The sequence below is a fragment of the Pseudarthrobacter phenanthrenivorans genome, from assembly GCF_000813845.1.
Taxonomy (GTDB): Bacteria; Actinomycetota; Actinomycetes; order Actinomycetales; family Micrococcaceae; genus Arthrobacter; species Arthrobacter phenanthrenivorans_B.
The window spans coordinates 1-57671 of record NZ_JWTB01000033.1; the positions used below are offsets into that span (position 1 = coordinate 1).

The window sequence follows — 57671 nt, forward strand, 5'->3', positions numbered from 1 at the left end:
GGACACCACCCACACACCGCCATCGTTCAACTCCACCTCAGTGGTCTTGAACCCCGGATACAACACCGCGCCCGTCACCACCACAGCCAGCACCACACCAAACGCAGTACCGGCGAACCACCGGGATCGAGGAAGGCGGCGGGGTCGGGGTGGTCCGGCAACAGCGCTATGGGCGCGCGTCTGTCCGCGACGTTTCATTCCGTAAATCCCCCAAGAATTTTTGCCTGATGGCTGGCTGCCGGCCTCCGCAGCGGCCGGGCAGAACAAGAATACGTTATTTCACCAACGAGTGGATGAATCCCTGCGGCAACTCTGCATACCGCACGTGCTCAGTCCAGGACCAGGCCCCTGCCGCGGCCGCGGGTGAGGCGGACCGGGTTGATCTCGCCGAAGCCGCGCACATTTTGGGGCTCCTGCGGGATCATGACGAACCGCTCGTCATGTTCCAGCGCCGAGGCGGTCATGGAATCCACCAGGACCGTTCCGGGATCGGCAAGCGTGGTGAGGCGGGCGGCGAGGTTGACGGTGGGGCCGTAGATGTCGCCCAGGCGGGACAGGATCCTGCCCCACACCATGGCAACCCGGGCTTCGGGGAGGATCTCGTCTTCGGTGAAGGCCTCGGCGAGCGCCAGGGAAATCTCGGCACCGGCCGCCGGGGTTTCGGCGATGTAGAGGACTTCATCGCCCACGGTCTTGACCAGCCGGCCGCCGCCCACCGAAATGATCTCGGCGCACTTGTTTTCGAAGCGCTGGACCAGCCGGGCCAGTGTCTTTTCGTTCATCCGGCGGGACAGGCTGGTGTAGGAGACCAGGTCGGCGAAGCCAACCGCGCGCGCGAGGGGCAGCGGCGCGTCGTCCTCGTCGCCTTCCCGGCCTTCCTCGCTGGCCTGCAGTCCGGCCTCGGCGCGCACGGCCAGCCGCTGGACGCCGGCGTTGAGCTGGCGGCGCCAGGAGTACACCAGCACCTCTTCGAGCGCGTCCACCAGGGCGGGAAGTTCGTTGACCAGGCGCTTGCGGGCCACGGCGTCCGTGACCCCCTGCTCGTGGACCATGTCCTCCACGAGGGCCTCGATCTGCCAGACCACCATGCGGTCCGTCATCTGCCCGATGGAGCGGGTCACCGAGATAGCGGCTTCCTCGGTAAGCTTGCCGGCGCGGACCAGATCCACAATGGTGGACAGGGCGGCCTGATCGCGTTCCGTGAACGCGACATCCTCGTCACCGAAATTCGGAAAGCCGAGGGCACGCCAGAGTTTACGGGCAGAAAGCAGCGAGACTCCCGCACCCGCGGCAACTTCACGACGGCGGAGCTTGCGTTCCCCGCCCAGGAGGCGGGCTTCGAGGGCCTTCATGGCCAGCCGTTCGGCGGACATGGCGCCGGTAGGCGGGTGCCGGTCGGTCCCCGGCGCTCCGTCAGCCGGGCCGGGTTCCGGTGTCGCCGCAGGGACGGCGTTCACGTCACCGCTTCCGGCGGCGGGGTCGAGTGCGGCGGTGGCTGCAGGTGCGATGCTGCCCACGCGTTCCTGCTGGTCCTCATCGGTCATCCCGTCCACCTTCTCTCATGTCCTCCGGAAAAGCCCCGGCGGGGTAATGCGCCGCGCCGCCCGGCCGGGCCACGCTGTCATCCGGCAGTTCCCCGATGGCGTCGAGGATAAAGTCGCGGAACCGGGCCACCTCGGGCACGTCGCGAAAGGTCACCACGCCCTGGTACCCGGTTTCCAAGGATATATTCCCGGAGCGCACCAGTCGCTGCAGCAGGGATTCGTGGACTGTCAGGTTACGGACCGCGGACAGGTTCACCTGCTGGTCCCGACGGCTCAGCAGCCCATAGCGGGCCACCATCCGCTGGCTGGTCAAGGTGTAGCGCGTGCTGTGCCAGCGCAGGAGCCGGGGCAGGCAGTAGCCCAGCCACACGGCTGCGGCCGCGGCCACGCAGGCGGTGACCAGCCAGGGCGTCCATTGGCGGTTGAGCGCGGGAGCCAGCCGGGCGGCGCCGCCCCGGATGATCCACGCGCTGGCATAGGCGGCCAGCGCCGGCGCCAGCACGAAGGCGACGGCTGCCCCGGCCAGCTTCCGCGGCTGCGGGCGGGTAGTGACGATCACCTGCTCCCCGGGAAGAAGGGTCCTACGCATAACCGCCTTGGCTGGGTGCGTCCGGCGCTGCCCAGGGCCGCAGGTGCACAACGTCGCCGGCCGTCACCACGTGCTCGCGCGAGTCGCGGTCCACCACCAGCAAGGAGCCGTAGTCGTCCAGCCGGGATGCGTGGCCAATGATTTCGTGGTCTCCGGGCAGCTGCGCCCGCACCTGCTTGCCCAACGTCACCATGACTGCCTCCACCCTCTTGTGCAGCGAGGGGCCACCCGCCATGCCGGCCGCGGGGTCGCCGTCGGCATTGCAGAAACTGCGGTAGAGCACCGCGAAGTGTGACAGGTAGCTCTTCAGCAGGGCGGTCCGGTCGGTGGTGCGCGCGCCTTCCAGGGCAACGGACGTGGCGGTGGGCACCGGGAGTTCGTCTTCGCGCAGGGTGACGTTCAGGCCCGTACCCAGGATGACCGGCGGCACATTCCCGTCCAGCATGGGACCCAGCTGCGCCAGGATTCCTGCGATCTTCCGGCCCCGGACCAGGACGTCGTTCGGCCACTTCAGTTCAGCCGGGATGCCGGCGGTTTCGAGGAGCGTTTCCCGCAGGGCCAGGGCTGCAATCAGGGACAGCCAGGAGTAACTCTGGGTGGGCAGGGGCCGGCCGTCGGCGTTGACGGGGCGCAGCACCACGGAGACGGACACCGAACTCAGCGGCGGCGCCTCCCAGCGCCGGTCCAGCCGCCCCCTGGCCGCTGTCTGGTACTCGGCAGTCAGGACGGAGAGGTCTGGCCACGCTGCGGGCTCCACGGTGACGGAGCGCAGGAGGTCGGCGTTGGTGGAACCGGTGGAGTCCACCACGTCGATCCGGGGTATTCCCGTGGCGGAAAGGAAACGCTGGTCGGCCAGGTCCCCTCGGTTCAGCGGAGTGCCCGGTGCGTGTGCGTCATCCATAGCTTGATCCTACCGAGCCACCCTGGGTCCCACCCAGCCATGCCGCGGGGCCGGGCCCTGTCCCCGAAGTCCCGGGCGCCAGTGCCCGCAGGGCCGGTTAGAGGAAGATGTCCGGGACCAGCTGATCCTCGGGCGCTCCCAGGCTGTAGGGCCGGAAGTCCGTCACGCCAGCGGCGGTGAGGACCTCTTCATCCGTGTAGAAGTTTCCCGATGACGGGCCTCCGGCGGAGAGGTTGGTGCCGGTCAGGACAGCGTGGGCGGCGTCCGCCATGATCTGCGGGCCGCGGGCAGCCAGGACCATCGTTTCGCCGTGCGGCATGTTGCGGATGGCGGCGGTGTCGATCAAGGTGCACGGCCACAGTGAGTTGACGCTGATCCCGTCGGACTTCAGTTCCTCGGCAAGGCCCAGCGTGGTCAGGCTCATGCCGTATTTGGCCATGGTGTAGGCGAGGTGCTTCCCAGCCCAGGACGGGTCGAGGTTCAGCGGCGGCGACAGCGTGAGGATGTGCCCCTGGCCCGAGGCCCGCAGCGCCGGGAGCGCCAGCTTGGACAGCAGGAAGGTGCCCCGCACATTGATGTCCTGCATCAGGTCGTACTTTTTCATGTCCACGGCGTCCGTCGTGGAGAGATCGATGGCGGACGCGTTGTTAATGACGACGTCGATCCCGCCAAAGCGGTCCACGGCGGCTTCCACGGCGCCGGCCACGTCGGCGTCCCGGCGCACATCGCCCACGAGCGGCAGCGCCTGGCCACCGGCCTCTTCCAGTTCCGCGGCGGCGGTGAATACGGTGCCGGCCAGCTTGGGGTGCGGTTCGCCCGTCTTGGCCAGGAGCACGATGTTGGCGCCGTCGCGGGCGGCCCTCAGGGCAATGGCCAGGCCGATTCCCCGGCTTCCACCGGAGATGAGGAGGGTCCGGCCGGCCAGGGAGCCGGACGCCCGGTACGGGCTTTCGGGGGCACGCAAAGCATCGTCGCTTGAAGTCATGGGAACACTGTAGCCCAAACAAGTTACCGGCGAGTAACATTGTGGAGGGGTTGCTGGAACGGCAGAAAATTGTAGGATCCCTACAGCTGCGGGCATCCAAAGCGTCACTAGACTTGCCAGCAGGGTTCGTTCTTTGTGTGGAAGCTACTTAAGGCTCCGTGCAGCACGGCCCGCCAGCCAACAGAACTGACCTGCTACAGAGCCGGAGACACTTGATGAGCCACGATCTGACAACGACAGCGGGAAAGATTGCCGATTTCCGCGACCGCCAGGCGCGCGCCGAACAGCCCTCCGGCCCCGAGGCCATCGAAAAGCAGCATGCACGCGGGAAGAACACCGCCCGCGAGCGCATCGCCATGCTCCTGGACGAAGACTCCTTTGTTGAATTCGACGCCCTGGCCGTCCACCGCTCCACCGCCTTCGGCATGGAAAAGAAGAAACCGCTGGGCGATGGCCTCGTCTCCGGCTACGGCACCGTGGACGGCCGGCTCGTGGCGGTCTACAGCCAGGACTTCACGGTGTACGGCGGTTCGCTGAGCCAGGTCAACGGCGAGAAGATCGTCAAGGTCCAGGAATTCGCCCTCCGCAACGGCTGCCCCGTCGTCGGCATCCTGGACGGCGGCGGCGCCCGCATCCAGGAAGGCGTGGCCTCGCTGGCCATGTTCGCGGACATCTTCCGGAACAACGTCCACGCCAGCGGCGTGGTCCCCCAGATCTCGATCATCATGGGCCCGTCCGCCGGCGGGGCCGCCTACTCCCCCGCACTCACCGACTATGTGGTGATGGTGGACAAGACTTCCCACATGTTTATCACCGGCCCGGACGTCATCAAGACCGTCACTGGCGAAGACGTGGACATGGAAACCCTTGGCGGCGCCCGGCAGCACAACGCCACCACCGGCACGTCCACCTACCTGGCCTCCGACGAGACCGACGCCATCGAGTTCGTGCGCGAACTGCTGGACTTCCTGCCGTCGAACAACCTGTCCGAGGCACCCGTGCTGGGCCACCAGCAGGAGCTGGAGATCGACGACGACGACCTCGCCCTTGACACGCTGGTCCCGGACTCGGCCAACCAGCCCTACGACATGCGCACCGTCGTGGAACAGATCGTGGACGACGGCCACTTCCTGGAGATGCAGGCCCTGTATGCCCCCAACGTCATGATTGGCTACGGCCGCGTGGAAGGGCACACCGTGGGCATTGTGGCCAACCAGCCGCTGCAGTTTGCCGGCACCCTGGACATCGCCGCCTCCGAGAAGGCAGCCCGCTTCGTGCGCCACTGCGACGCGTTCAACATCCCCATCATCACCCTGGTGGACGTTCCCGGCTTCCTGCCCGGCAAGGACCAGGAGTTCCAGGGAATCATCCGCCGCGGCGCCAAGCTCCTCTACGCCTATGCCGAGGCCACCGTTCCCAAGCTGACGGTCATCACCCGCAAGGCCTACGGCGGAGCCTACATCGTCATGGGCTCCAAGAAGCTCGGCGCCGACCTGAACCTCGCATGGCCCACCGCGCAGATCGGCGTCATGGGCGCACAGGGGGCCGTGAACATCCTCTACCGCCGCGACCTCGCAGCCGTCGCCCAGGACGGCGGCGACGTCGAAGCCCGCCGCGCCGAGGTGATCCGGCAGTACGAAGAAGAGCTCCTCAACCCCTACCAGGCAGCCGAGCTCGGGTACGTGGACGCCGTGATCGCCCCCTCAGACACCCGCATCCAGATCATCAAGGGCCTCCGGGCCCTCCGGGACAAGCGCGCCAGCCTTCCCGCCAAGAAGCACGGGAACATCCCGCTGTGACCGCCGACCAGAATCCCGCCTCCGCGCCCGCCGAAGCCGCTCCGCTGCTCTCTGTTGTCAAAGGGCAGCCGAACGCCGAGGAACTGGCCGCGCTGACCGCCGTCGTCCTTTCCCTGGGCGGGGAAAGCCCGGCCCCAGCCAAGACGCCAACCGTGCGGCATTGGGTGCGCCGCCAGCAGCTAAGGCTCGCGCCCACGCCTGGCCCGGGCGCCTGGAAGCGCAGCCAGGGCTGATCCTCGCCACCCACCGGCGGCGTGGGCCCACCCACCGGCGGGGCTTGGTTACGTCACCCAGGCACCCGGGTAGTCTCGGACTGTGACTACAGACACTGCACCCGCCACGCGCCCGCACACCCGCATCGACGCCGTCGCGGACAACTACACGGACACCCTGGTCAGGCTCAACCCGACGTTCGCCACCACCCTTGGCCTGCCCGGACACGAAACGGAGTACCAGGACTTCTCACCGGCCGGCATCGCCGGCTTCGCCGAAGCCGCCCGGGACGCCCTCGCCGCCCTCGAGGGCCTGGAACCGGAAGACGACGTGGACGCCGTCACCCTGGACGCCATGCAGGAACGCCTGGGCCTGCAGCTGCTGATCCATGCCTCCGGCTGGGAATACGCGGAACTGAACAACATCGCCTCCCCTGCCCAGGACATCAGGGCCATCTTCGACCTCATGCCCACGGCAAGCGAACAGGACTGGGACCACATCGCCGGGCGCGCACACAACGTCCCGGCAGCCATCAGCGGCTACACCGAGTCCCTCCGCATGGCCAGGGACGCCGGCAGGGTGGCCGCCGCCCGGCAGGTCCGGACCGTCATCGAGCAGGTAACCAAGTACGCCGCGCCGGACGGCTTCTTCGCCAAACTGGCAGCCGATGCCGCCACCGGCGAAGGGCCGCTGCCCGCGGAGCTGCAGGACAAGCTCGACGCCGGCGCTGACGCCGCCCGCCGCGCCTACGCCGGCCTGGCAGAGTTCCTGCGCACCGAGCTGCTTCCCGCCGCGCCGGAAAAGGACGCCGTGGGCAGGGCACGCTACGCACTGGCGTCCCGGTCCTTCCTCGGCGCCGAGGTGGACCTTGAAGAGACATACGCCTGGGGCGTCCAGGAACTCGACCGCCTCATCGCCGAACAGGAGAAGGTGGCACACGCCATCAAGGCAGGCACATCCATCGCCGAGGCCAAGGACATCCTCAACAACGACCCCGCCCGGCAGCTGAAAGGCACGGAGGCGCTGCGGGAATGGATGCAGGGCCTCTCCGACAAAGCCGTTGCCGAACTGGCCGGGGTGCACTTCGACATTCCCGACGTCATGAAAACCCTTGAATGCCGCATCGCCCCCACGGACGAAGGCGGCATCTATTACACCGGACCGTCCGACGACTTCAGCCGCCCGGGCCGCATGTGGTGGTCCGTCCCGGCAGGCGAAGACACCTTCACCACCTGGGCCGAAACCACCACCGTGTACCACGAGGGCGTTCCCGGCCACCACCTCCAGGTGGCCACGGCAACCTACCGGCGCGAACTGCTGAACAAATGGCGCCGGAACGTCTGCTGGACCTCCGGCCACGGCGAAGGCTGGGCCCTCTACGCGGAAAAACTCATGCAGGAACTGGGCTACCTCAACGACCCCGGCGACCACATGGGCATGCTGGACATGCAACGCATGCGCGCCGCCCGCGTTGTCTTCGATATCGGCGTTCACCTGGAACTTGAGATGCCCCGACGCTGGGGTTCCGGCCCCTGGACCGCTGACAAGGGCTACGGCTTCCTTCAGGAAAACCTTCCCATCAGCGAAGGACAGCTCAACTTCGAATTCACCCGCTACCTCGGCTGGCCGGGCCAGGCACCCTCCTACAAAGTGGGCCAGCGGCTCTGGGAACAGATCCGCGCCGAACTCGAGTCCCGGCCCGGGTTCGACCTCAAGGAGTTCCACACCAAGGCCCTGAACATCGGCTCCGTGGGGCTGGACACCCTCCGCAGGGCGCTCTTGTCCTGACCCGCCCCCATGGCCGGGTGCCCCGGCATGGCTGCCTTCCTCTGCGCGCTGCTCCTTCGTCGCTTTGACGCGCGCTGCCGGAAGCCAGCCACGTCGGGGCGCGCTTGGCCCGCCGCGGCGAGACATTAAGCACACCATTGCCGGGAATAAGTAACACAAGCCGCTGCCTGCCTTGTACTTACGGGTTTTTCGGCGGCCTGCGGCTATTGCAGGCGCGTAATATTTCTCAATATTCTTTCGACGTGGTATGTGGTGGGGGTCTAGCTTGTTCTGGTGAGCACTCAGACAAGCACCCCATCCCCCGCGGGGAAGACCGGATTCCAGCTGCCCAAGTGGGCCGGCTCCTTCGGCTTCCAGATCATCGCCGCCCTCATCGTGGGCCTCGGCCTCGGCCTGCTGGCCAAGTACACCGGCAGCACCAAGGCCAACCCCAACGGACTCGGCGCCACCCTGCAGACCATCGGGTCCAGCTATGTGTCCCTCCTGCAGACGGCCGTGGTGCCGCTGATCTTCACCGCCGTGGTCAGCTCCATCTCCAACCTGCGCCAGGTGTCAAACGCCGCCAGGCTGGCATGGAACACGCTCCTGTGGTTCGCCATCACGTCCCTGATTGCCGTGCTGATCGGCATGGGCCTGGGCGTGCTGCTGCAGCCCGGCGCCAACACCGGCATCAGCGGGGAAGCCAAGTACACCGGCAAGTCCGGTGACTGGTGGGCCTTCCTCGTGGGCCTCTTCCCCAAGAACTTCCTGGGCCTGGGTGCCAGCTCCACCGTCGGCGACTCCGGCGCCGTCACCACCTCGATCAGCTTCAACGTCCTGCAGATCCTCGTGATCGCCATCGCCGTCGGCGTCGCCGCGCTCAAGGTGGGCAAGGCCGCGGAGCCCTTCCTCAACCTCAACGCCTCGGCCCTTGCGGTGATCCAGAAGGTCCTGTGGTGGATCATCCGCATCGCCCCGCTGGGCACCGTCGGCCTGATCGGCAACGCCGTCGCCGTCTACGGCTGGGACACCATCGGCTCGCTGGGCAAGTTCACCGTGGCCATCTACGCAGGCCTGGTGCTGGTGCTGTTCGTTGTCTACCCCATCCTGATCCGCAGCCACGGCCTGTCCATCAAGCAGTACTTCTCCGGCGTGTGGCCGGCCGTCCAGCTGGCGTTCGTCTCCCGCTCCTCCGTGGGCACCCTGCCGCTGACCCAGCGCGTGACCGAACGCAGCCTGGGCGTCCCCCGGGCCTACGCGTCCTTCGCCGTCCCGCTGGGCGCCACCACCAAGATGGACGGCTGCGCCGCGATCTACCCCGCCGTGTCGGCAATCTTCGTAGCCCAGTTCTTCGGCATCCACCTGGACTTCAGCCAGTACCTGCTGATCGCCCTGGTCTCCGTCCTCGGCTCCGCGGCCACCGCGGGAACCACCGGCGCCGTGGTGATGCTCACCCTGACGCTCTCCACGCTGGGACTGCCGCTGGCCGGCGTCGGACTCCTGCTGGCCATCGACCCCATCCTGGACATGGGCCGCACGGCGGTGAACGTTGCGGGCCAGGCCCTGGTCCCCACCATCGTGGCCAAGCGCCAAGGAATCCTGGACGAGTCGCTCTACGACGCGCCGCGCAACGGCACCCCGTTCGTGGATGACAGCGCCACGGACGAAGCCGCCACCGACGGCACCACCGCCGATACCGCACCCCGCGAACTGCAGGATGCAAAGGCGTAACAACGGCCAGTCATGGAAGGCCCCCCGGGAGATTCTCCGGGGGGCCTTCCTGGGTTAAGGGCCAAGGTGCTCAGGGACCGGCGTCAGGGACCGGTGAGCCTCAGGATGCCGGGCACCGTCAGTGGCCGCCACCTCCGATGATTCCGTTCTGGACGGCCTTGGTGACCGCGTCGGCTTCTGCCTGGGTCAGCTTGCCGTCCGTGACAGCCTGGTCCAGGCGCGTCTTAAGCTCCGCGGCGCGGTCAGCCTGCGCCTCGGTACGGAGGTCCTGCAGGGCCTGCGTCACCTTCGCCTGGTCAATGCCCAGTGCTTCAGCCAGGGACTTGGCCAAGGCTGCGTCGCGGGTGGCCGGGTCGGGCCTCTGGCCCTCAGTGGGCGCGGTGGTGGGCTTGTTGGCCTCACGGAAAGCCTTCAGCGCGTCACTCACCTTGGTTTCATCCACGCCAAGCTTGGCCGCCAGCGCGGATGCCTGCACCATGCCGTGGCCGCCGCGGCCGCCGTGCCGGCCCATCCCGTCGCTGTCCGTCCCGGCGCTTCCGTCCGTTGAAGCGCTGGAGCTTGCGCTTGGCGTAGGGCTGGGCGTGGTGGTAGTTGCGGAAGCCATGCCGGCGAAGCCGATGCCGGCCGCAAGCGCCAGAGCTGCCCCAGACATGCCCAGGGTCATTTTCTTCGTGGGTTTCATATCGCGTCTCCTGCTCGGGCCGCCACCTGACGGCCGCTGATGGTTTGCCTCGTAGCGAGACATTCCAAGCATCGTGGGCCAGCTTCAGGAGAGGCTGTCGGAAACCTTTCGTTCTCCTGTGAATGCAGCACCTTGCCTCTATGGCGCAGCCCCGCGAATCTTGCCCAGAGTGCAAAGTTGCACGTAGTGTAATGACATGCCCATATCCCCTGGAGCCGCCCCTGCTCCCCAGTCGCGGCGTGAGCTCAACAAGGCGGCAACCCGGCAGGCCATCAAAGACGCCGCGCTGGAACTGCTGCGGGCCAGGGGCCCGGGAAATTTCACGGTGGAGGACATCGCCGAGGCAGCCGGCATCTCGCGGCGCACCTTCTTCAACTACTTCAGCACCACCGACGCCGCCCTTGCTTCGATCGTGCACGGCTTCCTGGACAACGCGATCCAGCAGCTGCGCCTCCGGCCGGCAGACGAACCCCTGCTGGAGTCCGCCCAGGCCGCGTTGATGGCCCTCGCCGACCCCAAGGCGGTAGCCCCGCTCGCCGAGCTCTTCACGCTGACGCAACAAAGCCCGCTCATGGCCCACACCGAGCTTGAAGCGTGGGACCACTGCCGCGGGCAGGTATTTGCCGTTGCGCGCGAGCGGCTGGCCGGCACACCCGGCGGCCAGGACGAACTGTACGTCCACGCCCTGGCCGGATCCGTCATCTCCTGCGGAAAGGCTGCCATGGAAGTCTGGTTCAGCCGCCGCGGCCCGGACCTTTCAGCAGAATCGCTGACAGAACTCCGGCAGCTGCTCATCGACGCCATGGCCCTGCTGGGCACCGGCTTCACCACCCCCGCTCCATCCGCTTCCCGTTCCTCCTGATCAGATCGGTTCTCCGCATGGCACTCCTCCTCTACCGCCTCGGCAAGTTCTCCTACCGCCGGCGCTGGCTTGTCATCTCCCTGTGGCTTGCCGTGCTGGTCGCCGTGGGCGGCTCCGCCGCAGCGTTCCACGGGACCCTGTCCAACAACTTCCAGATCCCGGGGACTGAAACCCAGCGGATCGCGGACAAGCTCAAGCAGGACCTCCCCTCAGCCTCAGGCGGCAGCGCCACGATCGTCTTCGAAGCTCCCGACGGCGGGTTCACCAGTGAGAGCCGGGCCGCGGTGACCGACGCGCTGAAGAAACTCCAGGACCTCCCGGAAGTCCGCGGCACCGTGGACCCGTTTGCCACCCAGGCCCAGGTGGACCAGGCCGGCAAGGCCATCACCGACGGCGAGCAGCAGCTTGCTGCCGGGCAGGCACAGCTTGATGCCTCCCGCGCCCAGCTGGAGGCCGGCAAGGCCCAGCTGGCGGCAGCCGAACAGCAGCTCACCGCGGCCGGCGCACCGGCAGCGATCATTGACGCGCAGTTGGGCCAGCAGAAGGCGGCACTGGCCCAGGGCCAGGCAAAGCTCGACGCCGGCACCCGGGAGCTGGAGGCCAACAAGGCCAAGCTGGAACTTGGCAAACGCCAGGCCCAGGCGGCCTCGGCCATCCGTTTCGTCTCCGAAGACAACAAGGCCGCGGTGGCGCAGGTGCAGTTCAACACCTCCATCAACGGCCTGGCCCCGGCGGTCCGCAAACAGGTGCAGGAGATCGCCCACCAAACCTCCTCGGCAGGGGTGACGGCACTGGCCAGCAAGGAAATCACCGAGGACATCTCTGCCCTGTTCGGCACCGCGGAAATCGTCGGCATCGCGGTGGCGGCCCTGGTCCTCATCCTCATGCTGGGCACACTGATCGCCGCCGGACTGCCGCTGCTCATGGCCATCATGGGCGTCGGTGTCGGCGTCGGCATCACGTTCGCGCTCTCCGGCCTGTTCGATATGAGCTCCATCTCCCCGATGCTGGCCCTCATGCTTGGCCTGGCCGTCGGGATCGACTATTCGCTGTTCATCGTCAACCGGCACCGGACCCAGCTCCTGGCGGGGATGGACCCGGAGGAGTCCGTGGCCAGGGCTAACGGCACGTCCGGCAACGCCGTCGTCTTCGCCGGCCTCACCGTGATCATCGCCCTGGCCGCACTGGTCGTCCCGGGCCTGCCCTTCCTCACGGTCATGGGCCTCGCGGCGGCCGGAACCGTGGCCGTCGCGGTACTCGTGGCCATCACCCTGACCCCCGCCATGCTGTCCCTGATCGGGCGCCGCATCATCTCCCGGCGGGCCTGGGCCAAGGCCGAGGCCCATAACGCCGAGCCGGGCCACGAAGCCGCGGACCTTGCAACCGACCGGGAACGGAGCACGCACGGCTGGGGCGGACTGGTCACCAAACACCCGTGGGTGGCGCTGGTCGCCGGTGTCCTCCTGCTGGGAACCCTGGCCCTTCCTGCCACGCAGCTGCAGCTGGCCCTGCCCGATGGCGGCTCCGAACCGGTTGAATCAGAGGCCTACCAGGCCTACGACCTGACGGCCCGCAGCTTCGGCGAAGGAGTCACCGGGCCGATCGTGGCCGTGGGCGAGTTCCCCGCAAACCTGGACGCGGCCCAGGCGCAGAAGCTGCAGTTCGACATTGCGGACAAGCTCCGGGCCGTGGATAACGTGGTGGCCGCCGTGCCGGTGGCGCTCAGCGAGGACCGCCGGACCGCCGTGTTCCAGGTCATCCCCAAGGAAGGCCCGGCCAGCGCCAGCACGGTCAAGGTGGTCTCCGAGCTCCGCGGCCTCAACGGGGAAATCCAGTCCGACTACGGCGTCGCCATGGGACTGACCGGTCAAACCGCAGGCAACGTGGATGTCTCCACCAAGCTCGGCGACGCCCTGCCGCCATACCTGGCCATCGTCGTCGGACTTTCCCTGGTCCTGCTGCTGCTGGTGTTCCGTTCCATCGTGGTCCCGCTGCTGGCCACGGGCGGGTTCCTGCTGTCCCTGTCCGCCGCGTTCGGCGCCGTGGTGGCCGTGTACCAGTGGGGCTGGCTGGGGAACGTCTTCGACGTGGCCAACCCCGGCGCCGTCCTCAGCTTCCTGCCCATCATCCTGATCGGCGTGTTGTTCGGCCTGGCCATGGACTACCAGGTGTTCATCGCCTCCGGCATGCGCGAAGCGTTCATGCACGGCTCATCCGCCAAGGAAGCGGTCCGCGTGGGCTTCCGGCACGCCGCGGCGGTGGTCACCGCCGCCGCGATCATCATGGTCAGCGTCTTCTCCGGCTTCATCTTCAGCCACCTCACCATGGTCCGGCCGCTGGGCTTTGCGATGGCCTTCGGCGTCCTGTTCGACGCGTTCGTGGTGCGCATGACCATCGTCCCGGCCGTGATGTACCTGGTGGGCGAAAAGTCCTGGTGGCTGCCGCGCTGGCTGGACCGGATCCTGCCGGACGTGGACGTTGAGGGCGCGAAGCTCAACCGCGGCCAGGCGGCACCGGCCCCCGGCGAGCTCGTCCACTAGGGCCAGCTGGTCCACTAGGCTGAAGCCGTGCTCCATCTGATTCTTGCCTCCCAGTCCCCCGCCCGCACCAAGCTCCTCGCCGAGGCCGGAATCCGGCACACCGTGCTGGTGTCCGACGTCGACGAGGAAGCCGTCCAGGCCCGGTACGGCGTCACCGATCCGCACGACACCGCGCTGCTGCTGGCGCGGGCCAAGGCCGAAGCGGTGGCGTCGCTCCCGGAGGCGGAAGGCGCCCTGGTGCTGGGCTGCGACTCGGTCTTCGAATTCGACGGCGAGGCGCACGGCAAGCCTTACACCGCCGAGGTCGCCCGCGAACGGATGCTCCGGATGAGCGGCAGCGCAGGCGTGCTGCACACCGGGCATTGGCTGGTGGACTGCAGGGACACGGACGACGACGGCGCCTCCGGCCGCGGCTCGGGCGCCACACTGGGGGCGGTCGCCTCAGCGGAGGTTGCCTTCCTGGAGATGGACCCGGAGGAAATCGACGCCTACATCGCCACCGGGGAGCCGCTGCACTGCGCGGGTTCCTTCACCATCGACGGCCTGGGCGGGGCGTTCATCCGGAAGGTCGACGGCGACCCGCACGCAGTCGTCGGCCTCTCCGTTTCCACCCTCCGCGGCCTGCTGGCTGCCGCCAACGTGCGCATCACCGACCTCTGGCCGCCGCGCTAAAGCATCGTATTTTCCGGTCGGCTTGTAGCTTCCCTACAAAGGAAGGCTGCTTTACACGCGGATTCCGCAAGTAATATCGGCGGAACCCTCAAAACCGCGCTAGGCTCCCTGAAGGAAAGAAGGAGACGCCTTGTCAGCAAATTTGGAGCAGTCCGCAGGTACCACGCAGCCCAGCCTCACAAAGGTGCTGATCGCCAACCGGGGTGAAATCGCCGTGCGCATCATCCGGGCGGCACGCGACGAAGGCCTCGCCTCGGTGGCCGTCTACGCCGATCCGGACCGCGACGCGCTGCACGTCCGGCTCGCTGACGAGGCCTACGCCCTGGGCGGCACCACCGCTGCTGAGTCCTACCTGGTGATGGACAAGATCATCGACGCCGCCCGCCAGTCCGGCGCGGACGCCATCCACCCCGGCTACGGCTTCCTGGCGGAGAACGCCGAGTTTGCCGCCAAGGTGATTGCCGCAGGCATCACCTGGATCGGCCCCTCCCCGGAGGCCATCTCAGCCCTGGGCGACAAGGTCCAGGCACGGCACATCGCCGAGAAGGTGGGCGCTCCCCTGGTCCCGGGTACGGCAGACCCCGTGGAGTCCGCGGCCGAAGTGCTGGACTTCGTGGACCGGCACGGGCTGCCCGTGGCCATCAAGGCTGCCTTCGGCGGCGGCGGACGCGGCATCAAGGTGGCCCGCACCCGCGAGGAAATCCCTGAACTCTACGAATCCGCCGTCCGTGAGGCGACGGCCGCCTTCGGCCGCGGCGAATGCTTCATCGAGCGCTTCCTGGACGCCCCGCGGCATGTGGAAACCCAGTGCCTGGCCGACGCCCACGGCAACGTGGTGGTGGTGTCCACCCGCGACTGCTCGCTCCAGCGGCGCAACCAGAAACTCGTCGAGGAAGCTCCGGCACCCTTCCTTACCGAAGACCAGAACCGCCGCCTCTACGAATCCTCCAAGGCCATCCTGAAGGAAGCCGGCTACCTGGGCGCCGGCACCTGCGAATTCCTGGTGGGCCAGGACGGCACCATCTCCTTCCTTGAGGTCAACACCCGCCTCCAGGTGGAGCACTGCGTCTCCGAAGAGGTCACCGGCATCGACCTGGTCCGCGAGCAGTTCCGGCTGGCCCGCGGCGAGGAGTTGGGCTACGGCGATCCCGAGGTGCGCGGGCACTCCATCGAGTTCCGCATCACCGGCGAGGATCCGGGCCGGAACTTCCTGCCGGCCCCCGGCACGCTCCGCGTCCTCAAGAACCCCACCGGACCCGGCGTCCGCGTGGACTCCGGTGTGGAGCAGGGCGACGTGATCAGCGGGAACTTCGACTCCATGCTGTCCAAGCTCATCGTCACCGGCGCCAGTCGCCCGCAGGCCCTCCAGCGCGCCCGCAGGGCACTGGAGGAAATGGTGGTTGAAGGCATCCCCACGGTGATTCCGTTCGACCTCGCGGTGGTCACCGACCCTGCGTTCGCACCCGCCGAAGGCCCGTTCACGGTCCACACGCGCTGGATCGAAACCGAGTTCACCAACAACCTCCCTGCATGGACTCCGGACGCCCCGGCCGACACCGATGGCTCCGCCGAAGACCGCCAGCGCGTGGTGGTCGAGGTGGGCGGCAAGCGACTTGAAGTGGTCCTTCCCGCATCCCTGGGTACGCCGGGAACGGCCGCAGCCGCCACGAAACCGGGCAAGTCCAAGAAACGCTCCCGTGCTGCAGGCCCCGCCGCCGCCACCGGCAACGCCCTGACCTCCCCCATGCAGGGAACCATCGTCAAGGTTGCCGTGGCCCACGGCGACGTGGTGGCCGAGGGCGACCTGGTGGTGGTCCTCGAGGCCATGAAGATGGAACAGCCCCTCACCGCACACCGGTCCGGGACCATCACCGGCCTGACGGCAACCGCCGGCGAGACGGTGTCCGCGGGCGCCATCATCGCCACCATCGAAGACTAAGGCGGTCCGGCAGCATGCTCGCACCCAGCTTCCAGGAAGAAGTGGACCGCTACCACCAGGCGGTTCCCGAAATCACCCGGGGCAACCCCGAACCCATCAAGGAACTGTATTCCCGGCTGGACGACGTCACGCTGGCCAACCCGTTCGGCGGCATTGCCCGCGGCTGGCCGCAGGTGGAGGCCCGGCTGGACCAGGCCGCGCGGCAGTTCCGCGACGGCGAAATGCTGGGCTTTGACACCATCACCTCCTACACCGCCCGCGACACCGCCTACCTGGTGGAAACCGAGCATTTCCGGGCCCGCCTGGAAAATGCGGCGGCAACCGAGGAGTTCGCGCTGCGGGTCACCAGCATCTTCCGCCGCGAGGAAGGCTACTGGAAGCTGGTGCACCGCCATGCCGACCCCGCGGCCCGGCCGCAGTCCCGCCGCTCCCTGACCCAGCCCACGGCGTAGCCGCCGTATCCGGGCAGCTGCAGTGCTGGCAGGGAGCGCCGGGAGGATGCAGACTTAGCACATGCTGCCTTTCCTGCTCCTGGCCTCCCGCGCGGAGGACGCCGCCGCGGAGGACGAGTACGCTGCGTACCTGAAATACGGCGGGCTTGAAGAGCGGGAGCTGCGCCGGGTCAGGTTGGAGGCGGCTCCCTTGCCTGCACTGGACCTGTCCGGGTACTCCGGCGTCATCGTCGGCGGCAGTCCCTTCACCTCGAGCGATCCGCCGGAGCACAAAAGCCCCGTCCAGCACCGGGTGGAGCGCGAACTGTCGGCCCTCCTGGACGAACTGGTGGCCCGCGATTTCCCATTCTTGGGTGCGTGCTACGGCGTGGGAACGCTCGGCACGCACCAGGGCGCCGTCATTGACCGTACCTACGGAGAGCCGCTCGGCGCCGTGGAGATTGAGCTGACGGACCAAGGCCTGCAGGACCCGCTGCTCCAGGGGATGCCAAGGACGTTCACTGCCTTCACCGGGCACAAGGAGGCTGTCAGGTCCCTGCCGCCGCATGCGGTGCTGCTGGCCCGGGCCGCCGGCTGCCCGGTGCACATGTTCCGCATCAGGACCAACCTGTACGCCACCCAGTTCCACCCGGAACTGGACGCGGACGGCCTGGTGACGCGGATCGACATCTACCGGCATGCCGGCTACTTCCCGCCTGACTCCGCGGAGGAGCTGATGGACAATGCGCGCAGCTTCACGGTGACCGAGCCAATGACCGTACTGAAGAACTTCGTGGCCCGCTACGCCCGCTGAAGACAGTGATGCCCGGCGGGCCGAAGGGCCGCCGGGCATCGCCGTAACAGAAGGGTCAGGCCACGTTGTTTTCGTAGTCGAGGTCCCGGGTTTCACGGCTGAGGAACAGCGCGATCAGGGTGAGCACCGCCATAACGGTCAGGTAGACGCCCACCAGCACCGGGCTGCCCTTGGCGTATTCCCACAGTGCCACGGCGATGAACGGGGCAACGGCCGCACCCAGGATGCTGGAGAAGTTGTAGCTGATGGCCGAACCGGTGTAGCGCACGTTCGTGGGGAACAGTTCCGGCAGCAGCGCACCCATGGGCCCGAAGGTCAGCCCCATGAGGGAGAACCCGATGATCAGCAGGGCCATGGTGCCCACGAAGCCGCCGCTGAACAGCGGGACGAACAGCAGGCCGAAGACGAAGATGCCGGCGGTGACGGCAATCAGCATCTTGCGGCGGCCGTACTTTTCGGCGAGCGGTCCGGAGACCAGGGTGAAAATACCGAAGAAGACGACGCCGGCAATCAGCATCCAGAGGAAGTCGTTGCGGGTGTAGCCCAGGCCGGGGACGAACGCGGCAGCTGCGGCCTCGCTCATGGGCTTGCCGGCCTTCTCCGCCGCGGCCTTGGCAGCTTCGACGCTGGCTGGCTTGGTGCCGTAGGTCAGGGTGAAGGTGGTCATCAGGTAGAAGAGCACATAGGTAGCCAGCATGATGAAGGTGCCCAGGATCAGCTGGCGCCAGCTGGTCTTGAAGACGCGGCCCAAAGGCAGCTTGGCCACCTCGTTGGATTCCAGCACCTTGGTGAAGGCGGGCGTCTCGATGAGCTTGAGGCGCACGTAGAGGCCGATGATCACCATGATGGCGCTCAGCAGGAACGGCACCCGCCAGCCCCAGTCCATGAAGGCCTGGGGGGTCAGCGTGTAGCTGGCTACCAGGAAGATCACGTTGGCGATGATGAATCCGATGGGCGCACCGAGCTGCGGGAAGGTCCCGTAGATGGCGCGCTTGTTGGCGGGGGCGTTCTCGGTGGCGAGCAGCGCGGCGCCGCTCCATTCACCGCCAAGGGCGAGGCCCTGGGCGAAGCGCATCACGACGAGCAGGGCCGGTGCCCAGAATTCCCAGCCTTCCACCTTCGCGGTGGGGAGGCAGCCGATGAGGAACGTGGCGATACCCATGGTCAGCAGCGAAGCCACCAGCGTGCCCTTGCGGCCGAATTTGTCGCCGAAGTGGCCGAAGACGATCGAGCCGAGCGGGCGGGCGATGAAAGCCACGCCGAAGACGGCAAAGGAGCTCAGCAGCTGCGTGGTTTCATTCGCGCTGGGGAAGAAGAGCTGCGGGAAGACAAGCACGGCGGCGGTGGCGTAGACGTAGAAGTCGTAGAACTCCACGGTGGTGCCGATCAGGCTCGCGACGATGACGCGGCCGCGGGAGTTCACCGGCTGGTGCGAACCAGGCACCTTGGTGGTATCGGTGGATGACATAGGTAAGCGCTTTCGTGAGACCGGCCGGGTGCGGACAGGGCTGCCTCCCGGCTCAAATAGTTAGAGTTCGATCTTACTTGCCCACGTCCAGTCAATGGACGAAACGTCCACTATGCGGACCTGCGTTGTGCGTCCCACGTTCTGGTCCTTCACCGGCGCCTCACGTTCCCGCCGCCGGGCGGATAGGCAAAAGTCACAGCGCGGAAACAAAGATCGCCCGTCCTCGAAACGCGCCGTACCTACCTTGGAGGAACAACATCCCCCCAAAGGAGGCAACCCGTGACTGTTGACCGCACCGTCGATGCCGGCGTACAGCCCGGCCCTACCCGCGCCACAGACGCCCCTGCCCTTGAATTCCGCCCCGGCCGCTGGATCGCCAACTGGGATGCCGAGAACAAGGAGCAGTGGGAGACCGCCGGCCGCGCCATCGCCCGCCGGAACCTGAACTGGTCCATCTTCGCCGAGTTCCTCGGCTTCGTGGTGTGGCAGCTGTGGTCCATCGTGGTGGTCCAGCTCCCCGCCGCAGGCTTCACCTTCTCCACCTCGGAGATCTTCTGGCTGATTTCCATGCCCAGCCTGGTGGGTGCCACCCTCCGCATCCCCTACACCTTCATGGTCCCGCGCTTCGGCGGCAGGAACTGGACCATCGTGTCCGCCCTGCTGCTCCTGATTCCCTCCACCGGACTGGCCCTGTGCGTCTCCAACCCGGAAACGCCATTCGGCGTCATGCTCCTGGTGGCAGCCCTGGCAGGCTTCGGCGGCGGCAACTTCGCCAGCTCCATGGCCAACATCACCTTCTTCTACCCGGCCAGGGAAAAGGGCTGGGCGCTCGGCCTGAACGCCGCGGGCGGAAACCTGGGTGCCGCCGTCGCCCAGCTTGCCGTGCCCATCGTCATCACCCTGCTGGCCGCCGGCACCGTCAACCTTCCCATGGCCGGCTGGATGTGGGTTCCGCTCATCCTGCTGGCCGCGTTCGGCGCCTTCAAGTACATGAACAACCTCACCAGCGCCAAGGGAGACGTGGCCGGCTCGGTGGCGGCGCTCAAGGAACCGCACCTGTGGGTCATGGCACTGCTGTACATCGGGACGTTCGGCTCGTTCATCGGCTTCGCCGGGGTCTTCCCCAAGCTCATCAAGGACTACTTCCCGGCGTTCTCCTCCATCGCCGTCGGAACCGTGGCCCTGTCCCTGGCGTTCCTCGGCCCGCTGGTCGGCTCGCTGGCCCGCCCCTACGGCGGACGCATGGCGGACCGCATGGGCGGGGCCCGGATGACGGTGGCCGCTTTCGCCTCCATGGCCGTAATCACGCTGACCATGATCTGGACCCTGCCCCTGAAGAACTTCGTGCTCTTCCTGGTCCTCTTCCTGCTGCTCTTCACCGCCAGCGGCTTCGGCAACGGCGCCACGTACCGGATGATCCCGGTCATCTTCGCCACCTCCAGCCGGGCCGCCCGCAAGGGCGCAAGCACGGTGGCCACGCAGCGCCTGGCCTCCTCGGCCCTCGGCCTCATCTCCGCGATCGGCGCCTACGGCGGCTTCGTGATCCCCCAGGTCCTGAACGCCTCCAGCGCCGCCAGCGGCTCCTACACCCCGGCTTTCTACGGATTCGTCGGCGCTTACGTCCTGATGCTGCTGGTCTGCTGGACCTGCTACATCCGCAACGCCGGCCGGAACGCGATGGGACACGTCTAACATGACCACCAGCGCCGCCACGCACTGCCCCTACTGCGCCCTGCAGTGCGCCATGACGCTCACGTCCCCGGCGGACCTGGCCCCGGCTGCACAGCCGGGGCCAGGTCCCGCACCTGCTGCACCCGGGGCCCGTGCCGTCCTGGACGTAGCCGGCCGCGACTTCCCCACCAACCGCGGCGGCCTGTGCCGCAAAGGCTGGACCTCCCCCTCGCTCCTGAACCACGCCGGCCGCATCACTGAGCCACTACTGAAGGGCGCCGACGGCGTCCACCGCCCCATCGGCTGGGACCAGGCCCTGGACCTTGCCGCCGCGGCAGTCAAGGATGCCAGAGCGCGCTACGGCGCGGACGCCGTCGGGGTGTTCGGCGGCGGCGGCCTCACCAACGAAAAGGCCTACCAGCTCGGCAAATTCGCGCGCCTGGCCCTGGGCACCTCACGCATCGACTACAACGGCCGGTTCTGCATGTCCTCCGCCGCCGCAGCAGGGATGCGCGCCTTCGGCGTGGACCGCGGCCTGCCGTTCCCGCTGGAAGCCCTGGACACCGCCAGCACCATCCTCATGCTTGGCTCCAACGTTGCCGAGACCATGCCGCCGTTCGTGCAGCACCTCCAGGGCGCCCGTGATGCCGGCGGCCTGATCGTGGTGGATCCCCGCCGCTCCGCCACGGCGGCCTTCACCGCAGACGGCGGCGGCCTCCACCTCCAGCCGCTTCCCGGCACCGATCTTCCGCTCCTGCTGGGCCTCTCCCACGTGGTCATCCACGAAAACCTGGTGGACACGGCCTTCATCGAGGAACGCACCTCGGGCTACAGCGCCGTGGTCCGCAGCGTCAACTCCTTCTGGCCGGAACGGGTGCAGTCCCTTACCGGCGTCCCGGCGGACCTGATCCGGGAGACCGCCCGCATGCTTGCCGCCGGGGCCCGGAAGGGCGGCAGCTACATCCTCACCGGCCGCGGCGTGGAACAGCACGTGGACGGCACGGACACGGCCACCGCGGCCATCAACCTCAGCCTCCTCCTGGGCCTGCCCGGTTCGGCGCGCAGCGGATACGGCACCCTCACCGGCCAGGGCAACGGCCAGGGCGGCCGCGAGCACGGCCAGAAGGCGGACCAGCTGCCCGGATACCGCAAGATCACCGATCCCGCCGCCCGCGCCCACGTCGCGGCGGTCTGGGGCGTTCCCGAGGAGATGATCCCGGGACCGGGCCTGCCTGCCGTCCAGTTGCTGAAGTCGCTGGGACAGCCCGACGGCGTCCGGTGCCTTTTCGTGCACGCCTCCAACATTGCCGTGGCAGCACCAGATGCCAACGCCGTGATCGCGGGCCTGCGGAGCCTGGACTTCCTGGTGGTATGCGACTTCTTCATGTCCGAGACCGCCGCGGAAGCGGACCTCATCCTCCCCGTGCTGCAGTGGGCCGAAGAGGAAGGCACCCTGACCAACCTGGAGGGACGCGTCCTGCGCCGCCGCCGCGCCATCTCCCCGCCCGCCGGCGCCCGGAGCGAACTGTGGATCATGGCCCGCCTCGCGGAGCGGCTGGAGGCCCCATCCACCTACAGCGAGGACCCGGAGACTGTCTTCGAGGAACTGCGCCGTGCCTCGGCGGGAGGCCTGGCCGATTACTCCGGCATCGACTACGCCATGCTGGACCGCGGCGAGGCGGCCTACTGGCCGTACCCCGCCGGCAGCACCGGCACGCCCCGGCTGTTCCAGGACGGCTTCGCGCACCCCGACGGCAAGGCGGTGCTGGTCCCGGTGGTGCCCCGCCGCCGTCGTACTCCCGGGACCGGCCCCCAGCCCGGGGGCCGGACCATGAACCTCATCACGGGCCGCCTGCTGGAGCACTACCAGTCCGGTGCCCAGACCCGGCGGGTGGCCGAACTCCTCGCGGCCCGGCCGGAAGCAATGGCACAACTCCACCCGGCGGCAGCGGAGGCCATGGGCATCGCCGACGGTTCCCTGGTGTCGGTGGCCAACGGGCGCGGAGAAGTGGTGTGCCGGGCTGAGCTCAGCACTGCCATCCGCCCCGAGACGGTCTTCCTGCCCTTCCACTTCCCGGGCGCCGAAAGCGCCAACCGGCTGACCGAGGCGGCCACCGACCCCGTCTCCGGGATGCCCGAGTTCAAACTGAACACCGTGTGGGTCCGGCCCGTGCCGGCGCCCGGTTCCGCCCGCATTTTGCAAACGACGGAGGCCAGATGAGCGAGCAGATTGTCATTGTGGGATTCGGTCCCGTAGCCGCCAGGCTTGTGGACGAACTCCTGCCCGCTGTACGCAGCGGGGAGGTCCGGCTGGCCGTCGTGGGCGAGGAAGCCGAAGCCGCCTACAACCGGGTCCTGGTGGCGGACCTCGGCGTTGGACGGACCACCGCGGAGGCGCTGGCCCTCTCGGATGCGGCCGCCCTGGTGGCTGAGGGCGTCGACGTCCGGCTGGGCGTCCGCGTCCGGCGCGTGGACCGCGCGCGGCAGCAGGTTCTCCTGTCCAGTGGCGACTCCGTCCACTACGACCGGCTGGTGTTCGCCACCGGCTCGCGGCCGGTCATCCCCAACCTCACGGGCATCAACCCGGACCCAGCCTCCCCGGTCCTGCCTGCGGGCGTGACGGCACTGCGGGACCTTCGCGATGCCGACGTGCTCCGGCGGGCGGTGGACGGCGGCAAGCGCGTCGTGGTGCTGGGCGGCGGCGTCCTGGGCCTGGAAACAGCCCTCGCCGCGGCCGAGGAGGGCGCCACCGTGACGGTGGTCCACAACGGCCCGCACCCGCTGGGACGCAACATCGACCGTGGCGGCGGAGCCGTCCTGGCTGCGGGGCTGCGCTGCTGCGGCGTCCGGATGGCTGGAAACGCGCGTTCAACAGGCGTTGAGCACAACGGGCCCGACGGCGGATTTTCGGCTTTGCTTCTTGATGACGGTTCGGCGATCGACGGGGACCTGCTGGTCATCTCGTGCGGCGTCCGTCCCCGCACGGAACTGGCCGAAGGCTGCGGGCTTTCCACCGGCGCCGGGATCCTGGTGGACCACCGGCTGCGGGCGCACCATGAGCCGCATATCTTCGCCATCGGCGACTGCGCCGAGGTGCGCTGCCCGGCCCCGGGCTGCGCGGCGTGCCGCAACGCCAAGGGTCCAGCCGGGCTCGTGGGTCCCGGCTGGCGCCAGGCTGAATGGCTGGCGGAGTACCTGACCCTGCTCGCCGCCGGCGCCGTCGACGACGCCGAAGTCCTGCCGGAACTGCCGGCGGAACAGCCCGGCGTGATCGTCCTGAAAGCCCGCGGCCTGAACATGGCCGTGGCCGGCGACAACTCCGCCGATCCGTGGGACGAGGACGCCCTCACGGCGGGCGCCGCCCAGGGCAGGCCGCGGCTGCAGGTGGCCCAGTGGTCCGATCTCGAACATGGCCGCTACGTCAAAATGACCACGCGCGGGGGCGTCCTGGAAGGCCTGGTGGCCGTGGGCATGCCCCGCACCGCGGCGGAACTGGTGGGACTCTTCGAACGGGGCGCAGAACTGCCGGCCGACCGGTCGCTGCTGCTGCGCCTGGACGGACCGGACCAGCCGCAGGCGGCGGGGCCTGCCGATCCCGCCGGCACGGTCTGCCGGTGTGCCGGGGTCAGCGGTTCCACCATCACCGCAGCCGTGGCCGATGGCTGCTCCACCGTGCCGGAGGTGTCCAGGGCCACCCGCGCCGGCACCGGCTGCGGCGGCTGCCATGAGGACATCAAGGGCCTGATCGAACGGCACTTTCAGGCCGTAACGGCGGCCTGACGGGCGGCGGAGGGCTTCTGAACGACCGCTGGGCCGGCACTTCGGTGCCGGCCCACTGGCCTGCTAGGCCTGGGACCCGGAATCAAGTTCCCCGCCGGCCACCGCCTCGGCATACTTGGTCAGGTCCGGCCCGGGCTGGAAGTCCACGAACTGGTCCTTCAGCTTCTCGAACAGGAACTTGTAGACCTGGTCCTTGTCTGACCCCGACAGGGAGGAGGCCGCTTCCTGGACCGCTTCCTGCAGCGCCCGGTCAGCGTCCAACAGGATCTTCTCCCGCGCCTGGTCGTTCCATTTCACGTCCTGCAATTCCATGGGCTTCTCCTACCGTCGACTGCTGGGAAAGGAACGGCCGGGAACTTCGCTATGAAGTCCCGGCCATACCTCGTCCGAGTCTAGGCAGATGCCCGTGCAGCGGTCCAGCCTCCCAAACCGCTGCCGGCCGCGGAAGTCCTACATATGGACGTGCAGGCGGCGGGCTGCCTCGGAGATGGATCCGGTCAGCGACGGGTAGACGGTGAAGGTGCTGGCGACGTCGTCCACGTGCAGCTTCTGCTTGACTGCGATGGAGATCGGGAAGATGAGCTCGGAAGCGTTGGGGCCCACCACCACGCCGCCGATCACGGTACCGGAGCCCTTGCGGGCGAAGATCTTCACGAACCCGTCCTTGGCGTTGCGCATCTTGGCGCGGGCGTTGCTGCGCAGGGAGAGCTTGATGACATCGGCCTGGTACTTGCCGGACTCGATCTCGGCCTCGGACACGCCGACGTTCGCGATTTCGGGCGAGGTGAAGATGTTGGACGCCACCTGGTGAAGCTTGAGCGGGGTGACGCCGTCGCCCATGAAGTGTGCCACCGCGATCCTGCCCTGCATGGCGGCCACGGATGCCAGGGGCAGGACGCCGGTACAGTCACCGGCGGCGTAAATGTTGGGCGCCGTGGTGCGGGAGACGCCGTCGACCTTGATGTGGCCGCCGTCGCTGACGGCCACGCCGGATTCCTCGAGGCCGATGCCGGCAGTGTTGGGGATGGAGCCCAGGCACAGCAGGCAGTGGCTGCCGGTCACGGTGGAGCCGTCGGCGAGGGTTACGACGACGCCGTCGTCCGTGCGTTCCACGCTCTGGGCGCGGGAGCGGGAGAGGACGCGGACGCCGCGGCGTTCGAAGACTTCCTCCAGCACCACGGCGGCGTCGACGTCCGAGCCGGGCAGGACGCGGTCACGGCTGGACACCAGGGTGACCTTGGAGCCGAGGCCGTTGTAGGCGGAGGCGAATTCGGCGCCGGTCACGCCGGAACCCACCACGATGAGTTCTTCGGGCAGTTCGTCCAGGTTGTAAATCTGGGTCCAGTTCAGGATCCGCTCCCCGTCCGGGCGGGCGGTATCCAGCTCGCGGGGGTGGGCGCCCACGGCCAGCAGGATGGTGTCCGCCTCGACCGTCTCGGTGCCGTCCACGGTCAGGACCTCGATGGTGTGGCTGTCCAGGAGCCGCCCGGATCCGGTGATGATCCGCACGCCCTGCTTCTCCAGGCCGTCGCGGATGTCCTGGGACTGGTTGCGGGCCAGGTTGAGGAGGCGGTCGTTGATGTGCTTGAGGTCGGCGCGCATCACCGGAACGAAGTCCCCGCCGTCGACGTCGAACTTGACGCCCAGCTCGCCGGCTTCGGCAACCCGGGTCATCAGGTCTGCCGTGGCAATGAGGGTCTTGGACGGAACGACGTCGGTCAGCACGGCCGAGCCGCCGAGCCCGGCGCGCTCGATGATCGTGACCGTCGCCCCCAGCGAGGCGGCCACCATGGCAGCTTCATATCCGCCGGGACCACCTCCCAGGATTGCGATCCGGGGGGAACTGAAATCTGGATGCGTAGTCACAGTCATCCATTCTCGTCCATTTCCGCCTGACCACCAAGAATTCCGGGCGCTTTCCGGGGCAGCCGTGACGGACGCAACAGGGCCGGCAGGATAACTTGTACTGGTGAGTACTACAGACTTCCTGAACACGGACCCGTTCGCCGCCGCCCGCGCCGCCGCGGACTATATCGCCGAGGAGACAGGCGTGGACCGCCACGACACCGCCCTGGTCCTCGGCTCCGGGTGGGGCGAAGCCGCCGACCTGATCGGTGAGACCACCGCCACCCTGTCCGCCGACGAAGTGCCCGGCTTCCACGCCCCCGCCGTGGAAGGCCACGTGGGCACCATCCGGTCTGTACTGACCAAGGACGGTAAGCGGGCCCTGGTCCTGGGTGCCCGCACCCACTACTACGAGGGCAACGGTGTCCGCGCCGTGGTGCACGGCATTCGGACAGCCGCAGCGGCCGGGTGCAGCACCCTGGTCCTCACCAACGGCTGCGGCGGACTCAACGAGGCCTGGGCCCCCGGCACCCCGGTGCTGATCAGCGACCACATCAACCTCACCGCTGCGTCCCCGCTGGAGGGCGCCACCTTCGTGGACCTGACGGACCTGTACTCCGCCAGGATCCGGAACCTGGCCCGCGAGGTGGATCCCACCCTGGACGAGGGCGTGTACGCACAGTTCCCCGGCCCGCACTATGAGACGCCGGCCGAGGTGCAGTACGCAAAGCGGATCGGCGCGGACCTCATCGGCATGTCGACGGCGCTGGAGGCCATCGCAGCGCGGCATGCGGGCATGGAGGTGTTCGGCATTTCGCTGGTCACCAACCTTGCGGCCGGCATCAGCCCCCAGCCGCTAAGCCACCAGGAAGTGCTCGAATCCGGGCAGGCGGCAGGGCCGCGCATCTCCCGGCTGCTGGCCGACATCATCGCCCGGCTCTAACCCGGTCGCGCCCCCGGGTGCATCGCATGGGCGGGCAATGACGATAGCGTTATGCCCATGACGACTGCCGATGCCGAACTTCGCCTGCTCGCCGAGGCCCGTGAGTGGGCCGCCCAGGACCCGGACCCCGCCACCAAGGCATCGCTCCTCGAGCTGGTGCGCCTGGCAGGGGACGGCGATCCCGCGGCGCGGCAGGAACTGGAAGACAGCTTCCGCGGCACCCTGCAGTTCGGCACCGCCGGGCTGCGGGCCGCACTGGGTCCCGGGCCCAACCGGATGAACCGCGTGGTGGTGCGCCGCGCCGCTGCCGGCCTCGCCGCCTTCCTGGTTGACGCCGTGGGCAGGGCAGCTTCGGGAGCCCGGCCCCGCGCCGTCGTCGGCTATGACGCCCGGCATAACTCGGACGTCTTCGCGCTGGAAACGGCTGCCATCTTCACCGCCGCCGGCATCGAGACTTTCCTGCTGCCGGAAGCCCTGCCCACTCCCCTGCTGGCGTACGCCGTCCGCGCCCTGGACTGCGACGGCGGCGTCATGGTCACGGCCAGCCACAATCCGCCGCAGGACAACGGATACAAGGTCTACCTGGGCCGGCACGCGGTAGCCCCGGACGGCGAGGGCGCCCAGATCGTGGCGCCCTACGACGCAGAAATCGCCGCCCGGATCAGTGCCGTGGGACCGCTGGAATCCATCGCGCTGGCCACGGACGGGTGGACCGTCCTGGACGGCTCGCTGGCAGCGGAATACGAGCGGGCGACGGCGGCCCTCGCCATGCCGGACCGGTTCCCCGCGCGGGACCTGCGGATCGTCCTGACGCCCCTGCACGGCGTGGGCGGCGGGACCGCGCTCGACGTCCTGCGCTCGGCAGGTTTCACGGATGTCACCGTGGTGGCCGAACAGGCCGAACCGGACCCCGATTTCCCCACGGTCAATTTCCCCAACCCGGAGGAACCGGGCGCGCTGGACCTTGCCCTGGAAGCGGCCGCAAAGCTGGACGCCGACCTCGTCATCGCCAACGACCCCGATGCGGACAGGGCCGCGGTGGCGGCGAAGGACCCCGGCACCGGCGCCTGGCGGATGCTCCGGGGCGACGAAGTGGGTTCACTGCTGGGTGCCCACATGGCTGCCCGGCTTGCCGACGGCCCTGCCGCGGGCACAGATGCGGACAGCCCCGGTGTTTTCGCCAATTCGATCGTTTCCTCACGGCTGCTGGCACGGATTGCCGCCGCGGCCGGCTTCGCCCATGAGGAAACCCTCACCGGATTCAAGTGGATCTCCCGCGTCCCCGGCCTGGTCTACGGGTACGAGGAGGCCCTGGGGTACTGTGTTGCGCCGGGCCTGGTGAAGGACAAGGACGGCATCTCCGCCGCGGTCCTGATTGCCGAACTCGCGGCCACGGCCAAGGCCGCCGGCAGGACGGTCTTCGACACCCTGGACGAGCTGTACCTTCAGCACGGCCTGCACGCCAGCGACCAGCTGAGCATCCGGGTGGCGGACCTGGGCCTGCTGGACGCCATGATGAACCGCCTGCGGGTCTCACCGCCCGAATCATTCGGACAGTCCGCGGTGGAAGTCTTCACGGACCTCGCCGAAGGCAGCGGCCAGCTTCCGCCCACCGAGGGCCTGCTCTACGTCACCCGCAACCTGACCCGGGTGATCATCCGGCCCAGCGGCACGGAACCGAAACTCAAGTGCTACCTCGAAGTCATCCACCAGGTGGGCACGGCGGCCGAACTGCCCGCAGCGCGCCAGGCGGCCCGTGCGTCGCTCGATGAGGTCCTGCATGACGTCAGCGAGGCGCTGGGGCTGTAGCCGGTCCTGAAGCACAAGGAGGGCGCCGGGCATGAAAGCCCGGCGCCCCTTTCCATGTGCGGGAAAGTCCTAGAGCTCCACCTCGACGAACCCGTCGATGACCCGGGTGCTGAACACTGCCAGCCGCAGCCCGGGGGTGCTGAAGCATTCGCCGGATTCAAGGTCGTAGACCTCCTTGTGCAGCGGCGAAGCGATGGTGGGGCGGGTGCCCTTGGACCCGAGAATGCCCCGGGCCATGACGTGGGCTCCCGTGGCGGGGTCCTCATGCGCCACGGCGAAGACTTCGCTGGGGCCGGTGCGGAACAGGGCCACCTGGCGGCCTGCCACCAGGGCGGCCTCGCCCCAGGCGGGTTCGAGGTCATCCACCGTGCAGACACGGTGCCAGCCGGTTCCGGATCCGGCGAGGTCAGATTCGGCGGCGAGCGCCCCAAGTTCCAGTGTTGCCGTCATGTCCGGCTCCTTTCCCTGTGCCTGTTGTCATTGCAGCGGCAGCTTTTGCGGCCGTGTCCCACGCTAGGTTCCGGGTGTTTCAACCGGGTGCGGTGAATGTGTCCGGCGCGTAAAAGAGACCTAACGCGGGCGGAAATGCGTTCGTGATGCAGAAGTTAAGTTGACGAAACAATTGGGAAACTGAGGCGAAACTGCCCCTCCCTAGGCTGGAGGCACAAGCTGCAGAGCACCGTCTGCGGCCCATGCGAAAGGCCCACAGTGACCGAACAGACTTCAAGCTCAGAGACTCCGCGCCGCATCGTCGTCGCCGGCGGCGGCCCCGCGGCCCACCGTTTTGCGGACGCCATGCATGCCCGCGGCCTCGATGGCTGGCATGTCACGGTCCTCACCGAGGAAGCCCACCTCCCCTACGACCGGGTGGCGCTCTCCAAGGCCCTCACCGATACCGGGGTGGACCTCACCCTGGGGACGGCGTCCATGTGGGACCACGCTTCGCTGGACCTGAAGACGGGCGAACGCGTGGTCAGGATCAATGCGGCGGCCAAGACGGTGGAAACCGCCGCCGGGAACGCCTACGAATATGACGAACTGGTGGTGGCCACGGGCTCGGACGCCGTCCGCCTGCCCATCCCCGGTGCCGGGCACGCCCACGTCTACCGCACGCTGGAGGATGTCTGGGCGATCAACAAGGCCATCGCCGAACTCACCGAAAAGCTCGGCCGCAAGATCAACGCCGTGACCATCGGTGGCGGGCTCCTTGGCCTTGAATCGGCCGCCGGCACCGAGCAGCTCGGCGCCACTCCCGTGGTCATCAACGGCGCCCCCTGGCTTATGAACACCCAGCTGGACGAAGGCGCAGGCCAGGCTTTGGGCCGGCTGATCGAGGCCAAGGGCTTCGAAGTCCATGGCGGCGTGTTCCCTTCGGAGATCGTGACGGACGACGACGGCCAGGTCACCGGCGTGCTCATGGCTGACGAACGCATCATCCCGGCAGACCTGGTGATTGTCGCCGTTGGTGTCAGGCCGCGCGACGAGCTGTTCCGTGCCGCGGACGGCGAGGAGCAGCTCTTCAGCCTGGGCCAGCGCGGCGGCGTGGTGATCAACGACTACTGTGCCACCGAGGTGCCGGGCATCTGGGCCATCGGTGAGGTAGCCAATTTCGGCGGCATGTGCCTTGGCCTGGTGGCTCCGGCGAACACCATGGCCGAGATCGTGGCGGACCGGCTGCACGGCGGGGACGCCACCTTCCCCGGCTTCGACACCGCCACCAAGCTGAAGCTCTCCGGCGTTGACGTCGCCAGCTTCGGGGACGCCTTCGCCCGGACCGAGCACGCCCTCGAGATCGTCTACGCGGACCCGGCACGCGGCGTCTACCAGAAGATCGTCACCACCGACGACGCGAAGACCCTGCTGGGCGGCATCTTCGTCGGCGACGCATCCCCCTACATGAGCCTCCGGCCGCTGCTGGGCCGCGAACTGCCGGCCGAGCCGGGCGCGTTCCTCAGCGCGGCAGGCGGCGGCGAGGCTCCCGAGACGGAACTTCCCGACGACGCCACGCTCTGCTCCTGCAACAACGTCACCGCCGGCAGCATCCGCGACACCATCAACGGCTGCGGCGCCTGCGACGGCAATGCGCCGGTCCAGGAACTGGGCGAACTGAAGGGCTGCACCCGGGCGGGCACCCAGTGCGGGTCCTGCGTGCCGATGCTGAAGAAGCTGCTGGAGACCGAGCTGACCAAGTCCGGCGTGGAGGTCTCCAAGGCCCTCTGCGAGCACATCGAACTGTCCCGCCAGGAACTGTTCGACGCCATCCGGGTCCTGGAACTGACCTCCTTCGAGGAAATCATGGCCAAGTACGGCACCGGCGCCGGCTGCGACATCTGCAAGCCCACCATCGCCAACATCCTGGCCAGCCAGAACAGCGCCTACGTGCTCGACGCCGGACGCGGCACCCTCCAGGACACCAACGACCGCGCCCTGGCCAACATGCAGAAGGATGGCACCTACTCGGTGGTGCCCCGCATCGCCGGCGGCGAGATCACGCCGAAGAAGCTTGGCGTCATCGCGGCTGTCGCCGAGAAGTACGGCCTGTACACCAAGATCACCGGTGGCCAGCGGATCGATATGTTCGGGGCCCGGCTGGAGCAGCTCCCGGAGATCTGGAAGGAACTGGTGGACGCCGGTTTCGAGTCGGGGCAGGCCTACGGCAAGAGCCTGCGCACGGTGAAGTCCTGCGTCGGTTCCACCTGGTGCCGCTTCGGCGTCCAGGACTCGGTGGCCATGGCCATCAAGCTGGAACTGCGCTACCGCGGCCTGCGCAGCCCCCACAAGCTGAAGATGGGCGTCTCCGGCTGCGCCCGCGAATGCGCCGAGGCCCGCGGCAAGGACGTCGGCGTGATCGCGACGGCGGACGGCTGGAACCTGTACGTCGGCGGCAACGGCGGCGCCACCCCGGCCCACGCGCAGCTCCTGGCCAAGGACCTGGACGACGAAACCCTGATCAAGTACATCGACCGCTACTTCATGTACTACATCCGCACGGCGGACCGGCTGCAGCGCACGGCCCGGTGGCAGGAAGAACTCGACGGCGGCATCAAGCACGTCGAGGACGTGGTGGTCAAGGACACCCTGGGCATCGCGGCGGACCTTGAAGCTGCCATGGCCAAGCATGTGGACACCTACGTGGATGAGTGGGCGGATACCCTCAAGGACCCGGAGCGGCTCCGCCGGTTCCGTTCCTTCGTCAACGCCCCCGACCAGAAGGACGACTCCATCACCTTTGTCCCGGACGAGCGCGGCCAGATGCGGCCCGCCACCGCCGAGGAAAAGGGCAAGGTCCTGATCGGTGCTTCCATCCCGGTCCGCCCCGCCGCACCGGAAACCATCGGAAACGAGGCATAGCCATGCAGCTCAGTATCGACCTCACGGGCCGGAACGTCCTGGTGACCGGCAACCCGGCCGCTGCGCGGCAGGCGGTGCGGCGGTACCAGGCCGCGGGCGCCGTCGTCCACCGCCGTGCCACCCCCGGCAGCGCCACCGTCGCCGAACTGCCGGAGCAGCTGTTCCTGGTTGCCGCCGTCGACGACGGGCAGCCGGGCTGGGCCGCGTTCCTGGACCGCTGCCGCACGGCGGGCATCCCGGTCGCCGCCGAACCCGCCGCCGGCCCCGCCGGGCACGTCACCCTGGTGGGCGGCGGCCCCGGCACCGGCGACCTGCTCACCGTCGCCGCCGTCAAGGCGCTGCGCGATGCCGACGTCGTCTTCTACGACCGCCTGGCGCCGTACCAGGAGCTGCCCATGCTGACGTCCGCGGAACTCGTCGACGTCGGAAAGAAGCCGGGGCATCACAAGGTCAGCCAGTCCGACATCGAGAAGTTGATGGTGGAAAGCGCGCTGGCCGGCAACAACGTGGTCCGGCTCAAGGGCGGGGACCCGTACGTCTTCGGCCGCGGCGGCGAGGAAGTCGCGGCCTGCGTGGCCGCGGGCGTCAAGGTCCAGGTGGTCTCGGGCGTCACCAGCGCCATCTCCGTACCGGCAGCGGCAGGAATCCCCGTGACCCACCGGGAAGTCAGCCACATGTTCACGGTGGTTTCCGGGCACGCCCCGCTCACGGAGAAGGAACACCACCACCTGGCAGGGCTGGGCGGCACCATCGTGGTGCTGATGGGTATCGGCACCCTCCACCAGCTCGCGGCAGGCCTGCGCCGCGCGGGCATGCGGCCGGACATGCCAATGGCCGTGGTGGAGCGCGGCTACCGGCCCGGCCAGCGCACCACCATCGCTGACCTGGGCACCATCGCGTCCGCCGCCGCCGGCTGCAGCAATCCGGCAGTGCTGGTCATCGGCGAGGTGGTCCGGGTGGCTGAAGCCAACCGGGATCATGCCGGAGCCGCCGCGGACCTGGACAGGCTGGCGGCCTCGCTGCTGGGATCATGAAAGGATTGACCCCCATGACTGCACTTGCACCGGCTGAACAGCTGCGGCCCGAAGCACCCCAGGCCGAGGAAGCCAAGGACGCCGCCGAGTCGCCGCTGGAGGGTTTCCGCATCGGCGTAACCTCGGACCGCCGCTCGCGGGACCTCATCGAGGCCCTCGAACGCCGGGGCGCCGAGGTGCTGCACGCGCCTGCCCTGAAGATTGCCCCCGTCCAGGAGGATATGCGCCTCATCGAGGACACCAAAGCCATCATCGCCGCCAAGCCGGACCTGTGCATCGCAACCACCGCCTACGGCATGCGCCGGTGGTGCGAGGCCGCGGACTCCTTCGGGATCGGCGACGAACTGCTCGAAACGCTGGGCAGCTGCCGCATGTTCGTCCGGGGACCCAAAGCCCGCGGCGCCGTGCGCGCCGCGGGTCTTGCCGACGTCGGCATCAGCAGCGACGAAACCACGTCCACCCTGGTGGACATGCTGCTCACCGAAGGCGTCCGCGGCAAGACCGTGGCCATGCAGCTGCACGGCTACACCGACGTCCGGCAGATCGAACGGCTGCGGATGTCCGGCGCCACCGTCCTGACCGTCACGCCCTACCGCTGGGTAAAGCCCGACGGCGAGGACAAGCTGCCGCGGCTGATCGAAGCGGCCTGCAGCGGCAACCTGGACGTGCTGACCTTCACCAGCGCCCCCGCAGTGGACGCGATGTGGAGCACGGCCCATGAGATGGGCCTCTACAAGCAGCTGGTGGAAAGCCTGAAACTGAACGTGACCACCGCCGTGGTGGGCCCCGTCACGGCCCAGCCGCTCCTGGACGCCGGCGTGACGCCGCTGATTCCCGAGCGGTTCCGCATGGGTGCCCTCATCCGGCTGGTCTGCGAGCACCTGGCGCTGAACCATGTCCGGCGGCTGGATACCCGCTCCGGTAACATCGAGCTCCGCGGGCGCAGCCTGCGCATCGACGGCCAGCAGGTGGAACTGGCGCCTGCTCCCCTGCTGCTCCTGCGCGCACTGCTCGGCGCCGGCGGTGCGGTCCTGTCGCGGGAGTCGCTGTCCGACCTGCTGGAGCTGCGCGGTTCCGTGCACGCGCTGGACATGACCGTCAGCAGGCTGCGGTCCGCGCTTCCCGACGGCAAGCTCATCGAAACGGTGGTCAAGCGCGGCTACCGGATCCGGGTCTGACGTGGCCGCACCTGAGGCAGCCGCACCTGGCCACCCCGCGTCTGACGCTGCCGCATGGCCCGGGCACGGGGTGGATTGTGTCGCGCGGGCACGGAATGAGAGGTGCGTCACCGGTTCTGTTACCGGCCGGTAAATACTGGCGAACAGGGGCCCGCTGAACGGCAACTGCGGGGAAACACGCCGGAAAAAGCGCAGGCCTACGCTGGGTCCCATCACGAAGTTCCGGCCGCTCTCCGGCCGCCAGCGAAAGGGCCAGCACATGTCCGCTCCGGCACCCTCCACGTCCACCTCCACCGCAACCCGCATCGTCATTGCCGGCGCCGGACCCGCCGCCCAGGCCCTGGTGGCGCAACTGGACCGCGCCCGGTTCACCGGCACCATCACGGTGCTCAGCAACCGGGACGATGCTCCGGACGGGCTGCTGGAATTGGCCTTGCTCCCCCAGGTCTCCGTCCGCTTCGGCCAGCCCGCCAGCCACATTGATGCCGCGAACCGGACCGTGGCAACCGCCGACGGCATGGAATTCGCGTACGACCAGCTGGTCATCGCCACCGGCTCGGCGCCCGTCGCCAACCCTGTGGACGGCGCGGCGCAGTGCCTGAGCTACTCCACCATCGACGACGCCCCGCGCATTGCCGAAGGCGTGCAGGAAGTGGCCAGGGAACTGGGCCGGCGCCCGGTCGGGATCCTGGTGGGGACCGGTGCAGCGGCGGGGCAGGCGGAGGCAGTGCTGCGTGCCAAGGGCGTGCGGCCCATCCGAACCACCGCCCGGCCTGCCGCGGTCATCCCCGCCGTCGTTTCCGGCGGATCCGCTTCCTCCCTTGCTGCCTCCGCCGTGGTCTTCGAAGACGGCAGCAGCATGACCGGCGACCTGGTGGTCCTGGCGGAGGAACGGGTATCCCGGGACGACCTCGCTGCCAGTGCGGGCCTGCACACGGCCCCCGGCGGCGGCATCGTGATCAGCAGGGACTTCCGCACCTCGGTTCCGGGCATCTGGGCCATCGGTGACGCCGCAGCGTTCGACGGCGTGCGGCTGGGCCTGCTGGTGGCGGCCGCGTCCGCGGCAGGCGCCTGCGCCACCCAGTTGCTGACCGCGGCATCGGCACGGCCGGTCCTGCAGGCTGCTGCCTGAGCTGGGCCCGAAGGGCCGCCTGCCCGTGCCCGGACACCCTGCGCCTGGACACGCCGCGCTGTGACAAGATGGTTCCCGAAACCGAGTCAACGCCAGGCCTCCGCGGCCCTTCGAGAGGACCATCATGAGCAACGAAGCCACCGTGCACCCAGGCACCGACCAGCCTGCCGGACCCGCGGACATCGCCTCCTTCATCGACCACACGCTGCTCAAGCCCGAGGCCTCCGAAGCGGACGTGCTGAAGGTCTGCGCCGAAGCCGCCGAGTACGGGTTCAAGTCTGTCTGCGTCAACCCCATCTGGGTCAAGACCGTCACCACCGCCCTCAAGGGTTCCGGTGTCCTGGCCTGCTCCGTGGTGGGCTTTCCGCTGGGGGCAACGCCCACCGACGTGAAGTCCTTCGAAGCCCGCGGCGCCGTGCTGGACGGCGCGGATGAGGTTGACATGGTGATCAACATCGCCGCCGCCCGGGCCGGGGACAAGGGTGCGCTGGTGGAGGACATTGCCGCCGTTGCCGAAACGGTGCACGCGGGCGGCGCCATCCTGAAAGTCATCATCGAAACGGCCCTCCTGACGGATGAGCAGAAGGTGCTGGCCTGCCAGGCGGCCGTGGAGGCCGGGGCCGACTTCGTCAAGACGTCAACCGGGTTCAACGGCGGCGGCGCAACCGTGCATGACGTGGCCCTGATGCGCAGGACGGTGGGCCCGGACCTGGGCGTCAAGGCCTCCGGCGGTGTGCGGTCCCTGGCTGACGCGCAGGCTATGATTGCAGCAGGTGCAACACGTATTGGTGCCAGCTCCGGGATTGCCATCGTCAAGGGTGAACAGGGTTCAGCCGCTTACTGACCGGCACCGGAAGCCGCCACAGATGACGCCCCCCGGGGCCGAGGAGGAAACATGTCCAGCCAGATCAACGCGTCCAGCCGGGACTCGGCGTCCAACCAGGAAGCCGTCCGGACCCCGCAGAACGAGAACACCCTGGCGGGCAGCCTGGTCCTCTTCGTGGTCTGCTTTGCCCTGTTCCTGGGCGCCATCTATTCGCTGTCCTTCCTCACGTTGGACAACCCGTGGCCCATGGCCGTGTGCCTGCTCCTCTTTGCGCTGGCGTTCTGGATTCCGCTGACTGTCTTCGGCCGCTCCGACTCCGCCGGCGAGCACTAAGCTCCACGCAAGTACCAGCATCCAAAGGACCCCGGACACTGTCCGGGGTCCTTTGCTGTTCTGGGTCCTTTGCTGTTCTGGGTCCTTTGCTGTCCGGGGTCCTTTGCTGTCCGCTGCCAGCCGCTGAAGGAGCCTAGAACAAGAGCCTGATCCAGGCACCCGCTGCGGCCGCCACCGGTCCCCAGTGGTGCTGGGCGATGGCCCACCCCGCCATGGACATGCCCACCATGGCGTACGCACTCACGGGGATCAGCACCAGCCATTCCCGTTTGGAACCGGCCCGCCCGAGCAGGGGCACGGACAGGGCGCCGTTGGGCCGCCACACATTCCGCAGCAACGGCAGGCGGCGCATGGGCTTCGGCGGCCGGACCACCAGTGGCCACAGCAGCGGCACTCCCCCGGTGGTGATGAGGTCGCCCACGATGTGCACCACCACGCCAATCAGCATGGACGTGGGCAGCCAGGTCCATTGTTCCGGCGCGTACACCGTCACCAGGCCCGCCATGACCAGCGCGAAGATCCAGTTCGAGACGAACCCGCTTTTGGGAAAGAGTTTCAACGCCTTCGCTGCGATGTTGATCAGGAACATACACAGCAGTCCCGCGCCCACCGACAACCTCCCCCAGCCGGTGTCCATGTGCACCTGTGACGCCAGGCCGGCCAGGAACACGAACACGGCCGCTCCCAGGATCGAATGCGTGCCCTGCCGGTGCCCGCCGCTGGCGTTTTCAATGCCGCGTGCGATCGCGTTGGACAGCGGCGGCAGCGAGTGCGCCACGGTGCTGGACCGGTGGTCCCAGTCGCAGACCAACGCGGTACCGGCGGTGGCCATGCCGCCGATGAGGATGCCGGTGGGATCCAGCGGGTACCAGCCCAGGGTGTAGGGTCCGGTGGACGCAACAGCTACCCACGCCGCGGCTCCCGACGCGGCGTGATGACCTCCCATCAAGTCCTAGCTCACCGCCAGCGGCGCGTCGGAGAAAATGTTGCGGATGACGCCGTTGGCCCACTCCAGGATTTCGGCGTCCTGCAGGTCCCTGCCGCCGATCCGGGCCGTCTTCGGCTTGGGTATGAGGATGGCGTCCAGGGCCGGCTTGGACTGCGAGCCCGGGTACATCCGGTTCAGCCGCATGGTCTTGGATTCCGGGAGCGATGCCGGGGAGAACTTGATGAAGTTTCCCTGCAGCGCGACGTCGGACAGACCGGCCTCGCGGGCCGCGACCCGGAAGCGCGCCACGGCCACCAGGTTCTGGGCCGGCAGCGGAAGCTCGCCGTAGCGGTCCACGAGTTCGGCCTGCACCTCGTCAATGGCCTCGTCCGTCAGCGCGGCGGCAAGCTTCCGGTAGGCTTCCAGCCGCAGCCGTTCGCCGGGGACGTAGTCGTGCGGCAGGTGCGCGTTGACCGGAAGCTCAATCTTCATCTCGGCGGCCTTTTCCTCGGCCTCGCCGCGGAAGTCCGCCACGGCTTCGCCCACCAGGCGGATGTACAGGTCGAATCCCACGCCCTGGATGTGTCCTGACTGCTCCCCGCCGAGCAGGTTGCCTGCCCCGCGGATCTCCAGGTCCTTCATGGCCAGCTGCATGCCGGCACCGAGTTCGTTGTGCGCAGCAACGGCCTTGAGCCGCTCCAGCGCCACCTCGCCCAGTGGTTTCTCGGACGGGTACAGGAAGTACGCATAGGCGCGTTCCCGGCCCCGGCCCACACGGCCGCGGAGCTGGTGCAGCTGGGACAGGCCGTACTTGTCCGCCCCGTCCACGATCAGGGTGTTGGCGTTGGAGATGTCCAGCCCGGTCTCGATGATGGTGGTGCAGACCAGGACGTCGAATCTCTTCTCCCAGAAGTCCACGATGATCTGCTCCAGGCGGCTCTCGGACATCTTGCCGTGTGCCACCTCCACCCTGGCTTCCGGGACCAGTTCACGGATCTTCGCGGCTGTCCGTTCGATGGTGGAGACGCGGTTGTGGACGAAGAAGACCTGGCCCTCGCGCATCAGCTCGCGGCGGATGGCGGCGGAGGTCTGCTTGTCCGTGTACGGGCCCACGTAGGTCAGCACCGGGTGCCGTTCCTCCGGTGGGGTGGCGAGCGTTGAGGTTTCCCGGATCCCGGTCAGCGACATTTCCAGGGTGCGCGGAATGGGGGTGGCACTCATGGCCAGCACATCCACGTTGGTGCGCATCTTTTTCAGCGCTTCCTTGTGCTCGACGCCGAACCGCTGCTCCTCGTCCACGATCACCAGGCCAAGGTCCTTGAACTCGAAATCCTTGGCCAGCAGCCTGTGGGTGCCGATCACCACGTCCACGGCTCCGCTCTTGACGCCTTCGGCCGTTTCCTTTGCCTCCTTGGCGCTCTGGAACCGGGACAGCGGGCGGACGCGGAGCGGGAAGCCGGAGAAGCGTTCGGTGAATGTTTCATAGTGCTGCTGGGCCAGCAGCGTGGTGGGCACCAGCACGGCCACCTGCTTACCGTCCTGCACCGCCTTGAACGCGGCGCGGACCGCGATCTCGGTCTTGCCGTAGCCGACGTCGCCGGACACCAACCGGTCCATGGGGATTTCCCGCTCCATGTCCGCCTTGACCTCGTTGATGGTGGTCAGCTGGTCGGGCGTCTCGACGTAGGGGAAGGCTTCCTCCAGTTCGCGCTGCCAGGGGGTGTCGGGGCCAAACGCATGCCCGCGGGACGCCATCCGGGCCGAGTACAGCCGGATCAGCTCACCGGCGATCTCCTTGACGGCCTTGCGGGCCTTGGACTTGGTGCTGGCCCAGTCCGCGCCGCCCATTTTGCTCAGGACCGGGGTGTCGCCGCCAACGTAGCGGGTCACCTGGTCCAACTGGTCGGTGGGAACGAACAGGCGGTCGCCGGGTGCACCGCGCTTGGCGGGCGCGTATTCCAGGACCAGGTATTCGCGCACCCCGTCGCCGCCGCCAGCCACCTTGCGCTGGATGAGCTCCACGAACCGGCCGATGCCGTGCTGCTCGTGCACCACATGGTCGCCCGCCACCAGCTGCAGGGGGTCGACGGCGTTGCGGCGCTTGGAGGGCATCCGCCGCATGTCCTTGGTGGACCCGGCAGAGGTGCGGCCCAGCAGGTCGGCTTCGGTGAGCAGGCCGAGTTTGAGACCGTCCAGGACGAAACCACGGCCGACGACGGCAGTGGTCACCTCGATGATGCCCGGCTGGGGCTCGTGGTCCAGGCTGTCCACGCGGGCACACGGGATGTCGTTTTCGTGGAAAAGTTCCGCCAGGCGCTGGGCCGGCCCGGGGCCTTCGGTGGCCACCACGATCCGCCACTGGTCCCGGACATGGGAGCCGATAAAGTCCATCATCTCCGCCACGTCCCCCTGGTAGCCGCGGGGTTCCCGGGCGTGCAGGTTCAGGACGTCGATCTCGGGGAGCAGTTCCGCGTCCTGCGCCAGGGACGTGATGGACCACCAGGACACCCCGTGGGCCAGGGCCGATCCGCGGGTTTCAGCCAGCGAGCGGAAGCTCGCCGAATGCAGCGCCGCGCTGGCCTGCGAGCTGAGGTCCAAGGGAGCGGCCCCGCCGTCGGACGCGGTGGACCAGGCGGCCTCGAGGAACTCCTCGTTGGTGGCGGCGAGGTCGTGTGCGCGGGTGCGGACCTTCTCCGGTTCGACCACCACGGCGATCGAATCCGCCGGCAGCTGGTCCACGAACGGGACCATGGCATCCACCAGCACCGGAGCGAGGGATTCCATGCCCTCCACGGCAATGCCGCCGGCGATCTTTTCCAGCATGTCCGCCGCAGCAGGAAGCTGGGCCTTCAGGGTGGCTGCCCGGGACATGACCGATGGGGTGATGAGGATCTCCCGGCACGGCGGGGCGTGCAGTTCGGTGGGGTGGTGGATGCCCGGAGCGGACAGCGAGCGCTGGTCGGCCACGGCGAACCAGCGCATCTGGTCCACTTCGTCCCCGAAAAACTCGACGCGGATGGGGTGGTCCTCGGTGGGCGGGAAGACGTCGATGATGCCGCCGCGGACGGCGAATTCGCCGCGGTGGGTCACCATGTCCACGCGCGCATAGGCGGCATCGGCGAGGCTCTTCACCACGCTGGTGAACGGAACGTCCTGGCCTACTTTGAGGGTGACCGGGACCAGGTCCCCCAGGCCCGCCACGACGGGCTGGACCACGGCGCGGACGGGAGCGACGACGACGCGCAGCCGCCCCGCCGTCGAACTTTCCGGATGTGCCAGCCGGCGCAGCACGGACAGCCGCCGGCCCACCGTGTCCGAGCGCGGCGACAACCGTTCGTGCGGGAGGGTTTCCCAGCTGGGAAATTCGGCGACGGCGTCTGCCGGCAGGTAGGCCCGCAGCGCTGCGGCCAGGTCCTCGGCCTCGCGGCCGGTGGCGGTGACCGCCAGCACCACGCCGGGTTCCGCGCCGTCGGCCGTTGCAGTGAGGCCGTCCGCCATCTCCGCGAGGAGGACGGGCCGCAGGCCGGCGGGGGCACTGATCTGGTAGTCCTGCCCCCGGACGGCGAAGCCCCTGGCGGCCTCGGCCCGGACGCGTCTGAACGTCTGGTCCGGCTCGAGGGCGCGGCGCAGCCCGTCCAGTGCCGGGCCCCGGCCTGCTGTGCCCGTGCCGGTCTTGCCTGTGCTGGTCTTGCCGGTGCTGGATTTGCCGGCGGCGGACGGGCCGGAAAGACTCATGGCAGAAACTCCTGTGGTGTTCATGGGGATCGCAGGCAACGCGAAAACCCGAAATTCGCTGCGAATCCCGGGTATACCCAGCCTACCGCGCAGGAGCGACATGGCGGGGCGGCGGCTGCGGGCCTAGGCTGGCAGGGCCACGCCAAATTCGATCGGAACAGCCGTCCGGACGGGCTGCCGCTCCGAACCCCTTGGGACGAACAGGAGCCAGCATGACCGCAATGAGTGCCCAGCCAACACCGAAGACCGTCCTCGTCACCGGTGCCACCGGCTACATTGGCGGCCGGCTGGTGCCGCGGCTGCTGGAAGCCGGCCACACGGTCAAGGTGCTGGTCCGCTCCCCCGACAAGATCGCCGGCGTCCCGTGGCGGGACAAGGTGGACGTCGTGGAAAGCAGCCTTGACGACGGTGAAGCCCTCCGCGACGCCCTGGCCGGCGTCGACGTCTTCTACTACCTGGTCCACTCGATGGCTGCCGGTGCCGGGTTTGAGGAAAAGGAAAAGGCCATGGCCACCACGGCCGCGGAGGCCGCCGCAGCGGCAGGCGTGGGCCGGATCGTCTACCTGGGCGGGCTGCACCCGCAGGGCGTGGAGCTCTCGACCCACATGAGGTCCCGCGAGGCGGTGGGAAAGGTGTTCCTGGACAGCCCTGTGGACGCCGTCGTGTTCCAGGCCGGCGTGGTGATCGGTTCCGGGTCCGCCTCCTTCGAGATGATCCGGCACCTTTCCGAAACCCTGCCCCTGATGCCGGCGCCCAGCTGGGTGCGCAACAGGATCGAGGCCATCGCCGTCCGCGACGTCCTCTACTACCTGGTGTCCGCCGCGTCGCTGGAGGGACCGATCAACCGGACCTTCGATATCGGCTGCCGGCAGGTGCTGACTTATGCGGGGATGATGAAGGAGTACGCTGCGGAAGCAGGCCTGCCCTACCGCGTGGTGCTCGCCCTGCCGGTGCCTGCGCCCAAGCTGGCCGGGATGTGGGTAGCCCTGACCACGCCCATCCCGCTGTCCATGGCGGTGCCCCTGGTCCAGTCGCTCCAGCACGACGCCGTGGCCAACGAGCACGACATCGACCAGTACATTCCCCAGCCCGACGGCGGCCTGACCCCCTACCGCACGGCCGTGGCCCTTGCACTGGGCAAGGAACGCGACGGCCAGGTGGAGACCACCTGGGCCAGCGCCGGTGCGGACTCGGACCCGCTTCCCAGTGACCCCGAATGGGCCGGGCACAAGGTATACATCGACGAACGGACCTTCCACGGCGATGTGGACCCCGCCCATGTGTGGACCATCATCGAAGGCATCGGCGGGCGCAACGGCTGGTACTCCCTGCCGCTGGCCTGGCAGGTGCGGGGCTGGCTGGACAAGCTGACGGGTGGAGCGGGGCTGCTGCGCGGCCGCCGGCACCCTCACTCCCTCGCTGTCGGCGAGGTGGTGGACTGGTGGCGCGTGGAGCGGATCGAACGCGGCAGGCTCCTGCGCCTGCGGGCTGAAATGCGGGCGCCCGGGCGGGCCTGGCTTGAGCTCTCGGTGGAGCCTGACGGTGGCGGCAGCCGCTACCGGCAACGCGCCATTTTCTTCCCCAAGGGCCTCAGCGGGCGGCTGTACTGGCTGGCCGTCCTCCCGTTCCACAGCCTGATTTTCCCGGCGATGGCGCGGAACATTACCACGGCCGCGCAGAAACTTGCCGATGCGGAGCCGGCACCGATCACCCCGTAGGATGTTGGAGGCTTAATCCGTTCCCCACGTCCCAGGAGGACCCATGGCGCTGAGCGCAACCACCACCCTTCCGCACCCCGTTGACAGCGTTGCCGCTGTGCTGGTGAACGAGGACTTCCAGCGCCACGTCAGCCAGCTGGTGGGCGGCAGCCTGGAGTCCTTCAGCGTGGACGGCGACATCGCGGGGGCCTTCAACGCCACCTCCGTGCGGACCCTTCCCACTACCCGCCTGCCGGAGATCGCCCGGAAGTTCGTGGGCGAGCACCTCAAGGTGACGCAGGTCGAAAGCTGGGACGCGCCCGCCCCGGACGGCTCGCGGCAGAGCAACATTTCACTGAAGATCGCCGGCGCCCCCGTGGACGTCACCGCGGTGCAGCGGCTGGTGGCCGACGGCGGCGGAACCCGGGTGGAGCTTGAGGGCGCCGTAAAGTCCTCGGTTCCGTTCCTGGGCGGCAAGATCGCCGACGCCGCCGAGCCGATGGTGGCCAAGGCGCTGAACCTGCAGGCCGCACAGGCGCAGGCCTGGCTGGAAAGCCACTAACCCATGCAGCTTCCCGTCTTCCCCGCACTGGTCCTGGTCGTCGCCGGGGTCTGGTCCCTGGTGGTCTGGCCCCAGTTCCTGCGCCGGGTCATGAAGGACCCGCGGGCCCGCGACACCGCCGGCAAGGCGACGAAGTTCCTGACCGTGCATGTGGTGCTGGTGAGCATCTCGATGGTGCTCGGCCTCGCTACCGCGGTGATCGGCGTCCTCGGCCTGCTGGGATAAAGGTCTTCAATGCAAAAGGCTCTCCTTCCGCTGGAAGGAGAGCCTTTTGCATGTTTGGGACCGGCCGCTCAGGCTGCCTGGTTGAGGGCGTCCTCGGCGGCGACCCAGGAGATCATGGCGCACTTGACGCGGGCCGCGTAACGCGCCACGCCCTCAAAGGCCGCGGCATCGCCGAGCAGTTCGGGATCGGCCTGGACCTTGCCGCGGGAGCGAAGGACCTCACGGAAACTGTCGATGACCTTGTGCAGTTCGGCCACGGTCATCCCCTCGGCAAGATCGGTCAGGACCGAGGCCGAGGCCATCGAAATGGAGCAGCCCGCCCCGTCCCACGCGACCTGGGCCACCTTGCCGTCCCGGACCGCGAGCCGGAGGGTCACTTCGTCGCCGCACACCGGGTTGAGCTGGTGCGACTGGCCGGTGGAGGTGCCGTCCGGTGCCTCCATGGCCGCCAGTCCGCTGCCGTGCCGGGCCTTGGAGTGGTCAAGGATGATCTGCTGGTACAGCTGGTCTAGGCTCATGGTGTCCTCTTTCGTCCCGCCGCTAGGCGCGGAAGTATGCCCGGACGCCGGCCACTGCTTCCAAGAAGCGGTCCACGTCGTCGGTGGTGTTGTACAGGTAGGTGCTGGCCCTGGTGGTGGCGGTGAGGCCGAGCCTGCGGTGCAGCGGCTGGGCGCAATGGTGCCCCACCCGGACGGCGATGCCCCGGGAGTCCAGGAACTGGCCCACGTCGTGGGCGTGGACGCCCTCGACGTCGAACGCCGCCAGGCCGATGCGTTCCTGTCCGGCGGCCGGGCCCAGCACGCGGATGCCGGGGAGGGCTTCCAGCCCGGCCACCAGGCGCTGGCCCAGGTGTGCCTCCCACGCGTGGATCCGGTCCAGTCCGGTCTCGGTAAGGTAGTTCGCAGCGGCGGCGAGGGCCACCGCCTGGGAGATGCGCTGCGTGCCCGCTTCGAAGCGCTGGGGCGCCGGCAGGTACTCCGCCCTTTCCATCGTGACGGTGGTGATCATCGACCCGCCGGTCAGGAACGGCGGCAGGATGTCCAGCAGCTCCTGCCGCCCATACAGCACGCCGATGCCGGTGGGGGCAAGCATCTTGTGGCCGGAGAAGACGGCGAAGTCGACACCGAGCGCCTTGACGTCCAGCGGCAGGTGCGGGGCGGACTGGCAGGCGTCCAGGACAACCAGGGCGCCGGCGCTGTGGCCCAGGGCCGCCAGTTCCTGGACCGGGTTGATGGTGCCCAGGACGTTGGAGGCGTGGGTGAAAGCCAGGACCTTGGTGCGGGGGCCGATGACGGCTGCGGCCTGGTCCATCAGGAGGCTGCCGTCGTCCCCGATGGGGATGTAGCGCAGCGTCGCCCCGGTGCGGAAGGCAAGTTCCTGCCACGGGATGAGGTTGGCGTGGTGCTCCATCTCCGTCACCACGATCTCGTCGCCGGGCTTCAGTGCCAGGTCCTTGAGCCCCTGGTCACCGCGCCCTTGCGCGGCCCACAGGGTGGCGTTGGAGAGCGCGTAGGAAAGGAGGTTCAACCCCTCGGTGGCGTTCGATGTCCAGATGGTCTCCGCATAGTCCGCCCCGATGAAGTCGGCCAGGGTCTGACGGGCATCCTCGAAGGCGTCGGTGGCCTCTACCGCGAGATGGTGGGCCCCGCGGTGTACGGCGGCGTTGCGCTGCTCATAGAACTCCTGCTCCGCCTCGATGACGCTGACCGGGTTCTGCGACGTGGCCCCGGAGTCGAGGTAGACCAGCGGCTCCCCGTTGACCAGCTGGTTGAGGACCGGGAAGTCGTTGCGGATGCGCAGCACCTCGGCGTTGTCCATGGCAGGTACGGCGCGTTCCAGTGTGGCGGGCGTTGTAACGAGGGCCAAAACGAACTCCTTGGGCTGCCAATGTCTGACATCCCAATTGTCCCACACACGGCTGTGGCGGCTGCCCGGGAGGGGCAGCCGCCACCGCAGTCCCGGGCTTCAGCCGAGGGAGCAGAGGGCCGGCGACGGCTGGGGGGAGAGTCTCGGTCTCAGAAGACTCTGACGTCGCCGGCCCCGTCTTTACCCGGTCCGGGGACCGGAAGTCGAGAGGGCCATCATGTCCTGTCGGCTGCTCCGCGGTCCTCCAGCCTGCCGCTTTGCTTTGCCTCCTTAAGTAAAGCTCCCGGCGCCCTGCCGGACACGAGTAGGGTGTACTCGAATCCCGCCGTGGGGACTACGGGGAGGGGGTCCCGCCCTTACGGATGGGGAGGGACGGGAGGCGTCCACAGGCAGGGCGATGCACGACGCCGGGCAGGCAGGACTCCCCGGACGCCGGACGGTCAGGCGCATGCCGGTGGCGGGCCGCACCGTGAGTGCGGACGCGCCGGATACCCGTCCAGTGCGCCGCCGAATTGCGCCCGGGAGGCGGACAGCCTACTTGGGCAGGGCCGACTCCAGCTCGTCGCGGCTGCGGACCCCGAGCTTGACGTAGGTGCGGTAGAGGTGGCCTTCCACGGTCCGGACGGAGACCATCAGCCGCTGCGCGATCTCCCGGTCGGTGAGCCCCTGGACGGCAAGCTCCACGATGTCCTGCTCGCGCCGGGTGAGCCGGACGGTGGGCGCCGCCGCAATGAAGCGTCCCTCGCGGAACCGCTCCCCCAGTTCGTGGTCGCACTTCTCGCGCTGGGCTACGGCCTGCCTGGACCGGCGGCGCTCCCCGGCCTGCTCCAGTACGGTGCTGGCACGAGCGTAGGCCTCACGGGCCATGTTGACAAAGCCTGCTTCCTCCAGCGAGGCAGCCGTTGCCATGAGGGTGTCCCCGTCCGCGTTTTCCCATGCAGTGGCCAGGGTCAGCAAGGACTCTGCCCACCGGCCTTCCACGTCCCGGGCCGCTGCCTGGACCATGGGGACCACCGAGGGGTCGCCGAGGTCCCAGCACATGGCCAGGACTTCAAGGAGGTTGCCGGTCCGGGCGGATGCCTCCGTGGTGGTCATGAGTGTTTGCAGGGCGGCGAGGCCCTTGCCGTCGTGGCCCAGGTATTCGGCGGCGGCCGCCACATAGGCTTCCGCCAGGAGGTCATGGGCGGGCCAGCCGGTGTCGGCATCCTTGTGGTCCCGTTCCAGGCGCCGTGCCTGCTCCGTGTCGCCAAGCCTTGCTGCCGCGTAGAAGCCGAGCGCTGTGCCGAACCGGTACAGCTGCAGGGGATCATTCAGCCTCAGTGCTTCCACCGCCGGCAGCAGCACCTGGTAGGCGCGCTCCATGCGGCCCTGCCGCAGCAATGAATAGCCCCGGAGCAGTTCCAGGCTGCCGTTGAAGGTGGCCGCACCCGGCAGGTGCCCGGCGGCGTAGTGGTCGAGTTCGCGTTCCGCCGATTCCCATTCACCCATGGCCAGGTAGTCGGACACGAGCCGCCCCAGCACAAACTCCGGGAAGAAGAACAGGCTGCCCTCAAGCGGCGGAAGTTCCGAGGCGGCCAGCAGTGCAGCCTCCAAACCCTGGACGGGCCGTCCCGCCGCGGCGAGGGCGTGGGCCAGGAGCCCTTCGGCCAGGGCGCGCACGGGTTCTCCACCCGATTCTGCGGCCGGCTCCCTCCGCATGGCGTCAACCTCGTCGGCCAGCGCCTGGAAATTCACCTCGGCGCCCAGCTGGAGCAGGTGCAGCAGCTCTGCCTGCCAGCTTCTCTCACCGCCGGGAAGCGTGCAGTGCTTCTCTACGTCGTCGGAAACCGAGCCCAGGAAATTGCCCATGGCCCGGTGCGCTGAAACCCGCAGCAGCAGCACGGCGGGACCCTGGGGGTCCCCGGCCAGCGGAAGCCAGCACGCGTCGAGCAGGGCCGCGGCCTCCGCGTAGGCGCCTTCGTTATACAGCGCCCGCGCCTGGATGGCCTGGGCAAGCGGGACCAGGTCAGGGTCGTGGACGCGGGCTGCGATGGACCGTGCACTGTGGTTCCGGAACCGCAGCAGGGCCTCGCGCGACGCGGCCAGCATGTCGTCCTCGCTGACCCGCACTCCGCATTCCAGCGCCCACTCGACGGACCGGAGCCTGCCTTCCCCGTGCAGGAGGGCAGGGTCCTGGTGCGCCTTGACCTTCTCAAGGAGCTGAAGGCTGCGGGATACCGACACCGTGTTCCTGATGGCGCCGGCGAAAAGCCCGTTCCAGATGGACAGCTCGGCCGGGATGCCTGACGATTCCACAATCATCTGCTGGTCCAGCAGGGAGCGGACCACGGCCGCGCCGCTGATGTCTTCGATCACTTTCCGGCCCACCGGCCCGGCGAGGGCGACCAGCTTCAGCGCTTCCTGTTCCTCGGTGCGCCGCCGGAGGTGGTCTTTTGCCACCACGGCAGCGAGGCGGGGTCCGTCGGCAGGCAGGGCGCCCATCAGCATCCAGATGCCATTGCGCTTGGCCAGGATGCCGGCTTCGGCGGAGTCGTGCAGCACGGCGTCGAGGATTCGGGGGTTCCCGCCCGTGGCGTTCCAGATGGCGTCAACGGTCGCGCCGGGGACGGTCCCGTCCAGGACGTGGGCAAGGACCTCTTCGATCTGTTCGCGGTTGAGCGGCCGCAGATCCACCCGTTCAGCCAGTCCGTCATACCAGAGCTGGTCGAGCGGCTGCGGCAGGCCGGGCCGGGGGCGTGCCGCTGCCAGCACTGTTGCCCATCCTGCGGAAATCACCTCGGCGAGCACGCCTGCTGATGCATCATCCAGATGGTGGGCGTCGTCCACGGCCAACAGGACCGCGGCACCGTTGCCGGCCTTCAGTTTCTCGAAATAGGACCACATCGAGCGCAGCACGGCCACGGGCGAGACGGATTCCTCGGCGGTGAGCTCCCCTGTGTACGGGGTCAGGACCCCAAACGGAACCCCGGCCAGGGCCGAGCTGGCATGGATGCGAAGGACGTTCATGTTCCCGGCCAACCGCTCCGTCACAGCATCGGTGACCGCCGATTTTCCAATGCCCGGCCCGGCCATGATGAAGACTGCCTGGTGCGAGCCACTGCGGACCAGGTTGCAGATCCGCTCCACCGGTTCCCGGCGGCCGGTCAGGAGCCGGTGTGCAGACGCGGGCTTGTGCCCATTAGACGAGTCCAGTCAGATCACCCCTTGAAGTCACGCCCAGTTTGGTGAAGACCTGGTACAGATGGCCTTCCACCGTGCGGACAGACACGCCCATTTCCATGGCGATGTCACGGTTGGAGGCACCGCGGCCGGCCATCCGGGCAATTTGCCGTTCCCGGCTGGTCAGCAGGGGGCTCCCGCTGCTGGGCACAATGGGCAGGTTCGCCACCGTGGCGGCGAGGATGTCCAGCCGGGCCTGCGCGGTCCTGGCCGAGAGGGAGTCGCCGTCCTGGCGGGCGAAGTCGACAGCCAGGGCCATGCACCGCGCCTCCACGGCATCGAGTTCCAGGGTGGCTGCGAGTTCGCCGCCTTCGAGGAGGGTTTTGGCGTCCTTGGTCCGGGTTCCGACGGCGATCAGCCGTGAGACCTCGGCCAGCGGGCCCTGCCGGTTGCCGGCGATCTCCTCCAGGAGGCGGAAATCCGCGTCACTGCCGTTGACGGTTGCCGCCAGCAGGTAGACGCCGGCCACGGTGTGCCGGCCCGCCTCCATGTTGCGGCGGGTGCCCTGCTTGAGGGCTGCGGCCGCTTCCGGGTCTCCCAGCCAGCGGCCGGCAACGAGCGTGCAGAACTCGATGATGCTCTCCGCCGCGAACCCGGCCTTGCCGGGTGTCTTTTGCAGCTTCGCCAGGTACTTGCGGGCCAGGGCGGCGTTCCCGGCCTGCGCGTAGGCCAGGGCAGTGGCTGCGTAGGCGGTGCGCAACGCGGCCTGGACCGGCTGCAGCTCCAACTGGGCAGCGGCGGAAATCAAGGGTTCCAGGGCTGCTTCGCCCCGGCCGGAGAATGCGTACGCGACGCCGGCTGCGAGTTCGGTGGCGGCGCTGCGGTACGGAAGCCGGTGGGGCTGCCCTGCGCTGAAGGGGTTCAGGAGGTCAATGCAGCGCCTCCACTGGCCGGCCATCAACAGGACAAAGTAGGCCTCCCGGGTGTAGTGCTCACGCAGGCCCACGATGTGCGAGTAATCGGTGAGTTGACCGCCGAGTTGCCGCATGAGGCCCAGGGCGTCCATTTCGCGGCCTGTCAGCGCGAGTGCGCCCATCAGGAGGACAGCGGACTGGATCCGGAACCCGGGGTCCGGGTTGGCCGCAGGATCGGCCGCACGCTCCAGGGCCGGGATCATGGCCGCGTAGTCGCCGGCGTGCGCCTGGTATTCGAATTCACTCAGCGAGATGCGGTTCGCCGCAACCGCCGCCGGGGCCGGCCACTGCGGATGCTCGCCGAATTGGTCCAGCCGCTCCCGGGCCGAGCGGAGCAGTTCCGGGACTTTGCCGGCCTGCTCCGGGATGAACAGCATGACCCTGGCCTTGGCCGCAATGACCTGGGCGTACTCTGCCGGGTCCAGGGCCTCAAGTTCGGGGTGCGAGATGTCATCCAGGGCAGCCAGGGCCTGGACGGGCATGTCGAGGAGAAGGTAGGCGGCGGCCTTCTGGCGTTGGGCCGGAGCCCATTCGGCGTCGGTCCGCTGCAGCATGTCCGCGTAGGTCAGGGCGAACCGGGGGTCGAAGAGCTGGACGGCGGCCTGGGCGGCTGCAAGTGCCAGCGCCGGGCTCAGCTCGGCTTCGCATTCGTGCGTCCAGGCGGCAAAGGACATGAGCTCTTCCACCGTGAGGGTGGCGGGGTCCGGTTCCTGGCCGCCCAGCAGGATGCTCCGGAGTTCGCGGCGGCGGGAAATACTGAGCCAGGTCCTGACAACGTCACCGATGTATTTTTCGCGCAGTGACACCCAGCGCTGCTCGGAGTCGTCAATCTCCAGCAGGCCGCCGTCCTCCATGTCCGCGACCACGTCCGCGCCGTAGATGGCGGTGAGGCTGGACAGCTCCACCCGTCGGGCGCAGGAGAGCATTTCGATGACTTCCCGCGTTTGCGGTGTTTCCCTCGACCAGCGGGACCGGACGATGTCGTCAAGGCTTGCTGCGCCGTCCAGCACCACCTTGTCCCGCAGTGTCCAGACGGAGTCCGACAGGACCAGGTTTCCGGAGAGCTGCTGCTCGGTGACCAGGGCTTTGAGCAGCAGGGGGTTGCCTCCCACCATCTGGTGGTAGGTGCTGACCAGGGATGAGGCCACCCGGTGGCCCAGCAGCGACAGCAGGACCTGCCGGGTCTGCAGCTCGTTGAGGTTGCCCAGCCGCACCTCGGTCAGCTTGCGGTCGGTCAGCAGCCAGTGGAAGTCTGCCGGCAGGTCGCTTGTATTCGGTGCGACGGCGACGATCTTTGCGGTGCCGGTGAGCAGGACGTTCAAGAGCACGCCGGCACTCATGTCGTCAATGGTGGCGGAGGTGTCCAGGGTGATGATGCAGGGCCGGCCTGCGGCGTCGCTGCGGATCAGGGAGGTGATGCCGCGAAGGATGGCCGTGGGCGAACCCATATACGCCTGCGGGAGCCGGGCCAGCAGGAACGACAGGCAGCCATAGGGGGTGGTGGAGCCTGACGGGCCGGTGCGCAGCTGCAGGGACCAGACATCGGGGCCGAGGTCCGCTACGGCGGCGCGGGCCAGGGACGACTTGCCAACTCCCCTGGCTCCGGTGATGACGACACCCAGCGAATGTTCGCTGGTCAGTGCGGTGCGCACGGCGTCGAGGTTGGCGCTCCGTGCGGACATGGACCATTGCAGGCCCTCCGGTGCCGCGGAGGATGGTGTGGGCAGCCCGTCACCTTGCGGTGTTGACCCACGTCCCCAGCTGAGTGGCTCGATCGACATGAACTTTTCCCCTACATCCTGCAATAGCGGGATGTAGCCCCATTGCTCCCCCGCATAGGAAGAAGAGTACCCCGAGGCACAGACAAGGAAATAGGGTCGAACGGAACTTTTACGATTCGGGTTGCCGTGATCCCGGTTTGGCCGGGTGGAACTTCTGCTGTGCAGCGGTCAAACCGTCGCGGAGCAGGGACTCCACGGCGTCTGCGGCATCGTCGAGCAGGAACGGCAGTTCCTTCCGTTCCGTGGTGCCGAAATCGCGGAGCACGTAGTCGGCGGTGTCCATCCGGCCGGGCGGTCTGCCCACTCCCACCCGGACCCGCAGGTAGTCCTTGGTGGCCAGGGCCTTGGAAATGTCCCGCAGACCGTTGTGGCCGCCTTCGCCGCCGCCAAGCTTAAGTTTGACCGTGTTGAAGGGAATGTCGATCTCGTCATGGACGGCCACCACATGGTCTGCGGGGATGCCGTAGAAGTTTGCAAGTGCGGAGACAGGGCCGCCGGATACATTCATGTAGCTCATGGGCTTGGCCAGGACCACCCGCGGTCCGCCAATGCCCAGCCGGCCTTCGAGGACCTGGGCCCGGGCCTTGTGCGCCTTGAATCCCGCTCCAATGCGGGTGGCGAGTTCGTCAAGGACCATCTGGCCTACGTTGTGCCTGTTGCCTTGGTACTGTGCGCCGGGGTTGCCGAGGCCAACGATCAGCCAGGTATCTGTCATGGAGTCAATCCTAGGGGGACGGTTAAGCAAGGTTCACTGGGCAGACACGGCAGTGGCCGGGCCCCTTGCGGGGTCCGGCCACTGCGCGGAACGCTGGAGTGGTTACTCGGCTGCGGCTTCTTCGGCTGCGGGAGCTTCCTCGGCTTCGCCCTCGGCGGCAGCTTCGGTTTCTGCTTCCTCGGCGATTTCGACGGCCTCGGAGATGTTCACCACGAGTGCTTCGGCGTCGGTCAGCAGGACAGTGCCCTTGGGCAGGACCAGGTCGGAGGCGTGGATGTGCTCACCGGCGGCGCGGCCTTCGATGTTCACGACGACGGACTCCGGGAGGTGCGTAGCCTCGGCTTCGAGGGACACCACGGTCAGTTCCAGGTTGTGTACGGTGCCGGGTGCGGTTTCGCCCTCAACGTGGACCGGAACGTCAACCGTGACCTTCTCGCCCTGGCGGACGGTCAGGAGGTCGATGTGCTCGATGATCTGCTTTACGGGGTCACGCTGGACGTCCTTGACCAGGGCCAGGTGGCCTTCGCCGTTGATGTCCAGGGACAGCAGGGCGTTGGCGGTGCGGACGGCAAGGGTGGTGGCCTTTGCGGGCAGGGTGACGTGGATGGGCTCTGCGCCGTGGCCGTAGATGACGGCGGGGATCTGGTGGTTCGCGCGGGCGCGGCGGGCGTAGCCCTTGCCGAATTCGGTGCGCAGTTCTGCTGCGAGCTTCTGCTCAGACATGGAAATCTCCTTGAAGACTAAACGGGGTTCAGCAAGGGCGGAGGTCTGGTGTGACCTTCAACGCCGGGCGGCCCGGAGGCGGCCCTTCAAGAAGGCAGTCCTTCAGCTGAAGGACAAGCAGACCCAGTCGATAACGGAGGCTATGCGCTCCCTCGCCAAGGTATCGGGATCCAGCTTACCAGCGGCGGGGCCTTTTCCTGAAAACGGCAACGGCGCCGGAGGTTGAGCCTGTCGAACCGGCAAGGCCGGGCTTCGACAGGCTCAACCAGCGGATCCTAGGCCTTGCCGTCGAACAGGCTGGTGACGGAGCCGTCGTCGAACACCTCACGGATTGCGCGGGCAATCAGCGGCGCGATCGACAGCACGGTCAGCTGCGGGAAGCGCTGGGACGAGTTCAGCGGCAGGGTGTTCGTCACCACCACTTCACGCGCACCTGATTCGGACAGCCGGCGGGCGGCGGGGTCGGAGAAGACGGCGTGGGTGGCGGCGATGATGACATCCTTGGCGCCGGCGTTCTTCAGGACCGTCACGGCGCCGGAGATGGTTCCGCCGGTGTCAATCATGTCGTCGATCAGGACGCAGGTCCGGCCCTCGATCTGGCCCACCACGGTCTTGGACACGGCCTGGTTGGGCACGGTGAGGTCGCGGCTCTTGTGCACGAACGCGAGCGGCGCGCCGCCGAGGCGTTCGGCCCACTGCTCGGCAACCCGCACGCGGCCGGTGTCCGGGGAGACGACGGTGATGTTCTCTGCGTTCACCCGGGTGCGGATGTAGTCGGCGAGCAGCGGGATGGCCATCAGGTGGTCCACGGGGCCGTCGAAGAAGCCCTGGATCTGCGAGGTGTGCAGGTCCACGCTCATGATGCGGTCGGCGCCTGCCGTCTTGTAGAGGTCTGCCACCAGGCGGGCGGAGATCGGCTCGCGGCCGCGGCCCTTCTTGTCCTGCCGGGCGTAGGGATAGAACGGCGACACCACGGTGATGCGCTTGGCGGAGGCCCGCTTCAGCGAATCGATCATGATCAGCTGTTCCATGAGGTGGTTGTTCAGCGGCGCGGGATGCGCCTGGATGACGAAGGCGTCCGTGCCGCGGACACTCTCGCCGGCCCGGACGTAGATCTCGCCGTTCGCGAAGTCGTAGGCGTCAACGGGAAGGAGGTCAGTGCCGAGTTCCTTGGCGATCTCCCGGGCAAGCTCCGGATGGGCCCGCCCGGTGGCGAGCACCAGCTTCTTCTCGCCGTGCGCCGTAATTTCACTCATTGTTACTTGCCCTCTTCTGTAGATGCCCGGGTACTTGAGGAGTTCTTGGTGGCCGCCTGGGCCAGTTCGGCGGAGCGGGTTCCCGGACGGTTCGCGGGAACCCAGCCTTCGGCGTTGCGCTGAGCAGCGACGCTCAGCGCCAGCGCGCCGGCCGGTACGTCCTTGCGGATCACCGCGCCGGCGCCGCTGTAGGCGCCGTCCCCCACGGTGACCGGGGCAACAAAGACGGTGTTGGAGCCTGTACGGACGCCCGAGCCGATCACCGTGCGGTGCTTCTTCTCGCCGTCGTAATTGGCCGTGATGTTGCCGCAGCCAATGTTGGTGTCCTCGCCGATTTCGGCATCGCCGGCGTATCCCAGGTGGGACAGCTTGGAGCCGCGGCCGATGGTGACGTTCTTGGTCTCGTAGAAGGCGCCGATCTTGCCCTTTTCGCCCAGGACGGTGCCCGGGCGCAGGTAGGTGAAGGGGCCGACGGCGGCGCGCGGGCCGATGACCGACCCGGAACCATGGGTGCGGACCACCGTGGCTCCTTCGCCCACCTGGACGTCGGTCAGGGTGGTATCGGGACCCACAACGGCGTCCCTGGCGACGGTGGTGGCCCCGTGCAGCTGGGTGTTGGGCAGGAGGCGGACGTCCTCGTCCAGGGTGACGGAGGAGTCGATCCAGGTGGTGGCGGGGTCGACGACGGTGACGCCGGCGCGCATCCAGGCTTCCACGGTGCGTCGGTTCAGCTCGGCGCCCAGGGCGGCAAGCTGGACGCGGTCGTTGGCGCCTTCCACCTGCCAGCGGTCGGCGGTGACGACGGCGGCGACCCGGCCGCCTGCCTCACGGGCCAGTCCCAGCACGTCGGTGAGGTATTTCTCGCCCTGCGAGTTGTCGGTGGTGACCTTGCCCAGCGCGCCGCGGAGCACCGCGGCGTCGAACGCGTAGATCCCTGAGTTGACCTCGCGGACCAGCCGTTCAGCCTCGGAGGCGTCCTTGTGCTCGCGGATGCCGGTGACGGAGCCGTCGTCGCCGCGGAGGATGCGGCCATAGCCGGTGGCGTCGTCGAGGACTGCGGTGAGCACGGTGACGGCGTTGCCCTCGCGCTCATGGGTGGCGACGAGTTCGTCCAGGAGTTCGCCGGACAAGAGAGGCACGTCGCCGTAAGTGACCACCACGGTGCCGGCGAGCTCCCCGCCCGCGTCCAATACCTGCAGGGCGGCCTCGACGGCGCGGCCGGTGCCGGGAACGTCGTCCTGGTCCACGATGACGGCCTGCGGGTCGAGGGCCGATACGTGCTCCTCCACCAGGTCCCGCTCATGGCGCACCACGATGGCGAGCCGCTGCGGCGCGATGCTGCGGCCGGCGCGGAGGGCGTGGCCCACCATGGAGAGGCCGCCGATTTCGTGGAGGATCTTGGGGGTACGTGACTTCATCCGGGTACCGGCGCCTGCTGCCAGAACGATTACAGCGGCCGGACCGGCATTCTCGGGGATCACGTACGGGCTCTCCTTGCTTCGTTGTGCTGGCGCTTTGCGGCATCCGGCGGCGCAGGCCGCCAGGCACCGGGTGCCATCCTCGTGATCGCTCCTTGCGCAGCAGTTCCGCCCATAGGATTCGAACCTATACTCCACGGCTCCAAAGGCCGGGGTGCTGCCGTTACACCAGAGCGGACCGTGCCGGAAGACTCAAGGCCCGGGCACAAGTCCCTATTTTGCCATGGGTTCAGGGCGCCGCGCGACACAGCACCTTCCGCCCAGCCCAGCCCCGCCGATTCCAGCCGCCGGCGGTGAGGCATGATGGGAAGGTGAGCAACAACCTTCCGCGGATGCGGATGACTGGCCTGCAGCGCAGGAGCCAGCTGATCGACGTCGGCCGGGGCCTTTTCGCCGCCCGCGGCCTGGACGGGACCACCATCGAGGAGATCGCCGCCTGTGCCGGAGTCTCCAAGCCGGTCATCTACGAACACTTCGGCTCCAAGGAGGGGCTGTACACCGAAGTGGTCGACTGCGAGTTCCACATCCTGCTGGACGCAATCAACACCGCCCTCACCGAGGAAGCCAAGCCCCGCGTCCTCGTCGAACGTGCCGCCCTGGCCCTGCTCACCTACATCGAGGACCGGACGGAGGGGTTCCGGATCCTCATGCGGGACGCTCCCCCCTCGCAGCCCGAGGGCGCCTTCTCCACGCTGCTCTCCCACGTCACCGCCCGGGTGGAACATATCCTGTCGGACGAATTCTCCCGCCGCGGCTTCAGCGGCGACGACGGCGCCATGTACGCCCAGATGCTTGTCGGCATGGTGGCCATGACCGGACAGTGGTGGCAGGACAGCCGGCGGCCCGACAAGCACACCGTCGCAGCGCACCTGGTCAACCTCGCCTGGAACGGCCTCACGGGACTCAAGAAAGACCCTGAGCTGCAGTCGGAACTCTAGGCCTCGCTGTAGTTCCGTGCGCGGGGAAGGGGGGTCATCCTCTGCATGCTGGCTCGTTCCTCGCCTCTGACGCATGCTGCCGGATAACCCCCTTCCCCGCTCGTGAGGCGACGTCACCACGCCGGGCGGCGGGCCTTCCGAAAGGAGCGCATCGCGGGGCATCGGGACGTGGAGGTCGCTCAGCGACCGGAGCGTCCCCTATGCCCTGTAAGCGTCGTCCCGAGGGCCCCGGCGCGAGCTTGCGAGTGTTGGGAAGGGACCTACGCGCTAAGCGACGCGGAAGGGCCGGCGCCCGGCACCAAACCGGGCACAGGAACCAGGCAAATTAGCTCAGTCGCCGAGGAGTTCTGAGGACTCCAGCCACTCCAGTTCCAGGGTGTCCTTTTCGTCGGCCAGGTCCTTGAGCTGTTTGTTCTGGTCGGCGAGCTTGTCGAAATCGCCGGCCTCGGTGGTCTTCAGCATCAGGTCGTGAAGCTTCTTTTCCTCTTGATCCAGCTTCTTGAGCTGCCGTTCGATCCGGTTGAGCGCCTTGCGGGCCTCCCGCTTCTCCGCCTCCGAGGGGCCTGTGCCGCTGGCTGTGGCCGCGGGGCCCTGGCCCGCGCTGGTGACCGGGTTACCGCCGCCGGCTACCGTGGAGCCCGCCAGGGCGGCTTCGCGCAGCTCGAGGTACTGGTCCACACCGCCGGGCAGGCCGCGGAGCTTGCCGTCGCCGAGCAGCGCCATCTGGTGGTCCGTGACGCGTTCCAGCAGGTAGCGGTCGTGGCTGACCACGACCAGCGTTCCCGGCCAGCCGTC

Annotated in this window: 46 protein-coding genes and 1 tRNA gene (1 of these 47 running past the window's edge); 25 read left to right on the top strand and 22 right to left on the bottom strand. The window is 68.2% G+C overall.

Annotated features, from left to right (window positions below; genetic code table 11):
- The 5 genes from RM50_RS21290 to RM50_RS16430 all read right to left on the bottom strand — a co-directional run.
- Positions 1-198 (bottom strand): hypothetical protein (locus RM50_RS21290; protein ID WP_430929418.1); only part of this gene is annotated, 198 nt, incomplete at its 3' end.
- 131 nt (positions 199-329) lie between these two features.
- Positions 330-1544, bottom strand: coding sequence for an adenylate/guanylate cyclase domain-containing protein (locus RM50_RS16415; protein ID WP_043454868.1), 1215 nt, complete (start codon positions 1542-1544; stop codon positions 330-332).
- Complete coding sequence (locus RM50_RS16420) at positions 1534-2133, bottom strand: PH domain-containing protein (RefSeq protein WP_043454869.1); 600 nt, start codon at positions 2131-2133, stop codon at positions 1534-1536. The genes RM50_RS16415 and RM50_RS16420 overlap by 11 nt, the downstream gene beginning before the upstream one ends.
- Positions 2126-3034 (bottom strand): biotin--[acetyl-CoA-carboxylase] ligase, encoded by a 909-nt coding sequence (locus tag RM50_RS16425; protein ID WP_043454871.1) that lies wholly within the window; start codon positions 3032-3034, stop codon positions 2126-2128. Before RM50_RS16425 ends, RM50_RS16420 begins: the two co-directional genes overlap by 8 nt.
- Before the next feature lie 97 nt (positions 3035-3131).
- A complete protein-coding gene (locus RM50_RS16430) occupies positions 3132-4019 on the bottom strand; it encodes an SDR family oxidoreductase (protein WP_043454872.1) in 888 nt (295 codons plus the stop codon).
- 215 nt (positions 4020-4234) lie between these two features.
- On the opposite strand from RM50_RS16430, the gene RM50_RS16435 reads away from it, so the two are divergent.
- The 4 genes from RM50_RS16435 (at position 4235) to RM50_RS16450 (ending at position 9529) form a co-directional block, all read left to right on the top strand.
- Positions 4235-5818, top strand: coding sequence for an acyl-CoA carboxylase subunit beta (locus RM50_RS16435; RefSeq protein ID WP_043454873.1), 1584 nt, complete (start codon positions 4235-4237; stop codon positions 5816-5818).
- Entirely contained in the window at positions 5815-6051 is a 237-nt protein-coding gene (locus RM50_RS16440) for an acyl-CoA carboxylase subunit epsilon (RefSeq protein WP_043454874.1), read from the top strand. The genes RM50_RS16435 and RM50_RS16440 overlap by 4 nt, the downstream gene beginning before the upstream one ends.
- Positions 6052-6133: 82 nt before the next feature.
- Positions 6134-7819 carry a DUF885 domain-containing protein gene (locus tag RM50_RS16445; RefSeq protein WP_043454876.1) on the top strand — a complete coding sequence of 562 codons (1686 nt, stop codon included), beginning with the start codon at positions 6134-6136 and terminating at the stop codon, positions 7817-7819.
- Positions 7820-8092: 273 nt separating this feature from the next.
- On the top strand, positions 8093-9529 hold the full coding sequence (locus tag RM50_RS16450; protein WP_043454877.1) for a dicarboxylate/amino acid:cation symporter: 1437 nt from the start codon (positions 8093-8095) through the stop codon (positions 9527-9529).
- 118 nt (positions 9530-9647) lie between these two features.
- On the opposite strand, the gene RM50_RS16455 is transcribed toward RM50_RS16450, so the two are convergent.
- A complete protein-coding gene (locus RM50_RS16455; RefSeq protein ID WP_043454878.1) occupies positions 9648-10211 on the bottom strand; it encodes a hypothetical protein in 564 nt (187 codons plus the stop codon).
- 196 nt (positions 10212-10407) lie between these two features.
- Here RM50_RS16455 and RM50_RS16460 point away from each other — a divergent pair, with 196 nt between their 5' ends.
- From RM50_RS16460 to RM50_RS16485, 6 genes are all read left to right on the top strand, one after another.
- Positions 10408-11073 (top strand): TetR/AcrR family transcriptional regulator, encoded by a 666-nt coding sequence (locus tag RM50_RS16460; protein ID WP_205622288.1) that lies wholly within the window; start codon positions 10408-10410, stop codon positions 11071-11073.
- 17 nt (positions 11074-11090) lie between these two features.
- A complete protein-coding gene (locus tag RM50_RS16465; protein WP_043454879.1) occupies positions 11091-13613 on the top strand; it encodes an MMPL family transporter in 2523 nt (840 codons plus the stop codon).
- A gap of 27 nt (positions 13614-13640) precedes the next feature.
- On the top strand, positions 13641-14285 hold the full coding sequence (locus tag RM50_RS16470; protein ID WP_043454880.1) for a Maf family protein: 645 nt from the start codon (positions 13641-13643) through the stop codon (positions 14283-14285).
- Positions 14286-14415: 130 nt separating this feature from the next.
- Positions 14416-16224: a biotin carboxylase N-terminal domain-containing protein gene (locus RM50_RS16475; protein ID WP_052260310.1), complete on the top strand. Its 1809-nt coding sequence runs from the start codon at positions 14416-14418 to the stop codon at positions 16222-16224.
- A 14-nt stretch (positions 16225-16238) separates the two neighbouring features.
- A complete protein-coding gene (locus RM50_RS16480) occupies positions 16239-16676 on the top strand; it encodes a YybH family protein (RefSeq protein ID WP_043454881.1) in 438 nt (145 codons plus the stop codon).
- A 61-nt stretch (positions 16677-16737) separates the two neighbouring features.
- On the top strand, positions 16738-17469 hold the full coding sequence (locus RM50_RS16485; protein ID WP_043454883.1) for a glutamine amidotransferase: 732 nt from the start codon (positions 16738-16740) through the stop codon (positions 17467-17469).
- Between the two features lie 55 nt (positions 17470-17524).
- Here RM50_RS16485 and RM50_RS16490 read toward each other — a convergent pair whose 3' ends face one another.
- The gene (locus RM50_RS16490) at positions 17525-18937 is read right to left on the bottom strand and encodes an MFS transporter (RefSeq protein WP_043454886.1); all 1413 of its coding nucleotides are present in this window, start codon (positions 18935-18937) and stop codon (positions 17525-17527) included.
- Positions 18938-19216: 279 nt separating this feature from the next.
- Between RM50_RS16490 and RM50_RS16495 the strand changes: the two genes are divergently transcribed.
- Genes RM50_RS16495 through RM50_RS16505 form a run of 3 tightly spaced genes read left to right on the top strand, consistent with a single transcriptional unit; the run spans position 19217 to position 24388 of the window.
- Positions 19217-20629, top strand: coding sequence for an MFS transporter (locus RM50_RS16495; protein ID WP_043454887.1), 1413 nt, complete (start codon positions 19217-19219; stop codon positions 20627-20629).
- A gap of 1 nt (position 20630) precedes the next feature.
- The gene (locus RM50_RS16500; RefSeq protein WP_043454889.1) at positions 20631-22829 is read left to right on the top strand and encodes a molybdopterin oxidoreductase family protein; all 2199 of its coding nucleotides are present in this window, start codon (positions 20631-20633) and stop codon (positions 22827-22829) included.
- A complete protein-coding gene (locus RM50_RS16505; RefSeq protein WP_043454966.1) occupies positions 22826-24388 on the top strand; it encodes an FAD-dependent oxidoreductase in 1563 nt (520 codons plus the stop codon). The genes RM50_RS16500 and RM50_RS16505 overlap by 4 nt, the downstream gene beginning before the upstream one ends.
- 63 nt (positions 24389-24451) lie before the next feature.
- Here RM50_RS16505 and RM50_RS16510 read toward each other — a convergent pair whose 3' ends face one another.
- Complete coding sequence (locus RM50_RS16510; RefSeq protein ID WP_043454891.1) at positions 24452-24700, bottom strand: hypothetical protein; 249 nt, start codon at positions 24698-24700, stop codon at positions 24452-24454.
- Positions 24701-24838: 138 nt separating this feature from the next.
- Complete coding sequence (locus RM50_RS16515; RefSeq protein WP_043454967.1) at positions 24839-26254, bottom strand: NAD(P)H-quinone dehydrogenase; 1416 nt, start codon at positions 26252-26254, stop codon at positions 24839-24841.
- A gap of 103 nt (positions 26255-26357) precedes the next feature.
- On the opposite strand from RM50_RS16515, the gene RM50_RS16520 reads away from it, so the two are divergent.
- A complete protein-coding gene (locus tag RM50_RS16520) occupies positions 26358-27176 on the top strand; it encodes a purine-nucleoside phosphorylase (protein ID WP_043454894.1) in 819 nt (272 codons plus the stop codon).
- Positions 27177-27233: 57 nt separating this feature from the next.
- The gene (locus tag RM50_RS16525; protein WP_205622289.1) at positions 27234-28985 is read left to right on the top strand and encodes a phospho-sugar mutase; all 1752 of its coding nucleotides are present in this window, start codon (positions 27234-27236) and stop codon (positions 28983-28985) included.
- Positions 28986-29054: 69 nt separating this feature from the next.
- Here RM50_RS16525 and nirD read toward each other — a convergent pair whose 3' ends face one another.
- Entirely contained in the window at positions 29055-29435 is a 381-nt protein-coding gene (gene nirD, locus RM50_RS16530) for a nitrite reductase small subunit NirD (RefSeq protein WP_043454897.1), read from the bottom strand.
- A gap of 258 nt (positions 29436-29693) precedes the next feature.
- On the opposite strand from nirD, the gene nirB reads away from it, so the two are divergent.
- The 6 genes from nirB to RM50_RS16560 all read left to right on the top strand — a co-directional run bounded on the left by nirB (position 29694) and on the right by RM50_RS16560 (position 36839).
- Positions 29694-32336 carry a nitrite reductase large subunit NirB gene (nirB, locus tag RM50_RS16535; RefSeq protein ID WP_043454899.1) on the top strand — a complete coding sequence of 881 codons (2643 nt, stop codon included), beginning with the start codon at positions 29694-29696 and terminating at the stop codon, positions 32334-32336.
- 2 nt (positions 32337-32338) lie between these two features.
- Entirely contained in the window at positions 32339-33370 is a 1032-nt protein-coding gene (gene cobA, locus RM50_RS16540; RefSeq protein ID WP_043454900.1) for a uroporphyrinogen-III C-methyltransferase, read from the top strand.
- Positions 33371-33384: 14 nt separating this feature from the next.
- Entirely contained in the window at positions 33385-34548 is a 1164-nt protein-coding gene (locus RM50_RS16545; RefSeq protein ID WP_043454901.1) for a uroporphyrinogen-III synthase, read from the top strand.
- Between the two features lie 259 nt (positions 34549-34807).
- Positions 34808-35680: an FAD-dependent oxidoreductase gene (locus tag RM50_RS16550; RefSeq protein WP_043454902.1), complete on the top strand. Its 873-nt coding sequence runs from the start codon at positions 34808-34810 to the stop codon at positions 35678-35680.
- Between the two features lie 124 nt (positions 35681-35804).
- The gene (deoC, locus tag RM50_RS16555; protein WP_043454903.1) at positions 35805-36524 is read left to right on the top strand and encodes a deoxyribose-phosphate aldolase; all 720 of its coding nucleotides are present in this window, start codon (positions 35805-35807) and stop codon (positions 36522-36524) included.
- A 51-nt stretch (positions 36525-36575) separates the two neighbouring features.
- A complete protein-coding gene (locus RM50_RS16560; protein WP_043454904.1) occupies positions 36576-36839 on the top strand; it encodes a hypothetical protein in 264 nt (87 codons plus the stop codon).
- A 133-nt stretch (positions 36840-36972) separates the two neighbouring features.
- Here RM50_RS16560 and RM50_RS16565 read toward each other — a convergent pair whose 3' ends face one another.
- Together RM50_RS16565 and mfd are read right to left on the bottom strand one after the other, a co-directional pair.
- The gene (locus RM50_RS16565) at positions 36973-37785 is read right to left on the bottom strand and encodes a metal-dependent hydrolase (RefSeq protein ID WP_043454905.1); all 813 of its coding nucleotides are present in this window, start codon (positions 37783-37785) and stop codon (positions 36973-36975) included.
- Between the two features lie 6 nt (positions 37786-37791).
- Entirely contained in the window at positions 37792-41502 is a 3711-nt protein-coding gene (gene mfd / locus RM50_RS16570; RefSeq protein WP_240471981.1) for a transcription-repair coupling factor, read from the bottom strand.
- A gap of 212 nt (positions 41503-41714) precedes the next feature.
- Here mfd and RM50_RS16575 point away from each other — a divergent pair, with 212 nt between their 5' ends.
- Genes RM50_RS16575 through RM50_RS16585 form a run of 3 tightly spaced genes read left to right on the top strand, consistent with a single transcriptional unit; the run spans position 41715 to position 43986 of the window.
- Positions 41715-43220 (top strand): SDR family oxidoreductase, encoded by a 1506-nt coding sequence (locus RM50_RS16575; protein WP_043454907.1) that lies wholly within the window; start codon positions 41715-41717, stop codon positions 43218-43220.
- Between the two features lie 43 nt (positions 43221-43263).
- Complete coding sequence (locus tag RM50_RS16580) at positions 43264-43761, top strand: DUF2505 domain-containing protein (protein WP_043454909.1); 498 nt, start codon at positions 43264-43266, stop codon at positions 43759-43761.
- 3 nt (positions 43762-43764) lie between these two features.
- Positions 43765-43986, top strand: a complete 222-nt coding sequence (locus RM50_RS16585; protein WP_043454910.1) for an SCO4848 family membrane protein — start codon at positions 43765-43767, stop codon at positions 43984-43986.
- 68 nt (positions 43987-44054) lie between these two features.
- On the opposite strand, the gene sufU is transcribed toward RM50_RS16585, so the two are convergent.
- The 9 genes from sufU to RM50_RS16630 form a co-directional block, all read right to left on the bottom strand.
- Positions 44055-44504 (bottom strand): Fe-S cluster assembly sulfur transfer protein SufU, encoded by a 450-nt coding sequence (gene sufU, locus RM50_RS16590; protein WP_043454912.1) that lies wholly within the window; start codon positions 44502-44504, stop codon positions 44055-44057.
- Between the two features lie 22 nt (positions 44505-44526).
- Entirely contained in the window at positions 44527-45852 is a 1326-nt protein-coding gene (locus tag RM50_RS16595; RefSeq protein WP_043454914.1) for a SufS family cysteine desulfurase, read from the bottom strand.
- Positions 45853-46386: 534 nt separating this feature from the next.
- Complete coding sequence (locus RM50_RS16600) at positions 46387-48978, bottom strand: helix-turn-helix domain-containing protein (RefSeq protein ID WP_043454915.1); 2592 nt, start codon at positions 48976-48978, stop codon at positions 46387-46389.
- A 52-nt stretch (positions 48979-49030) separates the two neighbouring features.
- Positions 49031-51766, bottom strand: coding sequence for a helix-turn-helix transcriptional regulator (locus tag RM50_RS16605; RefSeq protein WP_043454916.1), 2736 nt, complete (start codon positions 51764-51766; stop codon positions 49031-49033).
- Positions 51767-51875: 109 nt separating this feature from the next.
- Entirely contained in the window at positions 51876-52481 is a 606-nt protein-coding gene (gene pth, locus RM50_RS16610; protein ID WP_043454917.1) for an aminoacyl-tRNA hydrolase, read from the bottom strand.
- 102 nt (positions 52482-52583) lie between these two features.
- Positions 52584-53204, bottom strand: a complete 621-nt coding sequence (locus tag RM50_RS16615; protein ID WP_043454919.1) for a 50S ribosomal protein L25/general stress protein Ctc — start codon at positions 53202-53204, stop codon at positions 52584-52586.
- 275 nt (positions 53205-53479) lie between these two features.
- A complete protein-coding gene (locus RM50_RS16620; protein ID WP_043454920.1) occupies positions 53480-54460 on the bottom strand; it encodes a ribose-phosphate diphosphokinase in 981 nt (326 codons plus the stop codon).
- A 2-nt stretch (positions 54461-54462) separates the two neighbouring features.
- Complete coding sequence (gene glmU, locus RM50_RS16625; RefSeq protein ID WP_043454922.1) at positions 54463-55941, bottom strand: bifunctional UDP-N-acetylglucosamine diphosphorylase/glucosamine-1-phosphate N-acetyltransferase GlmU; 1479 nt, start codon at positions 55939-55941, stop codon at positions 54463-54465.
- Positions 55942-56044: 103 nt separating this feature from the next.
- Positions 56045-56116, bottom strand: a tRNA-Gln gene (locus tag RM50_RS16630).
- 133 nt (positions 56117-56249) lie between these two features.
- On the opposite strand from RM50_RS16630, the gene RM50_RS16635 reads away from it, so the two are divergent.
- Complete coding sequence (locus RM50_RS16635; protein WP_043454923.1) at positions 56250-56876, top strand: TetR/AcrR family transcriptional regulator; 627 nt, start codon at positions 56250-56252, stop codon at positions 56874-56876.
- A gap of 330 nt (positions 56877-57206) precedes the next feature.
- On the opposite strand, the gene RM50_RS16640 is transcribed toward RM50_RS16635, so the two are convergent.
- On the bottom strand, positions 57207-57671 hold the 3' portion of the coding sequence (locus RM50_RS16640; protein WP_043454924.1) for an ABC-F family ATP-binding cassette domain-containing protein. The gene runs 1368 nt beyond the window's last position; the window shows 465 of its 1833 coding nt (coding positions 1369-1833); its start codon lies off the right edge, out of view; its stop codon occupies positions 57207-57209.

What these genes read in the sequence shown, in the direction of transcription:
- RM50_RS16415 (WP_043454868.1), bottom strand. Translation starts at nt 1,544, where the DNA reads ATGACCGATGAGGACCAGCAGGAACGCGTGGGCAGCATCGCACCTGCA.
- RM50_RS16420 (WP_043454869.1), bottom strand. Translation starts at nt 2,133, where the DNA reads ATGCGTAGGACCCTTCTTCCCGGGGAGCAGGTGATCGTCACTACCCGC.
- RM50_RS16425 (WP_043454871.1), bottom strand. Translation starts at nt 3,034, where the DNA reads ATGGATGACGCACACGCACCGGGCACTCCGCTGAACCGAGGGGACCTG.
- RM50_RS16430 (WP_043454872.1), bottom strand. Translation starts at nt 4,019, where the DNA reads ATGACTTCAAGCGACGATGCTTTGCGTGCCCCCGAAAGCCCGTACCGG.
- RM50_RS16435 (WP_043454873.1), top strand. Translation starts at nt 4,235, where the DNA reads ATGAGCCACGATCTGACAACGACAGCGGGAAAGATTGCCGATTTCCGC.
- RM50_RS16455 (WP_043454878.1), bottom strand. Translation starts at nt 10,211, where the DNA reads ATGAAACCCACGAAGAAAATGACCCTGGGCATGTCTGGGGCAGCTCTG.
- RM50_RS16460 (WP_205622288.1), top strand. Translation starts at nt 10,408, where the DNA reads ATGCCCATATCCCCTGGAGCCGCCCCTGCTCCCCAGTCGCGGCGTGAG.
- RM50_RS16465 (WP_043454879.1), top strand. Translation starts at nt 11,091, where the DNA reads ATGGCACTCCTCCTCTACCGCCTCGGCAAGTTCTCCTACCGCCGGCGC.
- RM50_RS16480 (WP_043454881.1), top strand. Translation starts at nt 16,239, where the DNA reads ATGCTCGCACCCAGCTTCCAGGAAGAAGTGGACCGCTACCACCAGGCG.
- RM50_RS16485 (WP_043454883.1), top strand. Translation starts at nt 16,738, where the DNA reads ATGCTGCCTTTCCTGCTCCTGGCCTCCCGCGCGGAGGACGCCGCCGCG.
- RM50_RS16490 (WP_043454886.1), bottom strand. Translation starts at nt 18,937, where the DNA reads ATGTCATCCACCGATACCACCAAGGTGCCTGGTTCGCACCAGCCGGTG.
- RM50_RS16500 (WP_043454889.1), top strand. Translation starts at nt 20,631, where the DNA reads ATGACCACCAGCGCCGCCACGCACTGCCCCTACTGCGCCCTGCAGTGC.
- RM50_RS16505 (WP_043454966.1), top strand. Translation starts at nt 22,826, where the DNA reads ATGAGCGAGCAGATTGTCATTGTGGGATTCGGTCCCGTAGCCGCCAGG.
- RM50_RS16510 (WP_043454891.1), bottom strand. Translation starts at nt 24,700, where the DNA reads ATGGAATTGCAGGACGTGAAATGGAACGACCAGGCGCGGGAGAAGATC.
- RM50_RS16525 (WP_205622289.1), top strand. Translation starts at nt 27,234, where the DNA reads ATGACGACTGCCGATGCCGAACTTCGCCTGCTCGCCGAGGCCCGTGAG.
- nirD (WP_043454897.1), bottom strand. Translation starts at nt 29,435, where the DNA reads ATGACGGCAACACTGGAACTTGGGGCGCTCGCCGCCGAATCTGACCTC.
- cobA (WP_043454900.1), top strand. Translation starts at nt 32,339, where the DNA reads ATGCAGCTCAGTATCGACCTCACGGGCCGGAACGTCCTGGTGACCGGC.
- RM50_RS16545 (WP_043454901.1), top strand. Translation starts at nt 33,385, where the DNA reads ATGACTGCACTTGCACCGGCTGAACAGCTGCGGCCCGAAGCACCCCAG.
- RM50_RS16550 (WP_043454902.1), top strand. Translation starts at nt 34,808, where the DNA reads ATGTCCGCTCCGGCACCCTCCACGTCCACCTCCACCGCAACCCGCATC.
- deoC (WP_043454903.1), top strand. Translation starts at nt 35,805, where the DNA reads ATGAGCAACGAAGCCACCGTGCACCCAGGCACCGACCAGCCTGCCGGA.
- RM50_RS16560 (WP_043454904.1), top strand. Translation starts at nt 36,576, where the DNA reads ATGTCCAGCCAGATCAACGCGTCCAGCCGGGACTCGGCGTCCAACCAG.
- RM50_RS16565 (WP_043454905.1), bottom strand. Translation starts at nt 37,785, where the DNA reads ATGGGAGGTCATCACGCCGCGTCGGGAGCCGCGGCGTGGGTAGCTGTT.
- mfd (WP_240471981.1), bottom strand. Translation starts at nt 41,502, where the DNA reads ATGAGTCTTTCCGGCCCGTCCGCCGCCGGCAAATCCAGCACCGGCAAG.
- RM50_RS16575 (WP_043454907.1), top strand. Translation starts at nt 41,715, where the DNA reads ATGACCGCAATGAGTGCCCAGCCAACACCGAAGACCGTCCTCGTCACC.
- RM50_RS16580 (WP_043454909.1), top strand. Translation starts at nt 43,264, where the DNA reads ATGGCGCTGAGCGCAACCACCACCCTTCCGCACCCCGTTGACAGCGTT.
- RM50_RS16585 (WP_043454910.1), top strand. Translation starts at nt 43,765, where the DNA reads ATGCAGCTTCCCGTCTTCCCCGCACTGGTCCTGGTCGTCGCCGGGGTC.
- sufU (WP_043454912.1), bottom strand. Translation starts at nt 44,504, where the DNA reads ATGAGCCTAGACCAGCTGTACCAGCAGATCATCCTTGACCACTCCAAG.
- RM50_RS16605 (WP_043454916.1), bottom strand. Translation starts at nt 51,766, where the DNA reads ATGTCGATCGAGCCACTCAGCTGGGGACGTGGGTCAACACCGCAAGGT.
- pth (WP_043454917.1), bottom strand. Translation starts at nt 52,481, where the DNA reads ATGACAGATACCTGGCTGATCGTTGGCCTCGGCAACCCCGGCGCACAG.
- RM50_RS16615 (WP_043454919.1), bottom strand. Translation starts at nt 53,204, where the DNA reads ATGTCTGAGCAGAAGCTCGCAGCAGAACTGCGCACCGAATTCGGCAAG.
- RM50_RS16620 (WP_043454920.1), bottom strand. Translation starts at nt 54,460, where the DNA reads ATGAGTGAAATTACGGCGCACGGCGAGAAGAAGCTGGTGCTCGCCACC.